Below are 57671 nucleotides of genomic sequence, written 5' to 3' on the forward strand. Positions count from 1 at the left end.
ACAGCCTGACGCTTGGCCGATTGACCAACGAGGATTTCACCATCGTTGGCGTAAGCGATGATCGACGGCGTGGTACGCGTGCCTTCAGCGTTTTCAATAACTTTGGCTACGCCGTTTTCAAGCACGGAGACGCAGGAGTTGGTAGTCCCCAGGTCGATACCGATAATTTTGCCCATGTTCACTCTCCCGAAACTTTGGATTTGGTTGCCGCAGCAGTGGTGGCTAACTGCGGTAGCACTTAAACGCTTGACTTCTAAATGGGGGCCTTGCGGCTAATTTCAAGCCTGCTCGTCAATCGAAGGCGAAACCGGTGCCGGGGCCTTGCTGACCACGACCATGGCCGGGCGCAGCAGGCGACCGTTGAGCTGATAGCCCTTCTGGAACACCTTGAGCACGCTGTTCGGCTCGACGTCGGCGCTTTCCTGCATGGCCATTGCCTGATGCTGAACGGCGTTGAACGGTTCGCCATGCGGATCGATCGCTTCCAGTTGATAACGTTTCAGGGTGTCCTGGAACATTTTCAGGGTCAGCTCGATGCCTTCGCGCATTGGACGAATGCTTTCGTCGTCCGGGCTGGACAACTCCAGACCACGCTCCAGGCTGTCGATGATCGGCAACAAGTCACCGGCGAATTTTTCCAGTGCGAACTTATGAGCCTTTTCTACATCCTGCTCGGCGCGACGGCGGACGTTCTGCAGATCAGCTGCTACACGCAAAGCCTGATCATGAGCGCCAGCCAATTGCTCTTCGAGCACTTGAACACGAGCCGCCAGTTCATCACCCGAGTCCTGGGCAGCCTGATCGGCGTCTAGATTTTGCGTATCCACTGTCTGTTCGTCAGCCATAGATTTCTCCTTTCAATATCGTCCGCGAGCTCAACTCGCGCTTCTGCCCAGCTATATGGGGCCGCAAAATTCAGCTTCAAGGGGTGCTTATTTATTAACCCTACAAAAAACAGCTGCATTGTCATTCCCGGGCGCACTAAGGATTTCGTCGGATCAAGCAAATCGAGCTAAGGGAGGGCATTGTCAGCCAGAAACAAAACACTGTATAAATAACCAGACCTAAAGCCTGGGAGCGGCCTTTATGCTGGTGCACCTGTCCGTACATAACTACGCCATCGTTGAACATCTCGATCTCGAACTCGATCGCGGGATGAGCGTGATCACTGGGGAAACCGGCGCCGGCAAGTCGATCATGCTCGACGCCCTCGGCCTGACCCTGGGCGATCGCGCCGACAGCGGCGTGGTCCGTCCCGGTGCCGACAAGGCCGATATCCTGGCAACCTTCGACCTGGTCGATATTCCAGAAGCCAGCGCTTGGCTGGCCGAGCGCGACCTGGAGAGCGATGGCCCGTGCATCCTGCGCCGGGTGATCACCGCCGAAGGGCGCTCGCGTGGCTATATCAACGGCACGCCCTGCCCCCTCGGCGACCTCAAAGCCCTGGGTGAACTGCTGATCGATATCCACAGCCAGCATGAACATCAATCCCTGCTCAAGACCGACACGCACCGCCGCCTGCTCGACGAGTACGCCGGTGCAACGGACCTTGCCCGCCAGGTACACCTGGCCGCCCAGCGCTGGCGCCAGACCCGCCAGGAGCTGGAACGCCTTTCCAATTCCGGAGATGAGCAGCGCGCTCGCCATCAATTGCTCAGTTATCAACTCGAAGAGCTGGAAAACCTCGGCCTCGGCGAAAACGAGCTGGAGCAGCTGGAACAAGAACACAAGAACCTGACCAACGCCGAAACCCTGCTGGGCATTTGCCGGCAAGTGGTCGAACAATGCAGTGAAAGTGATTCCGGGAATGTTCTGAACGCCCTCACCGCCAGCCTCAATCGCCTTTCGAGCGTCAACAATTCGATTGGGGCCCTGGGTGAAGCCAGTAGCCTGCTGACCAGCGCGCAGATCCAGGTCGAAGAAGCCGTGGGAGAACTGAACCGCTTCCTCGATAACTTCGATGCCGATCCAGCGCGCCTTCAGTACCTGGAGGAACGCCTTGATGCGATCTATACCATGGCGCGCAAACACCGCATCCAGCCGACCGAAGTGGCCGAGATGCAGCAGCGCTTGCTGGATGAAATCGAAACCCTGAATGCCAACGACGAATCCATCGAGCGACTGAGCGATGAACTGGCCTCCTATGCCCGTCATTATCAGGAAAAGGCTCGCGAGCTCAGCGATTTGCGCCATCAGGCCTCGAACAGCCTGGCCAGCGCCGTGGAGCAGGAAATCCAGCGACTGGGCATGCCCGGCGGTCGTTTCACCATCGAGCTGCGCCCCAACAGTAGCGATGAACTGCTACCCAATGGCCTTGAGCAGGTAGAGCTGCTGGTAAGTGCTAACCCGGGCCAACCTTTGAAAGCGCTGGCAAAAGTAGCATCCGGCGGCGAATTGTCACGGATCAGCCTGGCGATTCAAGTGATCACCGCGCAGACCTCCCGCGTACCGACTCTGGTATTCGACGAAGTGGACGTGGGCATCGGCGGCCCGACCGCCGAAATCGTGGGCCAATTGCTGCGTCGACTTGGGGAGCGCGGGCAGGTATTGACGGTAACTCACTTGCCGCAAGTAGCAGCGCAAGGTCATCAACATCTATTCGTACACAAAGTGCGCGGCGAAGATGCCACTCACACAGCCGTCTCCAAGCTGAGCAAGAACGATCGTGTCGAAGAAGTGGCGCGGATGCTGGGAGGCATCGACCTTACAAAGGAATCCCTGGCTCATGCCAGGAAAATGGTCGTCACCGCGAAAATTTAAGACCTGCAGAAAGCACGAAGGCGACCCTGGGGTCGCCTTCGCTCGTTTCGCGAACCTTAAGTTCGCGCGACATGCTTACTTTTTCTTGCGTACGTACAGTACAAGGTTGTGATCAACCATCTCGAAGCCATACTTGTCGACGATTGCCTTCTGCAGTCGCTCGATTTCTTCGTCGAAGAATTCGATCACTTCACTGGTCTCGACGTTGACCATATGGTCGTGATGCTTGCCGTCGTCCAGCTCGAAGACCGCATGGCCCCCGTCGAAGTTGTGCCGCACCACAAGGCCAGCTGCCTCGAACTGGGTCAGGACACGGTAAACCGTGGCCAGACCGACGTCCTCACCAGCCTCCATCAGCGCCTTGTAGACGTCCTCGGCACTCATGTGGCGTTGCTCGGCGGAATCGAGCATTTGCAGAATTTTGACCCGTGGAAGGGTCACTTTGAGGCCGGCTTTGCGTAGTTCGCTATTTTCAACCATGGTCAGCTTTCTCGCGATGCTGCTTCGCAGCTTCTCTTAATGCGGGTATGATCGGCGTTTACGTTGTCCCAGCCAAGATAGTGGAAGTCGCCCACCGATGCAAAACACCAAGCTCTTGCTAACCAGTTTCACCTTTGTGGGACTGCTCGCACTCGCCGGTTGTTCATTCCCCGGGGTTTACAAAATCGACATCCAGCAGGGCAATGTCGTCACGCAGGACATGATAGACCAGTTACGCCCGGGAATGACCCGCAAGCAAGTACGGTTTATCATGGGCAACCCTCTGTTGACCGACACGTTCCATGCCGATCGCTGGGATTATCTGTACAGCCTGCAACCGGGTGGCGGTGAACGCCAACAGGAACGCATTAGCGTTATCTTCAACCCAAATGACCAGCTTGTCAGCCTCTCTGGTGATTTCATGCCAGGCGTGAGCCGCGACGAAGCCATTCTCGGCAAGGACAGCGGCACTACAGTTGCTGCGCCAACAGAAAACGCCGAGAAGCCGAAACCAGAAAAACCGGTCAAGCCAGGTTCGCTGCTGGACCAGATCCAGAAGGATGTCGACGGTGTAGAAACCGTTCCAGTCCCGACTCCAGAACCTCTGGAAACCTCGCCGCAATAATTTGCGACGCAATAAAAAACCCGGCATGTCCGGGTTTTTTATTGTCTGGCGTTTAGTGATTCACTGATTCCGGTTTTTGGCCTCAGCAGCCTTGGCTGCGCGCAACCGACGAACTTCTTTCGGATCAGCCAGCAATGGTCGGTATATCTCGATGCGATCTCCAGCCTGGACAGGATGCTTGTCCGGATCAGCGATCACTTTACCGAAGATCCCCACCGGGCAACTGGCCAGAGCCAGCTCCGAAAACGCCTCGCCGATGCCTGACTTCAGCAAAGCCGCCCGCACTGTCGTTCCTGCTGGAACCGTCACCGAGAGAAGCACCTGACGATCAATGGCGGCATACACCACCTCAACATCGATCACGACCTCAACCATGCATCTGCTTCGCGCGCTGGCAGAAGGCATCCACCAGCGTATTGGCCGCCTGATTGAACAACGGCCCCAAGGTCGCGCGGACAATCGAACCGGCGTAATCGAATGACAGGTCCAGGCTGATCTTGCAGGCTTTCTCGCCCAACGGCTTGAACACCCAGACGCCATGCAATTGATTGAACGGGCCTTCCTCGAGGTTCATCTCGATCGAATGCCCAGGCACCAGCGTGTTGCGCGTTACGAAATGCTGGCTGAGACCGCCCTTGGCCACGCCGACGCTAGCGCGCATATGCTCAGGAGAACTCTCCAGGACTTCGGCCGATGAGCACCACGGCAGAAATTCCGGGTAACGCGCCACGTCGTTGACCAGGTCATACAGCGCTTGTGCCGGATACGGCAGCAGGGCCGAACGTTGAATGTGTGTCGTCATGTCAGCGTCACTTCCACAGCTGGGCGGCAAACACTACGAGAATGCCGATGGGCGCCACATAGCGCATCAAGAACAAGGACAGGGCGAACATCGCAGGGTTGCGGATCGACAACTCGTCGCGTACCGCTTCACGCCCCATCACCCATCCTGCAAACACCACGAAACACAAACCACCGAGTGGCAACATGATCCGCGAGGTGAAGAAATCGATCACACCAAAGAAGTCCAGGCCACCGGCCGCACCCCATTGATAGAGGTGGAACATCCCGCCTTCGTTCACGAAAAATTTGGCTTCCTTCCAGATATTGAAGGAAAACACCGTGCCCAGACCGACGAACCAGCAGATGAATGCCAGCCAGAAGGTGACCCAGGCGCGGCTGACTTTCGTGCGCTCAACCAGGTAAGCCACCATCGGCTCAAGCAGGGAAATTGCGGAACTCCAGGCTGCAATCGCTACCAGCACGAAGAACACTACGCCCATCACCTGGCCGAACGCTACGTTACCAAAGGCAAAGGGCAAGCTGACGAACATCAGGCCAGGGCCTTCGCTTGGGTTCAGGCCCGCGGCAAACACGATCGGAAACAATGCCAGACCAGCCACCAGGGAAACGAAGGTATCGAGCAGTGCCACGCCGACGATGGTGCCGGAAATCGATGAGTTCTTCGGCATGTAGGCGCCGTAAATCATGATCGAGCCGACGCCCACGCTCAGGGAAAAAAACGCGTGCCCCATGGCAGGTAGCAAACCGTCGAGTACTTTTTCCGGGTGGAAGTCGAACATGAAATGCACGCCTTCCATGAAATGGCCGGTGGTCATGCTGTAGCCCAGCAGAACAATCACCATCACGAACAGTAGCGGCATCATGATCCGCAGGCTGCGTTCCAGGCCGGCGACCACCCCTTTGGCAATCACCACCGCCGACAGCAGCATAAATATTGTGTGCCAAAGTGTCAGGCGCCATGGATCGGCGATCACATTGCCAAAGTAGGCGCCGACCTGGTCAGCCGTCACCCCCTGGAAGTCGCCACGGCCCATGTCGATGATGTAATCCAGCGACCAGCCGCCGACCACACTATAGAAAGACAGGATCAGCAACGCCGTGATCATCCCGGCAAATGCGCCCCAGGACCACTTCGTCGAATGCCCGGCTTCCAGCGCCAATACCTTCAGGGCGTTGGCCGGGCTCTGCCGTGCACGGCGACCGATCAGGGTTTCGGCCAGCATGACAGGCACACCGATCAGCGCGATACAGGCCAGGAACATCAGCACGAAGGCGCCGCCGCCGTAGACGCCGACCATGTACGGGAATTTCCAGATACTACCCAGGCCCACGGCCGAACCGGTCGCGGCGAGTATGAAGACCCAGCGGCTAGCCCAACTGCCGTGGACAGAAACCTTGTCTGTCGACATCGTTATCACGCCCAAGCGTTCAAAAAAGAGGCCGCATTGTCCGGGATTCAATCAACCTGCTCAAGCACGTAGCGATACCGTAGCCGACTCGCGTGCAACTCCCTATAATGCCGCCCCTATGGCTAAACAGAAGAAACACCCAACAGGGACCATCGCGCAAAACAAAAAGGCGCGACACGATTACTTCATCGAGCACAAGTTCGAGGCTGGTCTGGTCCTGGCCGGCTGGGAAGTAAAAAGTCTGCGGGCAAGCAAGCTGCAACTGGTTGACAGTTACGTACTGCTCAAGGATGGCGAAGCCTGGCTGCTCGGCAGCCACATTACGCCGCTGATGACCGCCAGCACCCACGTCATCGCTGATCCGACCCGCACCCGAAAATTGCTGCTCAACCGGCGAGAGCTGGAAAAGCTGGCCACGGCCGTGCAGCAAAAAGGTTACGCCTGCGTGTGCCTGTCCTGGTACTGGAGCAAGCACATGGTCAAGTGCGAGATCGCTCTGGGCAAGGGCAAGAAGGAATACGACAAGCGTGATACCGAACGCGAACGCGACGCCGGCCGCGAGTTGCAGCGTGCGGTGCGCAACAAGGGTAAGGAAGACTAATCTTTCGGCCTGAGTGTTGTGGCGCTAGCGAAAAGATCGCAGCCTGCGGCAGCTCCTACATAGATCGCGTATCCATGTAGGAGCTGCCGCAGGCTGCGATCTTTTGCTTTAAATAATCACATCCCCTTGCGCCGCTCCGCCCGAGCCATGCGCTGCACTTCCTGACGCACTTCTTCCAGCACTTCCTGCACATACAAGATATGTCGGCTGGAGACTTCCCGCGCCTGCTCTGCCCTTCCTTCAATAATCGCCAGGTACAACTCCCGGTGCTGTGTGATCAGCATGTCGCGGGTTTCCGTACGCTGCTTGTACATACCGCCGATGTTGGTCACCACGTTACGCTTGAGCAGATCGAACAACCCACGAATGGTGTGCAGCAACACCGCGTTATGACTGGCTTCAGCAATTGCCAGGTGGAATTTCGCATCCGCCGCCCCCTCTTCCGCCCGACTTACCTCGTCGTGACGCGTATAGCAGTCTTGCAATTCATTGAAGGCCGCGGTCAATCGCTCGCGATCAACATCCGTAGCACGCATGGCTGCGTAATAGGCGCAGGAGGCTTCCAGGGTGTGACGAAATTCCAGCAGATCGCGCTGCGCTTCAGGGTTGCTTTCCAGCAGATGCAGCAGCGGATCGCTGAAGGTTGACCCCAGCGACTCCACCACATAATTGCCACCACCCTGGCGACTGACCAGCAAGCCCTTGGCCGCCAGTTTCTGAATCGCTTCGCGCAACGAAGGGCGTGACACGCCGAACTGCTCGGCCAACGCACGTTCGGCCGGCAAGCGCTCACCCGCCTTCAGCGTGCCCTCGAGAATCATCCCCTCGAGCTGCTCGACAATATCGTCAGACAAACGGCGCTGACGAATCTGATCAAACCCCATAACTCATTTCTCCACGATCCCGACGGCTCGCCGGGGTCTCTATTCTGGCCTATCAGGGCTGTGTCAGCACCTGCCAGACGGCATTTTGTCGAGCGGACCAGATGACTTCTGCAGCGCGTATTCGACAAAAGTTTTAGGGCGGCAAATTGACACGCCGCCTACAAGGCTTTTACCCTAGCCAACAGCGATTGTAAATTGGTATTACCAATTATCCAAGAACGCTGACCAGTGCCTGACCAACAACAATTAGGGGCCACCCCATATGCAAACCTGGCAACAGCTCTATTCTCCGCTCGGCAGTCTCGGCGTATCCGCGCTCGCGGCCGTTATCCCCATTGTGTTTTTCTTCCTGGCATTGGCCGTGTTCCGACTCAAAGGACACGTGGCCGGCAGCATCACGCTGGCCTTGTCCATTGCCGTGGCGATCTTCGCCTTCCAGATGCCCGTCGACATGGCCTTCGCCGCCGCCGGCTATGGTTTCGCCTACGGTCTATGGCCGATTGCCTGGATCATCGTGGCGGCGGTATTCCTCTACAAACTGACGGTAAAGAGTGGTCAGTTCGAAGTGATCCGCAGCTCGGTTCTGTCGATTACCGACGACCAGCGCCTGCAGGTGCTGCTGATCGGCTTCTGCTTCGGTGCCTTCCTGGAAGGTGCCGCCGGTTTCGGTGCGCCGGTCGCGATTACTGCCGCCCTGCTTGTAGGACTGGGCTTCAACCCGTTGTACGCCGCGGGCCTGTGCCTGATCGCCAACACCGCACCGGTTGCTTTCGGTGCCTTGGGGATTCCGATCATTGTCGCCGGGCAGGTTACCGGTATCGACGCGTTCAAGATCGGCGCCATGACGGGCCGCCAACTGCCGCTGCTGTCGCTGTTCGTGCCGTTCTGGCTGGTGTTCATGATGGATGGCCTGCGCGGCGTTCGCGAAACCTGGCCGGCAGCACTGGTGGCCGGTTTGAGCTTTGCCGTCACCCAATACTTCACGTCGAACTTCATCGGCCCGGAACTGCCGGACATCACCTCGGCCCTGGCCAGCCTGATTTCCCTGACGCTGTTCCTGAAAGTCTGGCAGCCAAAGCGTGCCGCAGGCCAACACATCGTCGGTGCCGTCTCGGCTTCCGTGGTGAGCGCCAGCGCCGGCGGTTTCGGTCAGCCGCGCAGCACCGTGGCTTCGCCCTACAGCCTCGGTGAAATTCTCAAAGCCTGGTCACCGTTCCTGATCCTCACCGTGCTGGTCACCATCTGGACCCTGAAACCGTTCAAGGCAATGTTTGCCGCTGGCGGTTCGATGTACAGCTGGGTGTTCAACTTCGCGATCCCGCACCTGGACCAAATGGTGATCAAGGTCGCACCGATCGTGGCCGCCCCGACCGCCATTCCAGCGGTGTTCAAACTCGACCCGATTTCCGCGACCGGCACGGCGATATTCTTCTCCGCGCTGATCTCGATGCTGGTACTGAGGATCAATGTCAAAATTGGTCTGACCACTTTGAAAGAGACCTTCTACGAGCTGCGCTGGCCGATTCTGTCCATCGGCATGGTGCTCGCCTTTGCCTTCGTCACTAACTACTCGGGCATGTCCTCGACCATGGCGCTGGTTCTGGCAGGCACCGGTGCAGCATTCCCGTTCTTCTCGCCGTTCCTCGGCTGGCTGGGTGTGTTCCTGACCGGTTCCGATACCTCGTCCAACGCACTGTTCAGTTCGCTGCAAGCGACCACTGCGCACCAGATCGGTGTGAACGACGTGTTGCTGGTTGCGGCGAACACCAGCGGCGGCGTGACCGGCAAGATGATCTCGCCACAATCGATCGCCGTCGCCTGCGCCGCGACCGGTCTGGTGGGCAAGGAATCGGATCTGTTCCGTTTCACCCTCAAGCACAGCCTGTTCTTTGCAACGATCGTCGGCCTGATCACGCTGGCTCAGGCCTACTGGTTCACCGGCATGCTGGTGCACTAAGTACTACACGATAAAAAGCAAAAACCGACGCCGGACCACGATTCCGGCGTCAGCTATTCACAACCCGGTCTGTAAGGCTGCTGAAAGCTTGCCTCTCTATATTCAGCAGCCACCACAGACGGATAACCGGGACCACCCGGAGACACGCCTGATGAGCGAGCTTTTTTACAACGCTGTTCCAAATGCGACCCGCGTCGCCCCGCCACTGCCCGAGCCTCGGCAATACCCCAGCGAGAAACCGTCTCGGGTCTATCTGTTCGGAACCTGCGTGGTGGATTTGTTCTACCCTGAAGCCGGGATGGACGCGATTCACTTGCTGGAACGCGAAGGCATTCGTGTCGAGTATCCGCAGGGGCAAAGCTGCTGCGGGCAACCGGCCTACACCTCGGGTTACACCGAGCAGGCGAGGACCGTGGCACGCTCGCAACTGGCGCTGTTTGCCGGGGACTATCCGGTGGTGGTGCCTTCGGGATCGTGTGCCGGGATGTTGCGCGAACACTACGCCGACTTGTTCAAGGACGAGCCGGACACGCTGAAACAGGTTCAGGCGCTGGCGGCCCGGACTTATGAACTGGCCGAGTTTCTGTTGTTTGTCTGCAAGGTGCAGCTCAAGGACAGTGGCGAGCCAGTCAAAGTAGCGCTGCACACGTCGTGCTCGGCACGCCGTGAGATGAACACCCACTTGCATGGCCGCGAATTGTTGGCGCAGCTCCGTAACGTGGAGCGAGTCGACCACAGCCATGAAAGTGAATGCTGTGGCTTCGGTGGGACTTTCAGCGTCCGTATGCCAGACATTTCCGGCGCGATGGTGGCTGACAAGACCCGCTCGTTGAAGGAATCTGGCGCGCACAAGGTACTGAGTGCCGACTGCGGTTGCCTGATGAACATCAACGGCTCGCTGGAGAAACAGAAGGAAGCATTGCGCGGCCAACATCTGGCCAGCTTCCTTTGGCAGCGAACGGGAGGTGTTCTATGAACGCTTCCGCGATTATTCCTACGGTTGCCGTAGAAGAAGATTTCCGCACCCGTGCTCACAAGGCGTTGGGTGACAAGCAACTGCGAAATAACTTTCGCACGGCGATGGATTCGCTAATGACAAAACGGGCAGCGTCTTTCAGCGATGCCCACGAAAGAGAACATTTGCGAGTGCTGGGCAATGCTGTCCGCGCCCGTGCTTTATCCAAGTTGCCCGACCTGCTCGAACAGCTTGAACAGAACCTGACCCGCAACGGTGTGACAGTGCACTGGGCGGAAACGGTGGATGAGGCCAATGGCATCGTCCTCTCGATCATCCGCGCTCACGAGGGGCGGCAAGTGATCAAGGGCAAATCGATGGTCAGCGAAGAGATGGAGATGAATCACTTCCTCGCTGAACAGGGCATTGAATGCCTGGAATCGGACATGGGCGAGTACATCGTCCAGCTCGACCACGAGAAGCCTTCACACATTATTATGCCGGCGATCCACAAGAATGCCGGTCAGGTCGCGTCCTTGTTCCACGACAAACTTGGCGTGGAATACACCAAGGACGTTGACCAACTCATTCAGATCGGTCGTAAGGTCTTGCGGCAGAAATTCTTCGAAGCGGACATCGGCGTCTCCGGCGTCAACTTCGCAGTGGCCGAAACCGGCACCTTGCTGCTGGTGGAAAACGAAGGCAACGGGCGCATGACCACTACCGTGCCGCCGGTGCACATCGCCGTCACAGGCATCGAAAAAGTCGTGGAAAACCTGCGCGATGTGGTGCCGTTGCTGTCACTGCTGACCCGTTCAGCCCTCGGCCAGCCGATCACCACCTACGTCAACATGATCTCCGGCCCGCGCAAGGAGCATGAACTCGACGGCCCTCAGGAAGTGCACCTTGTATTGCTCGACAACGGTCGCAGCCAGGCCTTCGCCGACAGCGAATTGCGCCAGACCCTGAACTGCATCCGCTGCGGCGCCTGTATGAATCATTGCCCGGTCTACACCCGAATCGGCGGCCACGCCTATGGGGAGGTTTACCCTGGGCCTATCGGAAAAATCATCACCCCGCACATGGTCGGCCTGGCGAAAGTCCCGGACCACCCGAGTGCCTCGTCGCTGTGTGGCGCCTGCGGTGAAGTCTGTCCCGTAAAAATTCCGATTCCGGCGCTGCTGCGTCGCCTACGGGAAGAGAACGTCAAAGCCCCGGACAGCCCTCATCAAGTGATGCGCGGCCAGGGCAGCAAGTACTCGCGTAAAGAACGGGTTATCTGGAATGCCTGGGCGAAGCTCAACAGCTCACCTACGCTTTATCGACTGTTCGGCTTCTTCGCCACTCGCTTGCGCACGCTGGCACCGAGTAATGTCGGCCCCTGGACGCAAAACCACAGCGCACCGAAACCCGCTGCCCGCTCACTGCATGACATGGCCCGCGAGCATCTGGCCAAACAGGGAGATCGCTGATGAGCGCCAAGCAAAATATCCTCGCCAAATTGCGTAAAAGTCTGACGGGCACCACGCCGGTGCCTGACGAATTTGACGTCGAACTGGTGACAGCGCCCTACACGTACACCGCCGAGCAACGCATCCCGCAGCTGCGCAAACTGATGGAAGCGGTGCACACCGAAATCCATCTGACGTCCGGCGAAGGTTGGCCTTCGTTGCTCGCTCAGTTATTGCGGGACCGTCAGTTGCCGAGTTTGTTGATTGCACCGACTACACCTCACGGGCAACGCGTCACTCAGCACTGGGCGAAAAATCCTGATCTGCCAACGCTTAAAGCCTACGACCGTCCGGTTGAAGAATGGAAAGCCGAATTGTTCAACGACACGCCGGCCAGCCTGACTGGCACCCTCGGTGCAATCGCCGCGACAGGTAGTCTGATTCTCTGGCCAACGCAGGAAGAACCGCGCTTGATGAGCCTGGTGCCGCCGGTGCATTACGCCCTGCTCAAGGCCAGTGAAATCCGCGACAACTTCTATCAAGTGCAGCAGGAATTCGAGTGGGCCCAAGGCATGCCGACCAACGCCCTGCTGGTGTCCGGCCCGTCGAAAACCGCTGACATCGAGCAGGTCCTGGCTTACGGCGCTCACGGTCCGAAAGACCTCGTGGTCATGATCCTGGAGGACCAATGAATCTACCCGCGGCTTTCCTGCGAGATGCGCAGCAACTGATTCCCCAGGAGCGACGTTTCGACGACCCGCTGTCGACCTTGGCCTTCGGCACCGACGCCAGTTTCTACCGGCTGATTCCGAAACTGGTGATTCGTGTCGAGTCGGAAGATGAAGTAGTCGCGCTGCTGAAACTGGCGCAACGGGATCTAGTCCCGGTGACCTTCCGCGCCGCCGGCACCAGCCTGTCCGGCCAGGCCATCAGTGACTCGGTGTTGATCGTCCTGGGGGATAACTGGAACGGTCGCGAGATCCGCGGCCAAGGCACGCAAATCCGTCTGCAACCGGGCGTGATCGGCGCACAGGCCAACGCATGGCTGGCGCCGTTCGGACGCAAGATCGGCCCGGACCCGGCGTCGATCAATGCCTGTAAAATCGGCGGCATCGTCGCCAACAATGCCAGCGGCATGTGCTGCGGCACGGCGCAAAATACCTATCACACATTGGCCGGCATTCGTCTGGTGCTGGCCGACGGCAGCCGTCTCGATACCGAAGATGCGACGAGTGTTGCGGCGTTTCGTGAGAGCCACGCTTCGCTGCTTGAACGCCTGGCAACGTTGGGCCGAGAAACCCGCGCCAATGCCGAGCTGGCGGCGAGAATTCGCCACAAATACCGTCTGAAAAATACCACCGGGCTGTCACTCAATGCGCTGGTGGATTTCGACGAGCCTGTGGATATCTTGAGCCACTTGCTGGTGGGCTCCGAAGGCACCCTCGGCTTCATCAGCGCGGTGACTTACGACACGGTGATCGACCACCCGAACAAGGCCTCGGCGCTGATCGTGTTTCCGGACGTGGAGACCTGCTGCAACGCCGTAACCGTGCTGAAAAGCCAACCGGTGTCGGCCGTCGAACTGCTGGACCGCCGCAGTCTGCGTTCGGTGCAGGACAAACCCGGCATGCCCGCTTTCGTACAACAGTTGTCGAACAATGCCTGTGCGCTGCTGATCGAATCCCGCGCCGCATCGTCCACTTTGCTACAGGAACAACTGGCGCACATCATGGCATCGTTGACTTCTTTCCCGGTGGAAAAACAAGTCGACTTCACCGAAGACCCGGTGGAAAACGCCCGGCTCTGGGCAATCCGCAAGGACACCTTCCCCGCCGTCGGCGCCGTGCGCAAAACCGGCACCACGGTGATCATCGAAGACGTGACCTTCCCGGTTGAACAACTGGCCATCGGCGTAAACCGCTTGATCGAGCTGTTCGACAAACATCACTACGACGAAGCGATCCTTTTCGGACACGCGCTGGAAGGGAATCTGCACTTCGTCTTCACCCAAGGCTTCAACAACCCGGAAGAAGTCGCACGCTATCAGGCGTTCATGGACGACGTGGCGCAGTTGGTGGCGGTGGAGTTCGGTGGTTCGCTGAAGGCCGAACACGGCACCGGTCGCAACATGGCGCCCTTTGTCGAACTGGAGTGGGGCAGCGATGCCTACCAGTTGATGTGGCAGCTTAAACGTCTGCTCGACCCCAACGGCATTCTCAACCCGGACGTGGTGCTCAGCGAGGATCCGCAGATCCACCTCAAGCACCTGAAGCCGTTGCCGGCCGCCGATGATATTGTGGATAAGTGCATCGAGTGCGGCTTCTGCGAACCGGTCTGCCCATCTAAAGGCCTTACCCTGAGCCCGCGCCAGCGCATCGTGATCTGGCGTGACATTCAGGCGAAGAAACGCGCTGGCGTCTACACCACCGAACTCGAAGCCGCTTACGAATACCAAGGCATCGACACCTGCGCCGCCACGGGACTCTGTGCGCAGCGTTGCCCTGTAGGAATCAACACCGGCGAGCTGGTGAAAAAGCTCCGCAGCCGGAAGGCAACTCATACAAAAACCGCCAATTGGCTGGAAGGCAATTTCGCCACCGCGCTGCAAGGTGCACGTTTCACCCTGCACGCGGCCAACGGCGCACGGATGCTGCTGGGGCCGCCACGATTGGCAAAGCTTTCGGCAACGTTGACGCGCCTATCCAAAGGTCAGGTCCCGCAATGGACCAACGCCATGCCGCAACCGGAAAAAGCCATTCGTTTCAGCCCGACCGTGTCGGACGAACGCCCTCGAGTGGTGTACCTCGCGGCCTGCGTGTCGCGGGCAATGGGCCCGGCGGCGGGTGATAAAGAGCAGATGTCGCTGTACGACAAAACCCGTGGGTTGTTGGAAAAAGCCGGTTACCAAGTGGTCTTCCCGGACAACCTGGACAACCTCTGCTGCGGGCAACCGTTCGCCTCCAAGGGCTACGCCGAACAGGCCGAGCACAAACGCCAGGAACTGATTGGCGCCTTGCTGCACGCCAGTCGCGGCGGGCTCGACCCGATCTACTGCGACACCAGCCCCTGCACCTTGCGCCTGGCCCAGGACCTGGGCGATGTTCGCTTGGACCTGTACGACCCGGTGCGTTTCATTCGTACGCATTTGATGGATCGACTGCATTTCACGCCGCAGGAAGCGCCAATCGCAGTGCACGTCACCTGTAGCACTCAGCATTTGGGCGAGAGCCAGGCGTTGATCGATCTGGCGCGCAAGTGCAGTAAAAACGTGGTCATCCCCGAAGGTATTCACTGCTGCGGATTTGCCGGCGACAAAGGTTTCACCACGCCGGAGTTGAACGCTCATTCTTTAAGGACGTTGAAGGATGCGGTGCAACAGTGCAGCGAGGGTATTTCCACCAGCCGCACCTGTGAGATCGGGCTGACGCAACACGGTGGAATTGACTATCACGGGTTGGTCTATCTGGTGGATCGGGTTACCCAAGCTAAAATAATTGACTGGCATTAGACGTTTTTGCCCCTTTTTCGTACCCGCTTCCCGGAAAAATCTTTCACTCCATCACAAGCAAAAATAGAACCCTTGCACGCCTTCACAGTCCATTTGTTAAGCCCCAATAAACGTGGCCCAATGCCCATCCGTTCTAGGAGATACCTATGAAGCGTTCCGCCCTGGCTGGACTGCTCATCACTGCAACGATGCTGGCCTCCCTCGCGTACGCTTCAAACGAGAGTGATCAATGCGTAATGAAGCTCCAGGAAGTCAATAACAAGCTGTCCAGCGCTACCACGCTGGACGCCGCCACCAAAGGTGTCGTCATCGCCAAAACCGAACAAGCCAAGGCCGCCCACGCCGCCAACAATGACAAAGAGTGTGTTTCCCTGACGCAGCAGGCGCTCCAGGACATTCAAAGCCATACCAAAAGCCAATAGTGCCGGGCCAGAGCCAATAGACACGGCTACGCATGTAGTACCGACAGCGGAGTACTGGCGGACGGGCGTTCAAATCCCCCGCCCACCAATCGATGCAAACAAAGCCCGTCAAGTGCGGGCTTTGTTGCATTTGGGGTTTGGTCATTTTTGTAGGCCGCATCGTCACTCCCCCACAAGAGCAGGCCTGCCCGCGATTCCACCAGCCGTACCAGTGAGATTGGCGTGAGCCAGCATGGCGGGATCGATTATCACGGGCTGGTTTATCTGGTAGAACGCGTGACGCAAGCGCGCCCGGCTTGAGGGTGATTCACTGGAAGGGCCGTTTTCGCCCCTTTTTGCTTTTGCGTCGCAATCATTCCCCGGCAAAAAAAAAACGAATTCCTGCGTGCGGCTATAGTCATTTAGTTAGGCCCTGTGAAAGGGCTTATAACCACCTCGGCCAGCAGCCCCATTCACCGGCAGCACCGAGCCCTCATGCGCAAGGAGATACCCATGAAGCACTCTGCAATTGCTGGATTGTTTATCACTGCGGCTATTCTGGCATCGCCGGCGTTTGCGGCAGACAAGGATCTTTGTGCCGCGAACATTCAAAAAATAGACGACTTCGCGGCTAGCGCGCCCTCCTTACCAGAAAGCTCCCTGGACAACATAAAAGCAGCACAGGAAAAATCCAAAGCGGCCCAAGCAGCAGGAAACGACAAGGATTGCGTCGAAATTACCACCGGTATCATCAAAAAAATGGAGATTCGGGATCCGACCCGGAACTGATGCGAGACAGGGCCAACCTTCGGGTTGGCCTTCCGGACCACATTGACGTAGACTACACAAGCTTGTTGCTTATCTGATTCACGAGCAATGAGTTCGGGGCCGTTTAGGATTCGACGCCGGTTGCGAAACTTTAGGTGCATGCCGAGTTGGTAACAGAACTCGTAAATCCACTGTTGCAACTTTCTATAGTTGCCAATGACGAAACCTACGGGGAATACGCTCTCGCTGCGTAAGCAGCCTTAGCCCTTCCCTCCTGGTACCTTCGGGTCCAGCAATCATCAGGGGATGTCTGTAAACCCAAAGTGATTGTCATATAGAACAGAATCGCCGTGCAGTACGTTGTGGACGAAGCGGCTAAAACTTACACAACTCGCCCAAAGCACCCTGCCCGTCGGGTCGCTGAGGGTTAACTTAATAGACACGGCTACGCATGTAGTACCGACAGCGGAGTACTGGCGGACGGGGGTTCAAATCCCCCCGGCTCCACCACTTATACATCTAAAGACGTCCAAGGACGTCTTTTTTTGTGCCTGAAATCCAGTAAATACGGGGCTTTCAGCTCCATCAGTGTCCGTGAGCGTCCAGCAAGATCTATGTCTTTCAGTATTCCAAATGGTATTCCAGGCTCACAGGTGCTATTTTTTGGAATACCAAGACCCCCCATGGAATACCAATGTGCGCTCAAGCTACTCGCCTTTCTGAACTCAAGATCAAAGCTGCCAAACCTACGGAGAAGGACTACGTCCTAGTTGATGGTGATGGGCTTCAGATGCGAGTGAGAATCAATGGCTCTAAGCTGTGGAATTTCAACTACTACCATCCTGTAACCAAGAAGCGCATCAACATGGGGCTTGGCGCATATCCTGAACTGTCCCTTGCCCAAGCGAGGAAGATGACCATTGAGGCAAGGGAGCTCCTTGCTACTAACATCGATCCGAAAGAGCAGCGAGATACCCTGAAGCAGGCCAAAAAGGCTGAAACCGAACACACATTCCAGAACGTAGCGACAGCCTGGTATGAGCTTAAAAAAGACTCGGTGACGCCAGCTTATGCTGAGGACATCTGGCGCTCGCTGACATTGCACGTCTTTCCGGATTTGGGCATCACTCCGATCTCAGCCATCGGCGCACCACAAGTCATCAACCTGCTTCGGCCACTCGAAACCAAAGGCAGCCTTGAAACCGTTAAACGGCTGTCACAGCGACTCAACGAGATCATGACCTACGGGGTCAACTCGGGACTGATTCACGCAAATCCGCTCAGCGGGATTCGCTCCGTCTTCAAGAAGCCGAAAAAGAAGAACATGGCGGCACTTGCTCCCGATGAGTTGAAAGAGCTCATGGTGGCAATCGCCAATGCCAGCATAAAAAGAACTACGCGCTGCCTGATCGAATGGCAACTCAACACCATGACCCGCCCAGCAGAGGCAGCCACCACCTGCTGGGTCGACATCGATTTTGAAAAACGCATCTGGACGATCCCTGCAGAACGCATGAAGAAACGCCGCGTGCACATTATCCCGCTTACGGAACAGGCTTTGGCGCTACTGGAGGCAATCAAGCCCTACAGTGGGCATCGTGAATACGTGTTCCCTGCAGACCGTAACCCTCGCACCCACTGCAACAGCCAGACAGCTAACATGGCGCTAAAGCGTATGGGGTTCGAAGGCCGGCTGGTAAGCCACGGCATGCGCTCAATGGCCAGCACTATCCTCAACGAGCACGGCTGGGATCCGGAGTTGATCGAGGTAGCGCTTGCCCACGTTGATAAAGACGAGGTTCGCAGCGCCTACAACCGGGCGGGCTATATCGAACGCAGACGGCCGATGATGGCCTGGTGGAGCGAGCACATTCAGGAGGCAGCCACAGGCAACCTGTCGGTGTCAGCTATCAAGGAAAATCGGGACAGGAAAGTCGTCTCGATACGCTGATCTAGTGTCTGCCACTGACCAAGGGGGAGGACGATTAGGACAGTTGATATGAAGCACACCCTCCGAATGAATGGGCGCATGGATTCGCACCATCTGATAGAAAAGGCCGCCCGTAAAGGCGGCCTTTTCACTTTTAACTCTCGAAGGGCTTAGGATCCCGAACAACATGCTTTTCCAACCGTCCGTTGATCAGCGCAAACAACGCCTCGAATTGCTCAAAGCTTTGCGCTGGCAACACATTTTCCGGTTCCGATGCCATCTTCTTGAGAAACAGCCGTGTTGGCCGAGTTTTATGGAAGGGGATTTCAAGATCTGCAAGGCCCGCTTCAATGCGCTTGGCGATCCGCGGAATATTGGCATTTAACTTCAAAGCCTTTCCCTTTAGCTCCTTGCTGTAGCTCTCTCGCACAAGTGCCTCGTAGACCACCGGATCTAGCAAGTCCTCAATGTCTGCTTCGTTCGGTGGGGAAGAGAATGCTTCAGATACGAATACGACGTTCTGGTCGCGGATGAGCTTCGCCTTGAGGAGCTCGTCCTTGGTCGCCTTAGAGTCACGCTCAGTGTCGAGAAGAACCAACACGTTGAGGGCTTCCGACGTCAGTAACGCAACCATGTAAGAGACCTTCTGCGCACCTCCTGCTGGTGTCATTGTGAGTGTGGCACTTAGTGCCGTTCTTCCCTTCTCAGACGCATAGGCGCTGACAGCGCTCATGATCCAAAAGTCCGTAACCCCCTCGACAACAAGATTGTTGGGGCCGACAAAGAGGCTTTGGGCAAGGTCATAGCCGAGCGCTGCCTGGAGCGGGAACAACGTCCTAGCGTCTCCCGTCGGATCGTTCGTGACTGTGGTTCCAACTTCCTCCGAGATGTTGACGGTACGGACTGAATCCAGCGCATGCGTAGGCACCATAAAGGGTGAGTGCGTGGAGTAGAGAATTTGATTGGAGAAATCCACCTCTAGATGATGGAGGAGATCTGATTGGGACTTGGCATGCAAATACAGGCCGGGCTCATCTAGGAGGAGCACAGCGTTCTCCGCATGGCCTCCGTCCGTGTCAGCCGAAAACGTGATGTAGAAGGCGAAGAACCACTGAAAACCTCGGCTCCTGTCGTTGAGATTAACTTCGACGTCATAGGTGCTCGTTGGGTCAGAGATGATTGTATCGATGTGGTGGGCGTCGAGGTTAAAACGAATCTTTAGCGCGCGATCTTTCCACAGTCGTTTAATCTCGCCTGTAACAACAGCACTGGCACGGTTCGCGAGCTGATTCCGCGTTTCGTGATCGTTTTGCCCATGGAGCTTCTGGAGCTCATCGGGATTGAGCCCTGCGACCTTGCACAGTTTCTCAAAGTTCCGGTCCGTATCCTCAAGCTGACCCTGAGACTTCCGTTGGATGTATGCGGCTATGTCTTGGTGGCCATCGAGTTCCGGGTATTCATCGACATAGATGAACTTCGGAATTGCACCAGCAGCCCAGCTACGAGCCTGCTGCTGGGCATCCTTGTCAACCACGATGCTATCGGCCAACTCTTCGAGCTCAGAGAACGTCTCCTCTTGTTTGTCAGTCAACTCAGCATCAGCGCTGGCCAGCGCAGTCCGCAGAGCCTTTGCCGCTGCCGCCATCTGACTAGCCCACGTGTCACGTAGCCTTGTGGCGGCCGCAACTTTCTCGAAGGCATCGGCTGCCGCATCCAACGTGCTAGATGTCTCCTGCTTCAACGCCGTAGCGCGCACCGCCGCAGCCACCTTCTTGACCTTGCTTTTGATCTCGGTTTCGTCGAAGGCTATTGCCTTGAGCTCGGGGAACCTCACAGTTCTTAACGTGCCATAACTACGCCCGATGATGACCTGGGAGACCTCCGTGGCCCGCGGAAGTACTTCAAGCAGAGCTTCTTTGTCGTCATCGTCTAAGACCCATGCTGTTGACAACACGGGCGTGTCGTCTGTGCACTCCTCTAGGCGCCTGTGACGGGGAAAGTCCTTGATGGGCCTCAAAGCCTCGAACCCTGTAATCGGGTTTAGGCTGTGCAACGCACGAAGCAGGTTCGACTTGCCGCTCTCGTTTCGTCCCAGAAGGGCTGTAATCCGAGAGACCGCGATTTCACCGCTATCATTAATAGAGCGATAGTTACGAACTCGGAATGACTCTAGCTTCATGGCTGCCCCCACTCTTGTTGGTCTAATTCTGTATAGGTGCGGGCATTCCAGGCAGAAAGCAAGTGGAATAAGGATGCAGGACGCCACCATAGCGAGGAAGGTCTACATCGGGTCGTTTTTGGCCCGCACCAGCAGTTGAGTACCCTGCCAAACGACGATTCGATTAAAAAAAATCTCAGCCCTACATAACTTCCCTGACAACACCACCAAGGAAGTTCGCCCCATGTCATTGCATTGCCCTCGCTGTCATTCCCCCAAAGTCGCTTCCTTCCATCACGCCATGAAAGTCGGCGCGGCCATCGGCACCGTGGGCGGTGCTGCGCGTGGCGTCAGTACTGCACTGGCTGGCGGTCAGGCGGGTGCGCTGATTGGCGCGATTGCCGGCCCTATCGGCATCACGCTCGGCTCGGTCTCAGGTGCCATCCTCGGCGGTCTGGCCGGCGGGGTTGGTGGTTGTGCGATCGGCGCGCAGCTAGGTGAGTCGCTCGACCGCCACGTCCTGGCCCACAACCTCTGCCTGCTTTGCGGACATCGCTTCAACTTGCCTGCTTAACCCATTTCCTCTCTCTCACTTATTACGTCTGGACAGTGCTGCGTGATGCGCAGCATTTATGCCGGCGTGCACCCCAAGGAATCTCAACCATGGCTCATCTCGTCGAAACAATGGCCTACGCTGGCGCTACTCCGTGGCATGGCCTGGGCAACCAGCTCACGCAGAAACAACCCATCGAAGTCTGGCAACGCGAAGCCGGCATGGACTGGCAGATCCAGGAAAGTTCCGTGCATTTCAAATCAGATACCGCTGGCCACCTAGGCGCCATCCACTCCTTTCCTGAACAGAAGGTGCTCTTCCGCTCGGACACCAAAGCACCGCTGTCGGTAGTTTCCCAGCGATATCACACTGTGCAGCCTAGCGAGGTGCTGGAGTTCTACCGGGATCTAACCAAAGTCTCCGGCTACGAGCTGGAAACGGCAGGCGTACTCAAAGGTGGTCGCAAGTTCTGGGCGCTGGCGCGTACCGGTCAAGGCGCAGCACTGAAGGGTAACGACCAGGTTAACGGCTACCTGCTGCTGGCCACATCCTGCGACGGCACCCTGGCCACGACGGCAACGCCGACCACCGTACGCGTAGTCTGCAACAACACCCTAACTATCGCCTTGGACGGCACCAGCCGCGCCATCAAGGTGCCGCACAGCACCCGATTCGATCCCAAGGCGGTGAAGAAACAGCTTGGCATTGCAGTCTCGCAATGGGACGACTTTATGTACCGAATGCGGGCGCTGGCCGAGCGCAAGGTGCAGTGGCATGAGGCGCTGGGCTTCTTTATGAACGTGCTGTGCGAGACCAGTCCGACCGGCGCCCTGCCGGAGGTGCTGCCCAACGAACGTGCGCTGCGCAAGGTTCAGGAGCTGTACGAGGGCCGTGGCCGTGGCAGTCAGCTCGACTCGGCACGCGGCACTGCTTGGGGTTTGCTAAACGCCGTGACCGAGTACGTCGATCACGAACGTCGGGCCCGCAGCAACGAGTACCGCATGGACTCGGCCTGGTTCGGCCAAGGTGCGCAGATCAAGCAACGCGCTCTGAATTCTGCCCTGCAACTGGTCGCCTGACTGCTTACTTCCGCCACCCCATAACGCCCGATCAGTCTCGTAGCTGATCGGGCGTTTCTATGTCCGTAAGGTGAACTCGATGAAAGCTACTCCGTTGAGCCGCACCGGCAAATCGCGCCCGGCGCTGCGCCTGATCAGTACCAAGGAATTGCCCCGTGAAGATTGGCTGGCAGTACGCAAGCAGGGTATCGGCAGTTCGGATGCAGCCGCCGCTGTCGGCCTCAATCCCTACAAATCGCAGCTGGAGCTGTGGCTAGATAAAACCGGGCGCGATACCACACTACCGAAAGCCGATCCCCACGATGAGGAAAGCCCAATGTACTGGGGCAACGTGCTGGAACCCATCGTGGCCTGGCATTACAGCAAGCGCACCCAGAACAAGGTGCGGCGCATCAACGCCGTGCTGCAGCATCCGAATCCCGAGCTGCCCTGGATGCTGGCCAACATCGACCGCGAGGTGATCGGTGCCGACGATGTGCAGATCCTCGAATGCAAGACGGCCGGCATAAACGGCGCACGCCTCTGGAAAGAGGGCGTGCCTGAATATGTGCAACTGCAGGTGATGCACCAGCTCGCCGTCACCGGCAAGCAGGCTGCGGATGTGGCGGTACTGCTGGGCGGTCAAACGCTGGAGATCCACCGCATCGAGCGGGATGAGCAAATGATTGCTCGCTTGATCGAGCTGGAGCGCAAATTCTGGCAGTACGTGGAAACCGATACGCCACCGCCGGCCGATGGTTCTGCCTCTGCTGAAATGGCGCTGCGCGCTCTATATCCGGAAGACAACGGCCAGACCATCGACTTCCGTGGCCGGGCCGGTTTGGCAGCGGCCTACCTGGAGCTCAAGGCGGTGCGTCAGTCCATCGGCGAAAAGGAAACGCGCGAGGCCCAGCTCAAGCAGATGCTGCAACAGGCCATGGGCGAAGCCACCCGCGCAGAGTTCAGTCACGGCTTCATCAGCTGGAAAAAATCCAAGGACAGCAGCGTGCTCGATGTGGATCAGATGCTCCAAGAAAAACCCTACCTGCAGATTCGTTATACCAAGCTCAAGGAAGGCAGCCGGCGCTTCTTGGTCAGCTGATCCCCACCCCATTCAACCATTCCCTCCCCTTGGCCAGTCCATGCAGTTCGCGCTGCGTGGCTGGCCTTTTTTCATTTCCAGGAGAACCACTATGCTCAAAGGTCTGGCTATAACCCCGCCTGTGCTCGGCCGAATTTCCATCGGTAAGGTCATCGAGAAGAATGGTAAACGCCTACCGGAGAAAGATGACCAGTTCACCATCACCTCGCAGGTGCAGAGCAAGGACGGCTGGCTGCTGCACCCACTCAACGACGAACTGCGCAAGAGCCAGGAAAACAAGCTGCGCAACATCCCCGTACGCCTGCTGTTCAACGAACCGGACCTGAACTTTCGCGCCGACTACACCCTGTTCGACCGCCAGTCTGGACGGCCGCTGTGTGTCGGCAATGGTGAGACCTGTAAACGTGTCACGCAGGACGGTATGCAATCGCTGCCCTGCCCTTCGCCGGATGGCTGCTCACTGGCTCAAGGCAATGCCTGCAAGCCCTACGGTCGGCTGAACGTGCTGATCGGCGATGACGATCCACTGGGCAGTTTTGTGTTCCGTACCACGGGGTTCAACAGCATCCGCACTCTGGCGGCACGTCTGCAGTACTTCAGCGCAATCTCCGGCAATCGCCTGGCCTGTCTGCCGCTGGAGCTGCGTCTGCGTAGTAAGTCCACTCGGCAGAGCCACGGTACACCGATCTTCTACGTGGACATCACGGTGCGCAGTGGGCTGAGCCTGGAAGACGCCTTGTTGGAAGCCAAGCAACGGGAGGAAACCCGACGTGCCTCGGGCTTTGATCAGAGCGCCTTGGATCACGCGGCCCAGCAGGGCTTTAGCAACGGGGCCTTTGAAGATAGCGAGGAGGACTCCGGAGCCATCGTCGAGGAGTTCTTCCCAACAGCTGAAAACTCACCCAGCAACGCAGAGACCCAACTCCAACCGGCTGCGCCAGCAAAGCCCTCACTGGTTCAGAAGCTGGAGTCTCAGGCTACCCGACACAACGGCCGGCCCTCTATCCAGTAACGTCCTTCTAGACCTTCCTAGCGTTCTCACGCATTCGTACAGGAATACCAGTATGAAATATCACAAGCTTAGCGCCGGTGAAATGACTGGCACCTATGTCATGGACTCTCCGGTCACCGAAGCCGACATCCTGCAGATGGCGCAACAACTGGCGATGAGTCGCCTGTCTAAAGGCCGGGCACTGACTGAGCCTAAGCAGGTCTTCAGCCACCTGCAAACACTGCTGCAGTACCACGAGTACGAAGTCTTTGCTCTGCTATTGCTCGATACCAAACACCGGGTGATTGGCTTCAGGGAGTTATTCCGAGGCACCCTGGATGGTGCCAGCGTGTATCCACGGGAAGTGGTCAAGATCGCCTTGGAGCATAACGCTGCGGCCGTAATCCTTGTTCATAACCACCCATCTGGTGACCCAGAGCCCAGCCTAGCCGATCGCACATTAACCACCACTCTCAAGATTGCCCTCAACATGGTTGGCACTCGGATACTGGATCATGTGGTCGTGGGCTATGAGGGCTGCGTATCGCTGGCAGAACGAGGATATCTGTAGGGGAGCTTTGCCCTTGGCATGCACCAAGTCAGCCGATGCAACACTTGGCAGCCGCTACGCCCCGGACCTTAACCAATATTGCCTCAACTCAAGGAGATCACTATGGCGTTGATACGTTTCCTGATTGCACTTCTCACCTTCATCGGTGTACTGGCAAGCGCTGCAGCAGTAGTGGTGGGTGTGATCCTGATGCTGCGATTTCCGCCGATCTTGATCGCTGTAACTATTGCCTTCCTACTCCTTCACTGGGTGCTCAAGCTCCTCCCCAAAATCGAATAAACGACATAAGGCAGACAGGAGGCTAACGTGCCTCCTGTCTGCCTCAGTGCCATTTTCTTTTTTTGTTCTGAACAGTTGAATGCTTAAGTCCGAGTCGAACTCAACAGGTCTGCCCTGCATCCCTCCTCAGTAAACTGATGGGCAGTTACGCCAAGACCGACCTGCTGATCCTCGACTACTGAAGTTGGCTCCGCTTTGGGTCACGCACAAGAGCATTCCGTGATTTTCAAAAAACATAGCGCTCCAAAAACATTGTGCAGCCAAGCTGGACGAACTCATCGATAGCAGCCTGAACTGCAGCAAGACTGCGAATCTTGGAGAGCTACGCCATGAGTTCCTTCCTTTTCTCAGGTAGCTTCAGGCTTTTGCACTGTCCTTTAAGACCCGGCCAGCAATTCTCGGCACGATTAACTCCCACTCTTGCGAACGATGATGGGCTCGGAAGGCCTCTTCACACCGATCAGAATGCCGCACCAAAACAGCTGCCACTTCACAATCCTCAATCTCAAGGTCCAGATTGAATGACTTTGCTGTACGGCCTACAACCTGACCGTCCGCATCCTGAATCAGATATCTCCCTTCATGAGCCTTGAACGCAAGCGTGTCGCCAGGCTCAAGCGCAGCCAATGTCTTATGTATTGATGCCGTAGGGTTCTGGCGCCCAGCATAATCGAGATCAATATCCTTCAAAGAGAGCTGTAGGTAGCGCTTCTCCAGCTCTGCGAGGAATTCACCCTGAAAGGTGCGGCCCATGACCTCCTCGGTAAGTTGGCGGCTGAAGGGATTGCCCCCAGGGAATTCACACACGGTCAGGGTTTGCTCGGCGCGGGTCATGCCCACGTAGTAAAGTCGGCGTTCATCGCTAAGAGCTTCCGGCTGAGTGGACCAGCCGCCATCAAGCACTACAACGTGGCGGAACTCCAATCCTTTGGCAGAATGAATAGTGCCTAGGTAAAGTCCATTCCTGGGTTGCTGGCGTAGCTCCCGGAAATAGTCGTAGAGCCAATCGACCAGCGTCTGGGCGCTCAGAGGGCATTGTCCGAACTCTGCTGTGAGCTGTTCAAAGGCGGTGGCCAATATGCCGTGCCAATCCGGCACGAGCTGCCTTTCGCTCATGCATGCCCATGCCTCGGAAGCACTCAGCGGCTCGGTAATCCCGCGTAGTATTTCAACAGCCTGCACGAAGCCGCGCTGAGCGGTCAGAGGCAAGACACCTTCCTTGTCGGCAGCAAGGCAATACGGAACGCCATGAGCTTCACACCAGGCCTGAAGGGGCAGCAGGTACTGGTGAGTACGGGCCAACACCGCGCAGCCCTGCCAATCCTCGGTGTCCAAACTGAGCAGACGTTGCAGCTCAGCCATCGCAGCTTGGGCCTGCAGGTTCGCCCTCGCGTCGCCCTCAGCCTCTATCCTCAGGCGAACCACGCGCCCTGCCCGCTCGAGGTCCAGGGTCTCCCAATCGCCGCCCTTCGGCCGTCCGCGGCGAACAGTGTCGATCTGAATCGGGTGATCCTTTTTGAGCCGATCGGGGTTGCGGCCAATGACGCTGTTGGCCGCATCGATGATGCAGCCGCTGGAGCGGTAGTTGTCGACCAGATAGTTCTTTGTGGCCGAGTAATCCTCGCGAAAGCGCTCTATGTATCGATTATTGGTATCACGCCAGGCGTAGATGTTCTGGTCATCGTCACCTACCGCCAAAATGCACAAACGTCCTTCTTCTTCCGACTTGCGCCCGGCCAATGCACTCACGAGTCGATACTGCAGGTCGTCGATGTCCTGGTATTCATCGACGAGGATGTAGCGGTAGCCTCGCATCAGTTGCTCGCGTAGATCGTCCTCGCCTTCTACCTGACGCTTGCCCTCGAGCAACTCAACAGCGTCTCCCATCACTTGGGACAGGCGCCCTTCCTCGACCGTTTCACCTCGCTCGAAGCGGGTTCCAGTCAGGCGCATCGCCATGCGGTGATAAGTCATCACGTTGACCCCAAAGGCATCGGGGCCAACCAATTTGAGCAGGCGCTGCTTGATCTCGTTGGCCGCGTGACGGTTGAAAGTCAGAGCCACGATGCAGCGCGCCGGCATGCGCCGAACTCGTAACAGATAAGCGATACGGTGCACGATCACGCGAGTCTTGCCGGAACCTGGACCAGCTAGAATCAGGCGGTTCACGTCATCGTCGTCGGACACAATAACCCGCTGGGCAGCGCTGAGTCTCTCGACGATGCTACGCCAGGACTCTTCACTCGTGGCTAGCTTAAGCACCTCCTCGCGACCTACGAAGTAGCGGCGAATGAACTCCTGTTTAGCTAGCGTGAAATAGTGCTGAACCAGGTCACGGGCCTCTCGCATCGAGCCGAGCCCAACCTCTGCATACTCGCGCATAACGTGAACCTGAATACGTTTTTCTCGGTAATGCTCATCAAGGCGCTGGTAGTCATCCTTGACGTATCCGGTACGTTTTTCCGCGTTGACTTCGATCGTCATAGCGCGACGCATGACTGTCATGCCGTGGTTCAGCGTAAGCACGTCTTGCTTGTGCAGGTACAGCAGTACGTGCTCAATGGCCTTGCGGCGCTGCGACTCCGGGATTCTGGAGCGCAGCTCTAGATCCTGATCAATCAGGCTCATGAGCTCGCCGAACGTGGTGTCGACCAACAGATCCTTGTTACGTGACCCCGGCGGCAATTTGCCAATCAGAAACGGGAGGACCACGGCAGCCAAGGCTCGCCTGCGCTCACCCAACCCTTGAATACCGTTCCAACTGTACCCGCCGCGAATACGCAGCTTGAGGAAATCCTGACTGATCTGACGCAGTTCGAAGCTGCTACGCAGTTGACTTTCGCTGTCGTGATCTTGGGCCAGACTGCGCAGCAGTCGCAGGACGTGTAGCGGTATCAGATCTTTGTTGCCGGTGGCTGTTTTGAGCGCCGAGGTCAACAGTGGCACGGTAAGATCCTGCCATTCCCCACTCTCGGCCTCCGGCGCCAATTCCTGCAGCAGGTCGAACAGGGCAGACTCAAGTTTTAAGGTGGCTTGCAGACGTTGGGTGGAAGGGAAAACAACGCCATGCCGGACGTACAAAGTGAGCTTGGAGTCGTTGACTAAAAGTCCCAAGTCCTCCATCTGTCGCAGTGTCGCTGTGACCTCTTCGGACGTGAGGCTGGTCAGTGCCATCAGGGCGTCGGTGTTGATGCGCTCATCAGCACTCGCCTCGTACAGGTAACTCAGAATGGCCTTGAATTCTTCCAGCCGTCTGGCCGGCAGTTTGGCGGTAATCAGACGCTTGTCGGCTTCATCCTTAGTCAGCTTCAGGCTTGCCGGAAAGATCTGGGTCTGATTCTCCTCCCGCTTTAAAAACTGCCCACGCTCAAGCCAGGACACGGCCGTGACGACCTTGGTTTCAGCATCGCGTTCCCCGGCCTCAAAGCTGGTCTCTACCTGCTCGTCCATCAATACTTCGCCGGCAGTGATGACGAGCCTGCCGCCCTTGCGTCGGTCGCTCTCCTTGCGTAGTTTGCGCAGGATCTGCTGAATATCACGCAGGGTCAGTTTCGACCCTTCGCACATCCCGAACTGGTTCTCGATATCCTGAGCGTCATACAGAAGCACGCATCGAGCCTGCCCTTGATCGCGTCCAGCGCGCCCAGCTTCCTGCAAGTAGTTCTCCAGCGATCCCGGTATATCAGCATGTACCACCAGGCGAATATCGGATTTGTCTACGCCCATGCCAAAGGCATTGGTGGCCACGATGATCTTGAGTTCCCCAGCCTTGAAGGCGTCCTGAATGTCCTTCTTCTCGTGTGGCTCCAGCCCAGCGTGAAAATACTTGCAGGCCCAACCGTGGCCGATCAAAAAATCAGCGAGTTCTTCAGCGCCTTTGCGGCTAGACACGAAGATCACCGCGCCGCCCTCGTTACGGCCTAGCTCTTCCGCAAGCAGCGCCTGAGTGTGGTGGCGCTTCTCTGAACGGGCACAGGGCAGGACTTCGAAGTGCAGATTGGTACGCTCGTGAGTACCGATGAAGCGCTTAAAGGTGATGCCCAGTTGCTCTTCGAAGTGCTGCTCGATGTCCTCAAGCACGTCAGGCTTGGCAGTAGCCGTAAAGCAGCCGATCGCCGCGAGCTGACCGTCACCGGTGAACTGCTTGATGAAACGCGATACATAGAGGTAATCCGGGCGAAAATCTGCGCCCCATTTGGACAAGCAATGCGCTTCGTCGTAGATCCAGGCGCCGACCTGGCGTTGGGCGATCGCGCGGCGAAAGGCCTTATTGCGAAACTGCTCGGGCGAGACCAGAAGAATGCCTACATCCCCCAACTGGATTTTCTCCAGCGCCTCGGCCCGTTCAGGCATGGTCAATAGGCCGTTCAAGGTCGCAGCACATTGGACGTTGCGAGCAAGAAGGCCGTCGACCTGATCCTTCATCAGTGACTGCAACGGCGAGATGATGACTGTCAGGCTGCCGTTGCGGTGAAAGCGATTCAGGGCCGGCAGTTGGTAGCACAGGGATTTGCCGCCCCCTGTCGCGAGAATCGCGAGCACGTGCTTGCCCTGCATACCGGCCAGCACCACGTCATGCTGTAGGGGGCGCCCGTCGGGCTCAGTCCGAAAATCCTGAATTGGGGCGAAGTATCGCCTGAGCTCGTGGCGGGGGTCATGAGTAGTGCTGCAGTAGCCGCAGTGGCTTTCTCCGCAGGGTACGTCGCGTAGATCGGCGATCAGCCGACCGACCGCGGGAAATTGGTGGCGCACCCAGGGCGCCAGAACCGAGTTGCCGCCCGAGACGCGCAGCCAGGCCAGCGCATAAGCTAATGGCCAATGCAGGGTCCCGTCCATGAGGTCGGTTTCCAGCAACTCGTTCAGACGGGTGCTGCAGACCTTGAAAGTCCGAGTCAGGGTCGGGTCGGTTTCCCTAAGCAACTCGGGAATCAGATTGCGCAATTCTGTGAGGCTACTTGGCTCCTGGCCAGTGATCGAGGCGAAGAGCGACGCCAGGTAGCTCTTCGGCGTTGAGGCGAGCAGCGCTTGGTAGCAGAGCAGTTCGGTATGGTGCTTAATGTTTAGATCTGCGAATGCCTGGTGCTGGTCGTTGAACAGAGTCAGGGTGGAGCGGCAATCGGACAGCGGTGAGTTGAGGCTGTCGCGAATGAGTTTGTAGTCTTTGACCAAGCGGTGATACGGGTTCTGTGGAAAAGACAACGGCGATAGACGTAGGGTGTCGATCACCGGCAGCTGGTGTAAGGCCAGGTGCGCGCCTTGCTCTTGGAGTATCGGCAAGTCATGGTCGATGACGTTATGGCCGAGTACGAAGCTGGCGCCCTGCCCTAGGCGATCTAGGGCCTCGAGGGCAGCGGGCAGGTCCTTGTCGACCTTACACTCGAGCTCCTCTTCCGTGTCGGGACGCATCGCGCCAACCATAAAGATGCGGTCAGGTTGATTGGCTTTGCCGGGGACGACTTCCAGGTCAAAAATCAGGCTTTTGGGTTGAGTCGGTGAAACCATCCGAACAGCATCCTTGCTAAAAACTACTGGGCTTGCGGCACTTTAACGGCAAATGCCCAGCGCAGATAGGTGCGCGAGGTCGCGGTGAGGCGCAGACAGGCAGGTAACGATTGGTATCGAGGCTTAGGAGATTGACCCAATACGGATCGGGCCGATATTGCCATTACTCCCCTGAATGTGCATTTGCAGCACGAGTGAGAAAATATCGAGACCGAGCAGGCAACTGCTTTCGGCCGATTGTGTTGAAAAAGTCGGGTTTCTCAAACTGCCAAAAAATTGATCGGCGAAATCGCCTTTTGGCACGCTGCTACGTGAAATTTCAGTCCGAATGCCTCTGCGAAAAATCTGGATTTCAATCTCCGGCGCCTACTTTTTGGTCATGGAAACTAAGGCCGATTTTTTCAACAGAATCGGCCAGTTTCAACCGTTCGACACTTACGCCTAGATCGTTGACAATCAAGAGATAAACCTGCAAGTACCTGCGCAAACTGGAGGTCTCTCAGTTATGTTCCTCCCAAAAAAAATGAAAATCTCAGGAGCAGGTTTGTCAACGCATAACCTTGTGCTATCGGGATACCCGCCTCTCCTCAGCCATATTCTCAATGGCAAAGAATATGGGCCACTCCTGAAGGGGCCGAGTATCGATAGGCATAGGGAAGAGTGGGGCACGCTCATGAGGGAGCTAACCGCGTGTGCACCCAAGGACTGTGCCATTGCCGATCGCTTTCACACTAACTGGCATGTCTCCCACCATTACATCCGAGAGTTTGTCGACGACGATGAACTGTTGATGGACATGCTCTGGACGTGGTTGCCTCGTTATAAGGGGCCTGACCTGCTGCTCTATCGTGGAGAAAATGTCGATCGACTCGAGCGCGGCAGGATTGGAACCGCATGGAGCGTTAAAGAGGAGAAAGCCCAAATGTTCGCTAGAGGGTTGAACGCTGTGGGCAAAGGTGGAGTGATCATGGAAACCACTGCGCCAGCGGATGCAATAATCGCCGGGCCGTCAGCTCACAGCATCTGGTTGGGTGAGCACGAGTTCACCGTCGACTGGCGCAGATTGGGCACGATAAGTCGTAATCGCTACTTTTCTCCGTGCCCGTGACAGTCGGCGTCGACCGCTGGCAAGCATGGAAAATAGATTGGTGCGGCGCCTCTCAGCCGGCTGATCAGAACGGCCGCTATCGGATAATTTCAACGGCTCTTTCGGGTCGATGTCTGCCGGTCATTGCTACGAATCGAGTTGATCAAATAGGACGTAAATGGCCGGCAGGTCGAATGCAAACAGGTGGGCAAGTCCAATGCAAACGCCTGGTTAGCACGAATGCAATTGACTGGTCAGTGGCAATGCAAATGGGTGGCCAAGTGGAGTGCAATTCCCCACCACCAGCATGCTGAACATGCTCGCAGCATCGGGTCGTTTGATCAGTGTGTGCCTGCACGCCCTGATCGGAGGGCTGACCTCCATCGACTTTGGAGCATGGATTGCCCTGACTCCGTTTTCATGTCGTCGTCATGACTTCTCATTCGGGACACACAGACCCAGCGATGTCGACTTGTTCTGCTCATCGCCTAGTACTTCCAGGGTGACATGGTAGGCCGGCCCGTCCGTGCGAACGACGGTCTGCACCAGCCGACCGATGGTGATTGCAGCATGTGATGCAGAAAGTGGAAGTCGCGGGTTGATGAAAGGAACGATCATGACAACGCCTGCTGAATAATGGATTGAGTACTTGAGGGAGCTCAACAGCTCCCCCTGGCTCGAAGCCCTGTAGAGCTGGCTCAGCCTCTGCTGCAACCAAATGCTCGGCATCGACTGCCGTAGTCCTTGGTAGCAGCCTTGCAGAGGTAGCTAACGCGACAGAAGTATCAGTCCATCTCTGCCGAATCACCCTGAGAGAGGTGGTACTGCGCATTGAGTGGGACATGCGCCAAGCCATCGGCATCCTCGAAAGAAATTCTCAGTGCACTGGCCCATGCAGACTGAATGCGACTGTAGAGATTCTCCCTTTCAGATTGAAAGCGTCCCACGGTGTAGTACGCATCCCTATTGAGCAGTAATACGAAGTGGTAGTGGGGCCTCCCCTCTTGTCCGATCTCCCTGAACCAGCACCATCGCACCCGTGTCTGATGTGCAGTGCCATTCAGGCGCCTGGAGCGCTCACGAGCTGATTGAATCCTGACGGAGTAGTTACACCCTGCATGGCCGCGTTGATTTCTTGCACATATGTTGACGCGACCCCCAATGCGATATCCAGATCGTCTTGGGTGAAGTCATTGCCATCAGTCAGAACCCTGCGAGCCTCGTCCAACCCGGACCTTGAAGACACATAACGTACCCCCGGCCAATGCTTGGCTGACTCAGCGGAAAGAGGTAAGAGAAAGCCCCCCGCAAAAGCAGCAAGATCCGACTCTCGAATGAATGGAAAAACACCCAACCAGTTATGCTTGTAGATTTTTACCCAAACCCCAGCGGGCCAATTCAACATCCGGATGTGCAGGGAGTAGAAGATGACGGCCTTATCGTCTTTGGATCGCTCACGCTCAACTTGAAGCTGGCCTGGATCAACACCCAGAACTGGCTCCTTGCGTAGGCGCTCCTCCAAATCGACAAATGCATTCACCACCTTACGTTCAATGCAGCTGTCATGTTGCCTCACGATCTCTTTGTAGGCCGCCTCGTTCTTGCTAAACAGCTCCCAGCACAACGCTTGCGTTCGAGTACTTCCTGTCATGTGTAGCTCGATATGGTTTACAAACTGGTCAATGAAAACAGCAGCGTTTGCAGACAACCCAGGGACACATTTGCAGGTCCTACAGATCTCAGCAATCTGCCCATAATCCATGCAGTACACCGGTACGCTGTCCTGAATATTGGCGGTCTTGGGGGCTCGCCCATTTGGGCTCAAGAAGACCAGTGCCTGCTTAAACCCTGGAAAACGTTCGCGAAGCGTCGCTTGATACCGGGCAACCTGCTTCTTCTGCTCACCGGCATCCACCTTGTTCTCGATGCCAATGACCAGTTGATGGGCAGGAAAGACAATTACCAGGTCAATGCAATTCAGCTCTCGGTAGACCTGAGAGTGCACATTCGGTTTAACGACTTCTAATAACGCTCCTGCATCCACCGCATCGCCAGAGAACAGTCGCGTTTGCGGCTGCACCAGCGCCATAACGAATCGATTGAGAAAATCGGGCCCCAAGTTATGGAGTCCGGCGCGATTCAGAAACGTCGCTAGGACGCGGGAATGCACCAGCTCCTTGCTATGAATTCCCATTGCCCTGAATGGCTCAAACTGGTGAGTAAAATCAGCCAGCTCGGCGAATGCCGAATCCTGCATCAGGGCTTCAACCATCTCTGGGGCGCTCATTGGCGAGCCCCTTGCAGCAACTCCGCCCCCGCATCCTTCTTCAGCACCTCATACACCACCGTCAAAAACACATCCCGCGTCGACTCATCGCTGAGCAGCTTGGTGGCCATGCTGGTGTAGCTGCTCATGGCACCGGCAATGGCCTGGATCGCCCGTGCAGGCAGGTCAGCCTTCATCGCCTGTTCCATGGTGTTGTTCTGCACTTGAGCCATCAGCACATTGTCAATGCGGAGCTTCTCAGAAACATGCACGACAAGTGCTACCTGATCAGTATCTGAGAATTCCGTACCCAAGGCGTTGTTGAGCTTCTCGATCAGTTCGGTCAGGTACTTCTTCTCACGGTCCTGAGCGTCGCGCAGGCCGTTGTCGGTGATGCCATACAGTCCCGGCACCTCGGCTTGAACGACAACACCGCTGAGGTTGTCGCCCTTCTTGATCTTGTAGTGACTGAGCTTGAGGTCGCCCAAGTCCACCTGCTCGGGCGTGATGCCCTTGAGGCGTTTGCGCAGCAACCGCGCATAGCTGGCAAAGGCTTCCAGGACCGGGTCAGCGAATTCCACCAACTGAGCGATGTACTCGTAGTTGCGCACGAACTTGCTCAGGCTCTCACTGAACACCATCAGCTCATCGCGGGCCTTGCAGTACTCCGAACGCTGCACGTCGGCGTACTCCATGTCTTTGTCATTACCCTCGTCATGAGCCTTCTCCCAGGCCTTTTCCCACTGATCGATGGCATCGTTGAGCGTTTTCAGCTTGCCGTTAAAACGGTCGGTCGCCGCCTGAGTCAGCGAATACAATTTCTGGTGGGTCACGTTGAGATCGACGATGGCGTTGCCGAAGGCCTCAACTTCAGCCTGCTCATAGATGAACATGCCATCCAGGCGCTGCTTGATGTCGTAGACGATGTTCGGGTCTTGTATATCGGCCATCTGAGCATCGCGGTAGAAAGTCTTGAACGCCGCCAAAATCTCCTCAGCCTTGTTGGCGAAGTCGATGACGAAGGTCTTGTCCTTGCCTGGGAAGGTACGGTTCAGGCGCGACAGCGTCTGCACCGCTTCCACGCCCGATATTTTTTTGTCCAGGTACATGGCCACTAGCTTCGGTTGGTCGAAGCCGGTCTGGTACTTGTTGGCTACGATCATCACCCGATAATCCGGGGTGTCGAATACCTTGCGCATGTCACGGCCATGCAGGCCGGGGTTGAGGTTGGTTTCGCTGAACTGGTGATCAGCCGGCAGGCTGGCCTCTTTCACATCGCTGTTTGGAACATCGCCAGAGAACGCCACCATCGCCCGCACATTGTCGTAGCCGTTGCGCTTGCAGTAATCCTCCAGCGCCAAGTGGTACTTCACCGCTGCCGCACGCGAGCTGGTGACAATCATCGCTTTGGCTTGGCCACCGAGCAGATGCGCAACGTTCTTGCGGAAGTGCTCAGCAATCAGCTCAACCTTCTGCCCCACGTTCACCGGGTTGAGCGACAGCCACTTAGCCAGCTTGCGCCGCGCACTCTTCTCATCCACTCGCTTGTCATCCACCATCTCGCTGCCAATACGCAGCGCCACGTCATAGCTGGTGTAATTCTTCAATACGTCGAGGATGAAGCCTTCCTCAATGGCCTGCTGCATGGTGTAGAGGTGAAACGGTGCCGGTGGGTTTTCCACGCTCGCCGGTTGCCCCGGCTTACGCGGGCGACCGAACAGGCTCAGGGTTGAATGCTTGGGCGTCGCGGTAAAGGCAAAGTAACTGGCATTACCGGGCCGGTTGCGCGAACTCTGCCACACAGACAGCCGCTCATCCTTGGACAGCTTTTCCCACTCGGCTTCGCTTTGCCCGGTCAGCACATAGCGCAGGTCATCGGCAGTGCTGCCGCCGGTTGAGCTGTGCGCCTCGTCGATGATGATGGCGAAGCGACGGTCGCGCAGGCTCTGCTCGCCGAGAATGATCTTCTGTGCATAGGGAAAGGTCTGCAGGGTACAGACGATGATCGGCACGCCGTCGAGCATGGCCTTGGCCAGTTGCTGACTTTTGGGCAGGCTCGACTGCTGGCGGTCGATGGCGCACACCACACCGGCCTGATGCTCGATCTGCTGGATGGCTTCTTGCAACTGCTGGTCAAGCACCTGGCGGTCGGTGACCACGATCACGCTATGGAAGAACGGCTCGCCATCCGGGCGACGCACGCGAATCAGCGAATGCGCCGTCCAAGCGATGGTATTGGTCTTACCAGAGCCGGCGCTGTGCTGAATCAAGTAAGGCTGCCCTGCACCCTCAACACGCACGGCAGCGATCATCTTGGTCACGCCTTCCCATTGATGGAAGCGCGGGAAGATCAAGCCTTCCTTGAAGTAGGTTTTGCCGTTTACGTCCTGGGCTTCCTTGCGCTCCTGCAGTACGAAGCGATGGAAGATGTGCAGCCAGTTGTCTTTCTGCAGCACCCGCTCCCAAAAGTAGCTCACCGGGTAGGTGCCGTTGTCGCCAGGCGGATTGCCGGCAGCGCCATCGTTGCCCCGATTGAACGGCAGAAAGAAGGTCGAATCACCTGCCAGTTTAGTGGTCATGCGGATGTCGCTATCGCTCATGGCGAAATGCACTACTGCACCTCGCCTGAAGGCCAGTAGCGGCTCAAGACCACCGCTCTTGCGCTCGGGCTTGCGATCTATGCGGTACTGCTGCATGGCAGCCTCGACCGATTGAGTGAAGTCAGTCTTCAGCTCCACTGTGGCCACGGGAATACCGTTAATAAAGAAGGCCAGGTCAATCTCATCTGCCTTGTCCAGCGAGTAACGCAACTGCGGCAACACGCGCAGGCGGTTAGCTTCGTAGCGCTGGATCACCGTCTTGTTGCGATCGTCCTCGGGCAGGCCTTGGCTCATCGCCAGCGTTCCTCCACCGGCCACAGCAAAGCCATAACGCAGCACGTTGACCGTGCCGCCCTCGACTTTATTTTCCAATTGCTTTACCAGCCGATCTAGAACCACATCGCGAGTACCCGCTCCATTCATGGCCTGCAGCTTGGCCATAGCTTGCGGCTGGCTTTCTTCCAGCCAGCCAAGCACATCCTCGGAGAACAGCGCACGCGCCGCGTCATAGTCAGCGGACTTGCCGACCAACCAACCAGCATCAGCCAGCTGCTCGACGATATGGCGTTCTAGTTCGCACTCGTGGTGGATATGGCTCATGTGTTTCTTCTCGCGACTAAATTATTTGGCCCTACGCCGACATTCGACCCAGGACATCAAGCTCAGATTTAATGAGCAGGCACCAGCGCAATTACGCGCTCACGCTTGAATTTCCGCACTTGGTCGAAATCCCAGAACCCCACCACATCCTGATGAAGCTCTAGGATTATCCGTGGTTCGTCGACCGAACCAGGTACTTGGCAATAACCGCCGACCTCCATCTGGTCAGACTCTACTGACCCCAACGTCCATGAGGTGCCATAGGACATATGCACCCCCAGCCATTTCTCGGCCTGCATGGAAGCAACGGGAGTGCTTTTGACTGTTCGCTGGATGCTGTCACGTAGCTCTGTACTGGCTTGCCGATCAGCCGCAATAGCAGGCAAAAGCGCCAAAAACACGGCATTCGCCTGCAGCTTGCAGAGTTTTTCGTCCGTGTCCCAGATACGGCTGACCTCTACCTTCAGCTCATCCCCCAGGTCCCATGCCAGCCAGACAAGCAGAGTGCGCAACTGCATCGTTTCATCAGCGGAGTCACCAGCGGCCTTGTCTATCACGTCGAGCAGACGCGATTGCGATCCCAGCAGATACCTGACGCTCTCATCGAGCAGATAGCGACGGTCGAGCTCTTCGACGAGAGGCTGACCCGTGGCTAGCCAGCGTTTCTGCTTGTCCAGGTGGCGCAACTCTCGAATCAAAGCCAACACTGCAATCAACTGGATAGGAGCAACGACCTGTCGCGACTCCTCCTGGCTTGCTAGTTCTAGTTGCTGAACCATTTTCCTGCACAACGACCGTGCTTTTCTGGCGACAATCTGTACGATTTCAGCATCTGAAAGCCTGGTCTTTTCAGCAGGGTTGTCAACGTAGTCCTCTGGCGTTTCGTCTTCCTGCCCTACCTGCTCTTCTTCGGTCCTCCCAGCGCGATCAACCTCAATACCTTGCACCTCAAGACCCTCGCTCAAGCGCCGCATCAGCACATCGATCAAATAGGCCAAATCACCGGACTTCAGCAGGCGCTGTTTGTGCTTACTTCTTGTCATGTCATTTACATTGATCACTAGCGAATCCGGAGCTGTACCAGCCACCGGCCTGTCCGACCTTCCGCGATGCTCACGGATGGCCTCCTCGATCTCGTGGTCCGTCTGCTCAGCAAAAATGACTCGTTCGACGCTTGCGATGAGCTTTGAGATATCAGCATCGCTGGATCCCAATTCGCTAAGAGCCGAACGAATCTGATAATGCCTGGAGGATTGCGCGGTCGACTCGATGATGGAAGGATGCAGAATCATGGCGCGAGCGACAGGGTAGCCCTCCTCCTCCAGCAGACAGGAGCGAATGTCAGTTGGCTCGACTGTCGTTCTGAACGCGACTTCATCGTCGCTGCAGTCGATCACATAGACTCGCTCCAGCTCCTCCTGGTTAGGACCGAGCAGTACCGCACTGGTGACAACAAGAGGGTTTCCCCGGCAGGTGATACGTACCAGACCCTGTTGCAGGATGGAAAAGCCCGAGAGGATCGGCAAACCGCCCTCGAGATACTTGATCTCACCGGCCGCATTGCGCTGCCGGATATCGACAAACGCCTCATAATCCAGATCAGGTAGCTCGAACAGATCGCGCATCGAAGTTGCCTCAGCGGCCTTGCGGGCGGCACTGCCGACCTGCAGTAGAACCGCTTCGACGTTGCCACTCCCAGCGCTGCCCATCCAGGCAGGACGGCTTGGATTGGCACTGCCACTGACAAATACATCTGCAGCAGCATGATCGGACTCGAAGTAGAAAACCTTCGCGTGCAGATAACTCGCCTCCTTGCTCCACAGCGAACGTGCATCAACGTGCCGTGCCGCTTTGACATCACTGATTCCGGGATGCTGGACCGTCTCGGGGTCGATGCCAACCACCACTTGGGCCTCAGGCCAGCGAGCCTTCAGCTCCCGAATCAGAAGTAGCTCGCGATCAAAGAAGGCGCCCAGCACTGCGACCCTTCTGACCGGCGCGGTGATATGCACGGCTACTTGCTCAATAAGTGATGGGGCTCCTGCCCACTGTCCTAAAACGGCTGGCGTGGTCATAGGACCAGCCCTGGCGATCAACGGAGCAATAAAGCGGTCGATAGCCAGAGCTGATTCCAATATCGGCATAGGCACCTTGCCATGCTCCAGATTGATCCAATCTCGGAGCATCTGCCAGACCGACCTGAGAATGGCTGCGCCCTCTCCATCTTTAACGCCGCCAACCTCAATCCAGTTGGTGATTTCGCGATTGAAACCCAGCCCGGACAGAGTCAGGTTATGGCTACCGATGAGGATCGAAGCTTTCTTCGGTCCCAGCAACAGGCAGATCTTCGGGTGAAAGGCCCCATTTACCCCAATGGGCAAAAGCGTGTAAGCATGCCCAGCCAAACGAGGTCGGGTCGCCTGACTTCCCCAAGCGACGGCACATTGCTGGCGATCCATCAGAACCACGTTATGCCGGCATCCAGCACTAACCAACTTTCGGAGCAACACCTCCTCGTAAAAGGGGAGTGTCGCGTTGAATGTGGTGATCAGCGAAGCCTCGTACCCCCCTCGCTTGATCACCTCGAGAAGAGAAACGGCTTCAGACACTGGCCACCTCCATCAGCTCTCTGCCCAAATCGGTCAGTCGGATCTTTTGCTGGTCATCGCACGTAAAGACTCCTAGGTCACGCAGGATCTGCACTGCCGGTCTAAAGCGCGGAGTCGTCTGGGAAGGTGGCGGGATCTGATCGCACACCACTTCCAAGCCACGCTCCGAGGGACGCAATTGGAAAGTCGATCGACTTGACTGTCGAAGCTTGCGCAGTGCCACACGCAGATGTGTATCCAAGCTCCATAAAACCAATTCGCTAACCACCTGCTGGAGGGACATCGACTGCCAGTCGGCACAGCGATTACGGAAGCTCATCAGATTGATCGGGTAGTCCCTGAGCGACTCAGGAGTAATCGCTAGCCCCGAATAAGGCAACTTATTAAGATCGTCGCGGACAACAAGCAAGGCCAGTAACTTAAGGCTCTGAGCCAGCAAGGTCTTGATCTCAGCTTCGGGCTTCCACCCGTCAATCAGCTGCCTGCCGAGTTGGAACTCATGCGCAACGTTGCCCCAGTCACTCAGGTCCGGCCCCTGATCTCTTGATTGAGTTACAAGTGCATCGAAGCTGCTCTGCCCCAGATCACTCAACACTCCAGCAACCTTTTCCGAGCTAGCAAACCACTCGGCGAACGCTTCAACCGAGTTGAACATCTGTCGCTGACCGGAGAACTGTGGCTGCAGCTCCCTTAAGCAAATGGCAAGGATGGTTTGGAAGGCCACTGATAGCAAGTCGTTACGCACGTATACGACCCAATGCGCACAGGTGTTTCGCAAGGCCTCAGGAATAACCCACGGCTTACCACCGGGCAGCGCGCCGGTATAGACGCACGCGCGAAACGTTGCCTCAGAGAGTTCAGAGCCAGCCGGAAGCGCATCAGCCAACTGCTGGATCAGCGCCAGGCTCCGGCGGCGTTGCTCGCCCTCCTCCGCGTAAGCACTGCTACTATCGAAGAAGATATCGATGAGCTGTTGGCACTCTGCGGGGCTTGAAGGAATATTGCAGCCACAGAATCCACTGAGCTCATCCAAGGCCGCCAGCGTTACTTCGTCGCCCTCGACCATCTGCCAGAAACGCTCGCCAGGAATACCCGAATCGAAGTTCTTCGCCAGCAGTGCTCCATACTCCTTGCTATATCTGACCCAGGACTGCGTGGACGACTCCATGATCATCAGATCGGACAAGGTGCCGACGTAATACTGCGACAGACCACCTAGCCTGTTCATGAAGTAACGATGCGGAGAGTCCTCGGTCGTAGCGTACTGGGATAACCGCAGAGATTCATCGGCTTTCAAACTGGCCAATGCGGGAACGAGCTTGGAGCGGCCTACCATCGCGACGCCATGCAGCTCATTTTCTTGATCACTCGTCTGTGAATGCCGCTCGGCGATCAGGGTGAACAGACAATCCGCTCGCCGGAATAGCTCGACGAAGTGGGCATAATCATCCTTCGCATAACGCTGATCATAGGACCACACAAGCCAAGGATAGAAAGAGTAGTAGCGCGCGCGATCGGTTACGTTGGTAATGCCTGGCAGCAGCTGGCCATAGATCATCACACAGGGAGCCTGTGTGCCGAGGTGATCGATCCCGGAACTCGCGTAGGGCGGTTTCAGCCAGCTTGTGGTGAGTTTCATCGACGTTTAATCCTTCAATACGCCTGGTAGATGCGACTGCTCACCCGACTGGTGGCGCCCTCTCAATCAATGTTCTAGTTGCTGTCAGTCTTCGGCCAGAACTGGCGCTTGCATGTTGAGTTGCCGATCTTGCCAAACAGCATAGGTTTCGCCGCTGCCTCCCACCAACCAGGATGTGCGCCCATTTGCTGCCCGACCGCAGACCACCGCTGCCGCTGCGCTGGGGCTGCTGAAGGCGTAGTCGTCGCTGAACAATAAATGTTCTCCGCCATCAGCCACCAGCACGCCTTCGTCGATTAGATGTTTGAACAGGCCCTGATAGCCACGCTCGGTTCCCACCCATTCGGCACGGCTTTTTGAGCCCTTGAGCACGAAGAACTCACCGTCGATCTCCTGGCCCTGAGCGCTGATACGGTAGCGCGGTACCTCAAGGGTGAAACGGGGTGAGCGACTGACCGGTGCATCTGAGTTTAAAGCTACGGCAGTGGAAGGCTTAGTCAGCTCGCGCAGAAAGTCAAAGCCGAGTACAGGCAGCACGGTGCGAATCTGCTCAAGGAAGAAGGCCATGTCGGCGCGGTCGGACTCCGGCAGGCTGCCATAGTCATGTGCAGTGCCATTAAGCAGCTCGCAGCGTCCGACTGTATTAGCGATACCGATCAGCAGGCTTTCCAGATACTTCACATGGGTCTTGGTCAGGTTCTGATCCTTGCTGGTGACCAGACAAACCTTTTCCCAGAAGTCCTTACCGCCCGCCGTACCCTCGAACGCCTCAGGGCGATTGTGCTGTTTGAGACGCTTGGCTACGTCGTCCGACTCGCCGATATACACCTTAGAACGCAGGTTGTTCTCAGGGTCGGGGCCGACCAGAAAGTACACGCCGGTACGCCCGCACTCTGGGCGCTGCACCAGCTCGGCTAGCTTGCTGCGCGGGCCGGTCAGCACATGACCGGTCCAGTTCATGATCTCGGCGGTAAGCAGGCCATTGGGTGTGCCGTCCACCAGGAATATGCGAATGCTACGGCCTTGGTTCATGCAGCCTCCCGCAGGTCGATCTGGCCGGTGACGGCGGCGGTGATCAGGCCGGAGCGACGCTCTTTTAGAAGTTCTATGCTGAGCTCGGTTTTGGTTAACAACACATCAAGGCGCTCGCACTCAACGCGAACATGCTGGGCAATCTCTCGCTGCTCAAGCGTTGGTGGAAAAGCAAAACGGTATTGGCGAAACTTCTCAGCCGGCAGATGCGCAATTGTTGCCTTCGAGTCCGACTCTTCAAAGACCCCGCGCTTTTTAGCGGTAAGAAGTGAGAAGAAGAAAAACTCTGCTGTGTCGTTGTCTTGTGAGCGAGGACGCAAGCGATGTAGAGCTTTCTGATAACCGAAAACAGAGCTTTCCCCCCTCCAAATAGCTGCACGCCCAACATCCCCACCTTCGCAGACCATCAGATCCCCTTCCCTGACGGTATAGCGCTCAAGCTCCGCCGGATGAATATCCATTTCTGGTAGATCTTGGGTATTGATGGCCCCCCATTGCACATCCTGATTTCTAAGGTACGAAACCAGGCTGGTCTTGGTGAGCTTTTTCTCGTCGAGCATTTTCCCTAACTCAACCGAGTATCGGAAACTGAGTTTGCAGACGGCCCAATGCTCCGGCACATCCCCCAGCCACTCCACGCCGGAGTCTTTCATCTTCACATTCGGATCAAGACCCTTGGTGACGGCATGGGTGATCAGTGCCTGGCGCTTTTCACGCAGCAGCTCGACAAAGCGGGTTTTCTTCTCCACTAGCGCATCGATGCGGGCGGTTTCGCGGTCGAGGTGGACAGCAATGGATTGTTGCTCTTCTACAGGTGGCACTGTTACAGAAAGGCTGCCGATCACCCCCATGCCAATGTTTTGCTGCGTCCCATAGCTCCAGTTCAGGGCAACAGCTTCTTGGAAGCTACGCGAGCGCATGAAATTCAGAACAAAATAAGGATTGGAACCTTCGTTACAGCGAATGACTGCCAGCGGTGACCAGATATTGAACTCAGCATCTGTTTCGACGATGGCCGTCACACCAGTGGTCGCACCGGACTTGATCATGAAGATATCGCCACGTTTAGGCAGATATTTCTGGGAGTACCGCTCGTGATCGGCTTTAGAGATGAAACCTCGGATCTTGTCGAAATTAATTTTTCCGGAGGACACTGCTTCGGCAGAAACAAACGGAACGCCGCTATCAAGAAAATCAGGCGTCTCATGCGGCCCATCAGTTACAGGTATCGCAACGACGTGCTTGATCGCCATGACCTGCCAATGCTCCGGCACCTGCCCCAACCACTCCACCCCGGAATCCTTGTACACCGGGTACGGTTTGTAATGACTCACGCCGTCACCTCACCCAGCAACGCAGCGATCTCGGCCTCCACAGCCTTGAGTTCAGCATCGATCTCAGCCAACGCACGCGGTGGTTGGTAGATGTAGAAGTACCGGTTGAAATTGATCTCGTAGCCAACGATCCCGACCAGCCCGTCCTTTGCATCCGTCTTGCTTGTGTCGATCCAGGCGTCCGGCAAATGGGGCAGCACTTCGCGTGCGAAGTACTCGTCGATGGACTGATTCAGCGGCACATTCTCGTTTTCACGCAAGTCGCTATCGGCCTGCACATTGCCCTTGTCGTCCAGCACCGGCTGGGCGTCGCCATCACGCACGCCGAAACAACTCAGAGCGGCTTTCAGGGCGGCCTTGCCGAGCTTCTTGATTCCCGCCGCCTTGAGGAAGGCTGGCAGGCTGTCGAAGCTGCCTTCGACCTTGGCGAAAGCGTCGACTTGATCAGCCCCCTTGGTGGCCTGATATGCCGCGAGTTTGTCCGGTGTCACCGAGAAACGCAGGCGCAGCGGCCGCTCGACGGTAATGCGCCGGTAGCCGAAGTCGGTAGTGGCAAACACCTTGCTATTCGGCGCGCTTTCACCGGCCTCATGCAGCTTGGCGATGACGGCAATCTGCTGTTCAGAGAGAAACTTACGCTTACTGCCCAGACTTTTGCGCATGGGCGCATGCATGGCGGTGGCGTCGATCAGTTGCACCTGACCTTTGCGCGCGGCACCCTTGTGGTTGGACAGCACCCAGATGTAGGTGCCAATGCCGGTGTTATAGAACAAGTCGTTCGGCAGGGCGATGATCGCCTCCAGCCAATCGCTCTCAAGAATCCAGCGGCGGATTTCCGACTCGCCGGACCCCGCACCACCATTGAACAATGGCGAACCGGACAGCACGATGCCGATGCGGCTACCACCCAACTTCACCGGCTTGCGTTTGGACAGCAGGTGCATCAGGAACAGCAGCGAGCCATCGCCCACACGTGGCAGGCCGGCTCCAAAACGCCCAGCAAAGCCGAGATTTTTCTGCTCGTCCTGTACCTGCGTCTGCACCTTCTCCCACTTCACACCGAACGGCGGGTTGGCAAGACAGTAGTCGAACTGCTCATGGGGCAACTGGTCGTTACTCAGGGTGTTACCCAGCTTAATGTTCTTGGTGTCATAACCCTGAATGAGTTTATCAGCCACCGAAATCGCGTAGGTCTCGGGGTTCAATTCCTGGGCATAGGGCACCAGGCGAGCATTGGGATTCCACTCGACAACCTGCTCGATGGCCGACGACAAAAAGCCCCCCGTACCGGCGGCGCAGTCGTAAACGGTGCGCACCACACCATCGCCATTCAGCGCCTGATGGTCAGGGGCGAAAATCAGTGTGGTAGCCAGGCGCACCACGTCACGCGGGGTAAAAAACTCCCCAGCGGTGTCATTAGCCGACTCTGCAAACTTGCGGATCAAGTGCTCGAAAACCAGGCCCATTTCGTGGTTGCTGATAACATTCGGGTGCAGATCAATGCTGGCGAATTTCTGCGTCACCAGGTACAGCAGGTTAGCTTTCTCCAACTTCTCCAGCCAGCCATCGAAGGCGAAGTGCTCGAACACTTGTCGGGCGTTGGCGGAAAACTTGGCAATGTAGTCCTCCAGGTTGGCACGGGTACTGGTGGAACCAACACTGTCTAAGGCGAACTGGGAGACGTTATAGAAGGTGGCGCCAGCGGAAGCTGGCAGAATCAGGTCCATGTCCACGCCGCTGGCCTGCATGGCCTGGTACTGGCTACGCACCTTGTCACGAGTCGGCTCCAGTACACACTCCAGACGACGCAGCACCGTGAACGGCAGAATGATGCGCCCGAACTCCGATTGTTTGAAATCGCCACGCAGCACATCGGCCACCCTCCAGATGAAGTCGGCTAGGTTTTGCTGGTTCACGCGAGGGAATCCTTGTCTAGAGTGAATCGCAGAGAATGACTGCCAATGGCTTCTCTGCGATGCGTTGATTACGAATAGCCGAACCTTAACTGCTTGGGTAAATCAGAGCCAGCACGATGGTGCTGACCTGTAGCCTTTTCAGACAGTCCCGCTTTACCGAGATGTGGACTTCAGTACCTTTCAGCTTTCATTCCGTTGAAACTGGATCCGAACGACCAAGCATGCGCTGAATATTGATCAGAATTTGTGAGTCATGCGTGCACAGACACCTGAAAGAGCACTGGCCCACCAACGATCCCGGAGGTTGTGCCCGATTCCTTTATGGATTAATACCCATCGACTATCGACTATCGACTCACGCTAGCCTCCAGCTACGTTGCAGCACATCCAGCAGTGCGTACTGCCGCGCCGCAACTACCCTTGGCGTCCAGCCATCCGTATGCAACACCTGGCTAGTTAGCGCATATGAGCAAACCCCATTGGTACCAACCGCGACCTAGCAGCCGCTTCAAGCGATAAGGCTTCTGACAAAGCTGCTATCAGCTGGTACCGCGAGGAAAAGACTCACGTAAATGACGCAGAAGATCGCTTGGTAGCACGGCAGGAAGTTTCGCCGTGCCTTTGTTGGACAGCTGGATGGCAACGGTCTTGTTAAAGTCGGTGAATTTGACCTGAACCTTTTCCAGCATATGCTTGCGGCCGGCCAGTAGGATATCTGTGGCTTCGCGCACATCTTTTACCCCTCTGAGCAAGATTTTCCCCGTCACCCCTTCGTCTATTTCGACGCCCGAGACCTGGAGTGAGTCGACGGTGATTTCCTGATCTACGGCGCCCTGCAGAGCCGCGACCCACTCGATCAGGTTAACCGTAGGAGATGTCACTACCAAATTGAAACTGCAGGCTTCAAGCAGGCGGCTGATCAGCTCCTTGAGACTGCGCTGGTAATTTCTGAGCTCGATATGGGGTGGCGAATCGAAAAGGGTGAACTCTGTCGTCCGGTACCCAACCCGTTCAAGCACCTCTTCACTTCCAAAAGGAGTAGAGATCACCTCTTGGTAATTGTACTTCTCAATGTAACGCCCCTCGATGAAGTCATCCCGTATTCGCTCGATAGCAAAGCCATCCATTCTCTCATCCGTGAATGGCATTTCAATTAGCCTCTTCCCGACCGTTCGAATCGACAGGGGCCATTGTGCATTCAGCCATCTCACCCTGTTCATGCCGGTTCTCCTTGCGACTCAGCGCCCGCTAGAGCTTGCGCTCTAAGTTCCTTGATAACCTTGGCAGCGGTTTCTTCGATGATGCCCAGATAGGTTTCTTTATCGTCGGCGCTGACTGGTCGGATAGTCTTGGTGTACTGAAGCTCGACGAACCGATAAGCACCTCGAACGAAGTACTTGAAGCCTTTCCCTGGTATCGGATCCTCAAACGCGGCCTCAAATTCCACCATCGGTTGTGGTGCCTTGTTTAGGACCGAGCGCCAAATGATCGATGTGATGAAGAATCCCTTCCGGGTCAAGCTCTGATACTCCTCGGACGCCAGCAACGTCTCACCTTTCAGCGCGACGTTCTTCACCAGTGCCAATGCTTCCTCTTTGGCCACCTCAGCTTCCTGATCATCATCTAGGTCGAGCTCATCCTCCTCAGGTTCCTGAGGCAAGCGCTCAACCTTCACGCTGGTGACATTCTTCAACGAGAAGCCTGTGAGATTGCTGATCAGGGACGTAAAGAACTCTGTGCGCAAAGCAGGGGACTGGAATTCGCCGAGTTCGATGCGGATGGCGGGGATTTCAGCCCTGGCCTTGGTGTCCAGCTTGCCCTTGAGTTTGGAGTAGATGGTCTTCACACGGTCGTTGGCAGGCATTCGAATGACCGTCTTGTCCGCCGAGACGTGGAATTCGATCGAGGCTTCTTTGGGCGTGCGCTGGACCAGCCGCGTCTTGCCGTAGTCGACATCGGAGTACTTGATGTTGGCGACCACTTGGTTGCCGTCCTTGAGATGCTGAGTGACCTTCTCGTCCTCAGGAGACTCCTCGATGTATTCCCGGAGTAACTCCCGAATCCCTTCTACGGTTAGCGCAATCGGCAGGGTCACCGAAGTGAGCTTTTCCTGCCGACCGGAGTGCTCCCGCTGTTCCAGCAGAGTATTAAGATCATGATAGTCGTGCGCGAGGACCGAGATGTTGCTGACCAGGTCATCACGGCTGTCCTTAGCGGAGTAGAAAATCCCCCTATCTTTCGCGAGTTCAAGCAGAACCTTTTCGTTGATTTTCTGCTTGGCCGACATCAAGGCGTCGTAGATTTCCTTGTCCGTCGCACAGTACTGAAGCACATTTTTGCTCATTGGCGGGACAGCTCCAGTTCACAGAAGGCGGTACGCACGTGTTCAAGCCTGCCGAAGTCAATGGCGTCCAGAATCTGCCTTAGATCGTCCCCGCCCTCGTAGTCAGCAATGTACTGGTCTTTTGCCTTGGCGAAATTGGCCGAAGCATTGTGGTGCGGGTCGACCAGGCGGATCGTGACTTCCGTTTCGGCCTTGATTACCTGGTAGTGCATTAGGTACTCAATGAGGTATAGAAACTCATCGATCGAGATTCCTCGCTTGCGCATGAAAATCACGAAGCCCTGCTTGCTTCCTTTCTTGGAGTTCACGTAGGACAAAATGATCCAGGGTGCGGTCAGCATATCCAACGTTGCAGCCTTAGCGTGTTCGAGTTGGACGTTCTTCTTGCGAACCAGATGGGGGTAGTAGAACTTGCAGTGATCCCGCTCCGGCAATAGATCCGCTCCCCCGCGCAGGTGGATGATCTCGTGGTGAACGTTGTTCAACCAGTAGATATCCTCCGGGCCCATCACAACGATCTTGGAACCCTTCGGGATGTCTAGGTCGTCACATTTCACCTTTTCAAGGATCTTGGCGAAGTCCTTGTCGTACTCGTTATCGTGGTTGTAGACGAAAAGCAGACCCTGGATATTCGCCGATACATTCGGATGAACGTAGGTGTCGCTGAACTCCTGGCTGATCTCGGCGCACCGTAGGCTCATGGCCAAGCTCTCGATCGCATCCCGGATGGCCTGTGTTTTTATGGTGCCCTTTGCGTAACTCTTGAGGTCGCAGTTTACGTAGGTGCGGGATTGGGAGTACGGCTCGTTGTACCAAAAGACGACATCGGAGGGATGCGTCTTGACGTCGTGTTCCTGGCTTTCGCACGGCCAATTGATATTGGTGTGCTCCATTCGACCCCAGAGAAACTCGTTGAAAATCCCCTTCGACAGCTTCTCCGCCATCTTCGCGATGTTTATCGTCTCGGCCATAATTCCCTGGGTTCTTTATATTGGACAAAGCGGCGCTAGCGCCATGATGGCACTACCAATGGCACAGTAGACACGATGGTTGAACTGGCTACAAGGTGATCAGCTCTCCGACGATGCTGTCTATTGCAACTGGCAACAATGTGCAGCTCTTTCTGCCAATATTGGTTCGAAGAGTAGTGGTCAATTCCGACGGAATTGGTAGTCATCCCTCTCCCCCGACCTCCCTGCCCCTGCACACAGACGCCTGCCTGATGAGCAGTTCGACTCAGGCGCCTGGAGCACTCCCGTGCTCATTGGATTCTGTGGGCCAAGGAATCGATGATTCTGGAGGCGACTAATTTAAGTTGCCTTACTCAGATGGCAGATTCGCATTCAGAAATCTCTCTGATGGGTTGGAAACAGGGAACTAAGCCTCGATATAGCAAGGGTGAGCGTCTTTTGGCGTTCTGGTTTCAGGTCACAGGCCGTGACCGAATTACCTTGCCCATCATTGCGCCCGGCGACTGGCGGGCATATCACTTCCGGGCATGCACAGGAAATTCAGATGGATGAGTTTACGTTTTACCCATGTGTGGGAGGGGTGCTTGACGGTATTTCAATCACGATGCTGCACGGGCAACAGTGTTTCAAACCAGCAGGGGCGGCACCCGAAGTGCTTCCTTCTGCGCTTGAGGGTGAGGATCTCGTAGTTTTCGGTCGTTACCAACTCCAAGATCATACTCAGTTCGGAAAGGCCTGGGTTTTTCCCTTACCAGAGCCTTTTGACTTCGTCCTGATGCACTCTGCGGGTGATCAGCAGTGCCATGCTAGGGCTCTACTGATCGACCCCCCAATTTTTGGTAGCGACAAGGTCGATCATGAAAACTTCCAGACTTTGGACGGCAAACCGTATCCGCCTTATCAGCCTTTGGTCTGTGGGACTTGCGGCGTGCAAATCGTCAACCCGCTTGATTGCGTTGTAATTCCAAAATAGTCGGGAAACCGACCATCCCCCCCTGATGCTAGCCCTCGATGATTATTCCAATCACCAAGGGCTCTCCCAATGCCAGCTCTGTGCGCCTCATACTGCCAGTTTCCTCGGATCGTATCGTGCCGGCGGTGCATGTGCTGATTCACTTCCTACAAGGTTCCGGCCTGTTCGTTCGCGGCGGCGATATGCACGTCCTGCAGGGGCTGTCCAAATGGCTGGGCTAGTCAGCATGACCTGCGTTTGACGCTCCAGCGTCGGTGGAAGGGCCTTGTAAAGTGATGGTGATGGCACGATTTCTTCGATGGCGCTGCTGACACCTCGCCGACGTGCGCGAGTCAAGTGCCCAGGCTATTGGTGCATAGCCCGACATTGAGTTGGACTGAAGATCATCTCGTCTTGTTCTGTGACCTCGTCCACCTCCTGACAGCTGATCAGCAGGCGGATTCTATCGGCGAGTGCATTCATCGATTGAGCAGTGCTTAAGTAGCCTGTTTCCTCACTGTTCATGCAGATCAGCCCCAATGGGCTATGTTCGAGCCCAATCTCTCGATACGCCATCCAGAATACCTCTTGGTGTTCATCGTCGCAGCAGTCTGCGTACGCCTCGTTAATCTGCGGCACGCAGTCGAATAGCTCGGACAGCGATGTCATTACTATCTGCTCATCACCCTCAGCATCCAAGGTGACATGGTAGGCCGGCTCGTCCGTGCAAGTGACAGCCTCAACCATCCGGTTGATTAGGATTGAAGCGCTTGAATGGGATAGATCGATGCGTGAATCACTGATGGGAAAATTCATTATCGCTCCTGCTAAATAATTGATGGACTGAGAATGGAATTAGCGAAATAGCTCATGCCCACGAGCATGGCCGTGGCTATACAACGCCATTGCTCACGCATGGCCAGCCCCCACACGGAACGTGTAGTCGTATGCAAGCACAGGGCGAGGCTGGAGGCGTGAGGTTGGCGTTCGGTAGTCAGGGGGAATACTCGCCCGATGACGAGCCAGTCGAGTGGACGAGCCGATCTGGATCGGTATCAACGATGACGTCGCTGCGGGAAAAGGTGTTCAGGCTATGCGGCGATACCGTCACTCAGCCTCTACTGCAACCAAACGCCCGGCATCGACTGCCGAACTCCTTGGTCGCGGCCTTACAGATGTAGCTCACTCGGTGGAAGTACCGATCCATCTGCGCTGGATCGTCCTGAGAGAGGTTGAATGTGGCGTTTGCCGGGATATGCACCAAGCCCTCGGTATCATCGACGCATATTTTCAGCGCGCTGGCCCATGCGGCCTGAATGCGGCTGTACAGGTTCTCCCGCTCAGATTGAAAGCGTCCCACCGTGTGGAACGCATCCCTGTTGAGCAGCAGGACGAAGTGGAAGTGCGGGCGCCCCTCTCGTCCTACCTCTCTGACCCAGCACCAGCGAACGCTTGTCTGATGGGCAGAGCCATTCAGACGCTTGGCACGCTCACGTGCAATTTCAATCCTTACGGACAAGGAAGCGACAAACCTGGAGATGACGGCGTTGCTTGATGTGGGTGGCAAATAGTCATCTGGGAAACGTAGATCAAAACGTACCGCAAACACACGACGGTGGGCGCTCAGTGCCAACTGAGTCGTTTCAAGAAGACTTTCCAGGTATTCGGTGATGAAGGGAGCGTGGGACGCCATCACGGGTAAACCGCGAAACGTGTCCTCGTAGTGCAGCTGAAGATTGCTGTTGTCGGGGTGACGCTTGGGCTGGTGTGCCATGGAGGTGATCCGCTGAGTGAATTCATAAACTCAGTGGGCTGGGTATTTATTTACGGCTGGACTGACCTCGGCTCAGCGTCTGGCGCTGATCCTGTTACTGGTTGCGGGAGATGGGTGAACGAGCTCATAGCGCTTACCCCATTGAGGGGTAAGCCTGATAGGTCTCTGAATAGAACCTGTAGATTGGTAAATCCTATTGGCTACAACATGAGCAATGAGTAGGTCCTATAAATAATACTAATACCGAAACCAACCACCCCAGCCCCGCAAGGGAGTGGAGCAGCGAAGTGCCAGAGAACGCGGGAAGAATGGGACTGTTTCAGTGATTCAGATGCTCTGGAAATAAACTACTGATTGGAGCCATTCGATCAGCACGAACGCCGACCGAATGACTGGGCGCAAGCTCAGCCCATCGGCTGATCACGCTGCCTTTAGCTGTGGCACCGCAGAGAGAGACTCGTGAATATCACGCGCCTCGATCCTGGCCATGACCCACCCCATCACTTCGCTTTCAACCCAGCCGACAGCCCTGTCACCCAATGGCACTGGTTTTGGAAAGCTCCCCTCGCTGATGTACTTGTAGATCGTGGATCGACCCAGGCCGGTGGCGTGCTTGACGTCTTTCAGGCGAATGATCCTCATGAACTGGCTCCTCTGTATTCCGTTCAGAGGATTCGGAGGTCCTGTAGGAAAATACCTACGCGCTCTTTGCGTTGCTGCCTGGCCGGGTCAGCAAGCTGTAGCGGTATCGATCCTCAAGGGGAATGTCGGACTCGCGGGAAAAGTACTGCGGCCCAGCATATGGCTCGATGACTAAACAGCCACGGGGGTGATCTGAATCACGGGGTAGTGCAAGCAACGCGAAACGATAATAACCAAGCTCCATGGGCTGAGGAATGATGGCGAAGTCCATCGTACCAAACGAAGCATCGGAAGCATCGGAAGCTTGGCAAAGCAGATCTTTGATCCAGACCGCCAGCTCAAAAGCCCAGTCACAGATCGCATCCCCCAACATAACGTACTGGTCGTCGATTTTTTTCAGGTGGTCAGCATCCGGAGGTAGCAGCGGTTTTTGAGGTCGAAAGTCCTTGCCAATGAGCTCTCGCCATTCTTTAGCGTCGATCCACCGCTTAAACGGTTGGAGGCCCAGATCAGACCAATGCTTGGATAGAAAACCTGCGGTGTATTTTTCCAGCATCGTCTGTAATAAACGAAAAAATGACGGGAACTGCCCTTCAAAGGCGCCAAGAAGCGGCGCGCATGGACTCCTTCCATAAACGTTGGGACTGCCCTTGGGGAGGACAGTTTCGCTATAGAACCTATATGCGTGCAGCACATCTGGCACACGGTCGGGGAATGGGTCCCCTGTTACGCAGACCAGAACTGACGTGGCACTGCCTTCGTCTGATAACTCAGGGTGATTCAGGTTAAGGAAGTAGACGCTTTTCATTTTGGCGAAAAGCACCGAGCTGGTTGCACCCGGCACGTAGGCTCTGATCAGCCCCTGATCAATCAGACGCTGCACCCTGTGCTTCAAGCCCTCCTTGCTGAGCCCCGTGACCTTGCACAGCACTGAAGAGCCTAGGTCTCTGACCACACCGGTACGGTCCGCACGGCACAACAGCACACTCAGCAACAGACGATTCACGACGCTCAGTTGGCCGGGCTGCCTTTTGCCGCGCATGTCAGCCAACGCAGCCACATCCAGCTTCCGCTTCTCGGTTTTTTCGCTTGTTTGAGCAGCCTTTCTATTTTCGTGCCTCAGCAAATTGCCGACAGCTACCCCGTGATGAGTTGGTGGCAGCTCCGCTGCTTTATTGAGCTTTTTGTGAAAGTCCTCCTGGAGCCGGTAGCACCTCTTCGGTCGCCCCCTGCCCTCCACAGCGTCCAGAAAGGTCATTACGCCGCATTCAACCAACGCGTTCAGCGACTTAGTCACCTGGCGATCTGACAGCCCAAACTGCTTCGCCAAAGCCTTTACGCCAAGGCCCGCTGGATCAGCGGTGCCGAAGCATTGAACGAAGCGCGCTAGGAAATATTTTGCCTCTGGATCAAGACGGTTAACTTCGCAAAATAAAGCAGCTATAAACACGCCAAGCCTCAGATACATGCGTAGAAGCCAGTCATTATATCGCAACAATTACAGACTGTTATTAATTTTAATTCATTACGCATAATTATTTAAAATAAAACAAATTACTCGTAATTTAAATTACGAGTAATTAATTAAAACAATTACGAGTAATGTTAATTTTATTATAAATATTACTCGTAATTAATATCGGGCCGCGTATGCTTGCTACATCAGCACCAAGAAAACCAGAGAGGTTCATGGCATGCGCCAAAAATTGCGAGGGCTTGCATGGCTCGACAGCAACAATTCCAAGCAGCAAGAATGGGCCCACGGCTATTTGCAAGAGAAAGGCCTGATAGCCAAAGAACGTGAATCCTCAACGCCCGACGAGCTTCTACAGATCGGCGAGACCCTGGAGGACTCAGCGCAAAAACCCGATGGACTGGAAACCATTAAGAAAATGAGGAATGCCTGGCAGCAGGCGAAATTTAGAGCCTCAGAAAAGGACCGGAAGGCTTGCACGTTCAAGCTCAAAACCAAGGTGAAAAACGACCTGGCGGCACTAGCCAAGAAGAACAACACCAATAAAACCGACATGCTTAGCAAGTTGATCGCTGATGGACTGACGGCCAATACGAAATTGAGCGAGAAGCTCAAAAACGTAAATGAGTCGATCCGAGAAACGAAAGAGAGGCACACCAAGGAGCTGGAAAAGCTCAAATTTGCCGTCAAAAACGCCGAATGGCGCAGTGATGAGTTAATGACCCTTTTAGAGGTTAGCGTGGAATTGCTGTGTCGAGATGAAGTACTGCTGCAAGGCGCTTCCATTTCGACAGTCCTCACCGAGGGTCAGCAGCGCGAGATAGAAAAATTACGCAAGCAAACACTGAAAGAGACCAAGTCTGCGCTAGCAGGTCAGGTGAACCTCCGCCCTACAGGACTCCTTGAGCTCGCTATAAGAGAGAAAAGCACCGCCCGCCGCACGGCGGAAGAGGCTGCAAAAGAGGTAGCGGAAGACCAGCAGTAGACACCAATGCGACAGCTCACATTCAAGCGAGCACATCCACACTGGTCTCAGGTTCGAATCCCACACGATCGAGACAAGGGTCGCAATCAAATCAATTTAGCCACTACGCTACAGACTGGGGCATGACAGGAAGAACGGTATTCCAAATGGTATTCCACAAAAAAAATAAACAATAAAATATCGTTCAAAATCATAGTCTTATATTACAGGTTCAGATTACCCCGGCCCACCAAATACGAAGCAAAACAAAACCCGCCAAGTGCGGGTTTTGTTGCATCTGGGATTCGACAATCCATGCCCCACCGCCCCCCTGTGGGAGCGGGCTTGCCCGCGAAAAGGCCAGCCCTACCAATACAAAATACCCAGCGGCCGCCGAAGCCGCCGCCGCGACCTCCCTCGGAGACGCCCATGCGCCAAGCCCTCCTTATCATCGACGTCCAGCCCAGTTTCGCCCCACCTCAATGGCTCATCGAAGGTATCCAGACACTCATAGGCACGCTGCCCAGCGTCGCCACGGTCGAGCGCCACGACGAATCCAAAACTCCGTTCCAGAAACAACTCGGCTGGCATACCGCATCCGACGATGACAGCCTGATTCAGGCCGACCGCCTCTTCATCAAGCACGGCTACGCACCTTCACTGGAAACCATCGAGTATTTGAAAAGCCTGAAGGTGGATCGCGTGCTCGTCTGCGTTCTTCAGACCGAGACCTGCTGCCTGGCGGCGGGGTTTGCATTGTTTGATGCGGGGTTGCAGCCGACGTTGATTACGGACTTGACGATGGGGTCATCGCTGGATCGGACGGGAGAGTTGGGTGTCAGGCTTTGGAAGCATCATTTCAAGCACACGCTCAAATCGAGTGAGCTGTAATCAACGTATTAGTCGGCGATTCAACACAACAGGACCTATGCTGCGGGTTTGCCTGCAACCGCTTGAGCAACCACTCACTCAGGAAGATCAACATGAACGTATGGATCGCAGCCGTCCTGGCCGCCATGGTTTCTGTGCCTGTACACGCCGCCACCGAGATCGCTCCTCGTGTCGAGCAGGTCACCTTCAAAAAGGGCTCCGACACCGCCAGGTTCGCCCGATCCATCAAAGGCCCGCTCACCGCGCAGTACCGCCTAAACGCGAAGGCCGGCCAAATGATGACCGTGGACTTCAAGTCTTCCAACGCCTCTGCCTACTTCAACATCACCGCGAAAGGTGCGGACTATGCGTTGTTTAACGGATCTATCATGGGCAATCACTTTCTGGGACCATTGCCCGCCGATGGCGAATACACGGTTCAGGTATACCTGATGCGCAGCGCTTCTCGGCGCAATGAAGTGGCCAACTACAACCTTTCGTTAAGCCTGAGCTCGGGTGATGCAACGGATAGCAACCAGCCGTTCGACCAGACACTTGAATTGCAGGGCATTGGCTTTCACGTGACGAGCGTGTCGGTCGATGGAAGTCGTGCTCTACGCATTGCACCCCAAGGTCTGGAAATCGATAACACAGAGATCGTACGCCCGCTCACCGGCACCATCGTCCGAGCAGAGGTCGCCGACCTTGATCGCAATGGCTCTCCAGAGATTTACGTATTCATCAGGTCACCGGGGCGCGGGATGCCGGGCGAGCTCATTGCTTACGCTGCCAATCGCAAGAAGTCACTTAGCGAGATTTATCTACCACCTGTCAGCGAGAACCCAAAAATAGCGGTGGGCTACCAGGGCGAGGACGAGTTTGCCGTGGTGGAAAATGCGTTGGTGAAGCGGTTCCCGGTTTATGACAGCACGGATGCCGACGCGGGCAGGACAGGGAAAATTCGGCAGGTTCAGTACACGTTGATGCCTGGTGAGGCCGGGTGGATTTTGAGGGCTTTGGGGACGACTGAGTATTGAAGGATGCTCGTTAGTGAGTTGCTCCCGTTCGCCCCCACGGTCAAAGCCAAAACACTTCGGATGAAGACCCGAAGCCCTTCTACACTCACCTCTCACACGTCTAAAACACTCACCATACGAGCCCACATGACCTCCCTCAAAGACCGCTTGAAGCAAGGCAAGGATGCTCGCAAGAACTGCTCCCGCAGTTCGCAGGCGGCCATGGGGAAAGTAAATCGCGACCCGCTGCCGCTGATCAAAACGTCCAGTGAAGGCCGGATCACGTCGCTGGTCGAGTTGCGCTACGGCCGCATGCTGGTCTCGCCGTTCACCTTCTATCGCGGCAACGCGCTGCTGCAAGCCCACGACTTGGCCGAAACAGCCAACATGGGCCTGGTATCGCCCATCTGCGGCGACAGTCACCTGATGAACTTCGGCGGTTTTGCAACGCCGGAACGCAATCTGCTGTTCAGCGTCAACGATTTCGACGAAGCCCATCCCGGGCCTTGGGAATGGGACTTGAAACGTCTGGTGGCGAGTTTCGTAGTGGCCGCCCGCGACCTGCGCCATGGCGACACGGTCCAGGAAACAGTCTGCCGCCAGGTGGTCGGCGCCTACCAACAGACCATGCTCGAGTGCGCCGAACAAAGCGCCATGGAAACCTGGTACGAGTCCATCACTTATAACGATCTGCGGCAACAGGCAAGCAAAGCGACCCTGGAGCATGTGGAGCGCGCCATCGAAAAAGCCGAACGTCGCACCCATGCTGAACTGCTGCCGAAGATCAGTGAACGTGACGCACATGGCCGACTGATCATTCGCGATGACCTGCCG

48 protein-coding genes, 1 other RNA gene and 1 pseudogene (2 of these 50 cut by a window edge) are annotated in these 57671 nt (G+C 56.3%); 25 read left to right on the forward strand and 25 right to left on the reverse strand.

Annotated features, from left to right (window positions below; translation table 11 throughout):
- Positions 1-176, reverse strand: partial view of a molecular chaperone DnaK gene (dnaK, locus tag E3W21_RS23825; RefSeq protein WP_134422052.1) — the 5' portion only. 1741 nt of this gene lie to the left of the window's left edge; only the first 176 of its 1917 coding nucleotides appear in the window; it begins with the start codon at positions 174-176; its stop codon lies off the left edge, out of view.
- Between the two features lie 102 nt (positions 177-278).
- Complete coding sequence (grpE, locus tag E3W21_RS23830) at positions 279-845, reverse strand: nucleotide exchange factor GrpE (RefSeq protein WP_033058135.1); 567 nt, start codon at positions 843-845, stop codon at positions 279-281.
- Between the two features lie 241 nt (positions 846-1086).
- Between grpE and recN the strand changes: the two genes are divergently transcribed.
- Positions 1087-2760 carry a DNA repair protein RecN gene (gene recN, locus E3W21_RS23835; protein WP_033058136.1) on the forward strand — a complete coding sequence of 558 codons (1674 nt, stop codon included), beginning with the start codon at positions 1087-1089 and terminating at the stop codon, positions 2758-2760.
- Between the two features lie 75 nt (positions 2761-2835).
- Here the strand turns inward: recN and fur are convergent, their stop codons facing one another.
- Positions 2836-3240, reverse strand: a complete 405-nt coding sequence (fur, locus tag E3W21_RS23840) for a ferric iron uptake transcriptional regulator (RefSeq protein WP_003197684.1) — start codon at positions 3238-3240, stop codon at positions 2836-2838.
- A gap of 97 nt (positions 3241-3337) precedes the next feature.
- Here fur and E3W21_RS23845 point away from each other — a divergent pair, with 97 nt between their 5' ends.
- Positions 3338-3865, forward strand: a complete 528-nt coding sequence (locus E3W21_RS23845; RefSeq protein WP_033058138.1) for an outer membrane protein assembly factor BamE — start codon at positions 3338-3340, stop codon at positions 3863-3865.
- Positions 3866-3925: 60 nt separating this feature from the next.
- On the opposite strand, the gene E3W21_RS23850 is transcribed toward E3W21_RS23845, so the two are convergent.
- From E3W21_RS23850 to E3W21_RS23860, 3 genes are read right to left on the reverse strand one after another with little or no spacing between them, the layout of a single operon-like run.
- Complete coding sequence (locus tag E3W21_RS23850; protein WP_129438620.1) at positions 3926-4240, reverse strand: RnfH family protein; 315 nt, start codon at positions 4238-4240, stop codon at positions 3926-3928.
- Positions 4233-4667, reverse strand: a complete 435-nt coding sequence (locus E3W21_RS23855; protein ID WP_129438622.1) for a type II toxin-antitoxin system RatA family toxin — start codon at positions 4665-4667, stop codon at positions 4233-4235. Before E3W21_RS23855 ends, E3W21_RS23850 begins: the two co-directional genes overlap by 8 nt.
- A 7-nt stretch (positions 4668-4674) precedes the next feature.
- Positions 4675-6078 carry a sodium-dependent transporter gene (locus tag E3W21_RS23860; RefSeq protein ID WP_134422053.1) on the reverse strand — a complete coding sequence of 468 codons (1404 nt, stop codon included), beginning with the start codon at positions 6076-6078 and terminating at the stop codon, positions 4675-4677.
- A 118-nt stretch (positions 6079-6196) separates the two neighbouring features.
- On the opposite strand from E3W21_RS23860, the gene smpB reads away from it, so the two are divergent.
- Positions 6197-6679: an SsrA-binding protein SmpB gene (gene smpB, locus E3W21_RS23865; RefSeq protein WP_008149046.1), complete on the forward strand. Its 483-nt coding sequence runs from the start codon at positions 6197-6199 to the stop codon at positions 6677-6679.
- Positions 6680-6795: 116 nt separating this feature from the next.
- Here the strand turns inward: smpB and E3W21_RS23870 are convergent, their stop codons facing one another.
- Positions 6796-7563, reverse strand: coding sequence for a GntR family transcriptional regulator (locus E3W21_RS23870; protein ID WP_008149047.1), 768 nt, complete (start codon positions 7561-7563; stop codon positions 6796-6798).
- A gap of 262 nt (positions 7564-7825) precedes the next feature.
- Here E3W21_RS23870 and E3W21_RS23875 point away from each other — a divergent pair, with 262 nt between their 5' ends.
- From E3W21_RS23875 to E3W21_RS23915, 9 genes are all read left to right on the forward strand, one after another.
- Positions 7826-9520 (forward strand): lactate permease LctP family transporter, encoded by a 1695-nt coding sequence (locus E3W21_RS23875; RefSeq protein ID WP_134422054.1) that lies wholly within the window; start codon positions 7826-7828, stop codon positions 9518-9520.
- Positions 9521-9671: 151 nt separating this feature from the next.
- Positions 9672-10496: a (Fe-S)-binding protein gene (locus E3W21_RS23880; protein ID WP_111450476.1), complete on the forward strand. Its 825-nt coding sequence runs from the start codon at positions 9672-9674 to the stop codon at positions 10494-10496.
- Positions 10493-11947, forward strand: coding sequence for a LutB/LldF family L-lactate oxidation iron-sulfur protein (locus E3W21_RS23885; RefSeq protein ID WP_134422055.1), 1455 nt, complete (start codon positions 10493-10495; stop codon positions 11945-11947). Before E3W21_RS23880 ends, E3W21_RS23885 begins: the two co-directional genes overlap by 4 nt.
- On the forward strand, positions 11947-12618 hold the full coding sequence (locus E3W21_RS23890) for a lactate utilization protein C (protein ID WP_129438630.1): 672 nt from the start codon (positions 11947-11949) through the stop codon (positions 12616-12618). The genes E3W21_RS23885 and E3W21_RS23890 overlap by 1 nt, the downstream gene beginning before the upstream one ends.
- On the forward strand, positions 12615-15434 hold the full coding sequence (locus E3W21_RS23895) for an FAD-binding and (Fe-S)-binding domain-containing protein (protein ID WP_134422056.1): 2820 nt from the start codon (positions 12615-12617) through the stop codon (positions 15432-15434). The genes E3W21_RS23890 and E3W21_RS23895 overlap by 4 nt, the downstream gene beginning before the upstream one ends.
- Positions 15435-15580: 146 nt before the next feature.
- Positions 15581-15856 carry a hypothetical protein gene (locus E3W21_RS23900; RefSeq protein ID WP_134422057.1) on the forward strand — a complete coding sequence of 92 codons (276 nt, stop codon included), beginning with the start codon at positions 15581-15583 and terminating at the stop codon, positions 15854-15856.
- 492 nt (positions 15857-16348) lie between these two features.
- Positions 16349-16624 (forward strand): hypothetical protein, encoded by a 276-nt coding sequence (locus E3W21_RS23905; RefSeq protein WP_134422058.1) that lies wholly within the window; start codon positions 16349-16351, stop codon positions 16622-16624.
- 95 nt (positions 16625-16719) lie between these two features.
- Positions 16720-17113, forward strand: a transfer-messenger RNA (tmRNA) gene (ssrA, locus tag E3W21_RS23910).
- A 184-nt stretch (positions 17114-17297) separates the two neighbouring features.
- On the forward strand, positions 17298-18554 hold the full coding sequence (locus tag E3W21_RS23915) for an integrase domain-containing protein (protein ID WP_134422059.1): 1257 nt from the start codon (positions 17298-17300) through the stop codon (positions 18552-18554).
- Positions 18555-18687: 133 nt separating this feature from the next.
- Here the strand turns inward: E3W21_RS23915 and E3W21_RS23920 are convergent, their stop codons facing one another.
- On the reverse strand, positions 18688-20712 hold the full coding sequence (locus tag E3W21_RS23920; protein ID WP_134422060.1) for an AAA family ATPase: 2025 nt from the start codon (positions 20710-20712) through the stop codon (positions 18688-18690).
- A gap of 223 nt (positions 20713-20935) precedes the next feature.
- Here E3W21_RS23920 and E3W21_RS23925 point away from each other — a divergent pair, with 223 nt between their 5' ends.
- The 6 genes from E3W21_RS23925 (at position 20936) to E3W21_RS31240 (ending at position 25245) form a co-directional block, all read left to right on the forward strand.
- The gene (locus tag E3W21_RS23925; RefSeq protein WP_134422061.1) at positions 20936-21265 is read left to right on the forward strand and encodes a hypothetical protein; all 330 of its coding nucleotides are present in this window, start codon (positions 20936-20938) and stop codon (positions 21263-21265) included.
- Between the two features lie 89 nt (positions 21266-21354).
- Positions 21355-22323: a DUF932 domain-containing protein gene (locus tag E3W21_RS23930; RefSeq protein WP_134422062.1), complete on the forward strand. Its 969-nt coding sequence runs from the start codon at positions 21355-21357 to the stop codon at positions 22321-22323.
- A gap of 79 nt (positions 22324-22402) precedes the next feature.
- Positions 22403-23404, forward strand: a complete 1002-nt coding sequence (locus tag E3W21_RS23935; RefSeq protein WP_134422063.1) for a YqaJ viral recombinase family protein — start codon at positions 22403-22405, stop codon at positions 23402-23404.
- Positions 23405-23495: 91 nt separating this feature from the next.
- Positions 23496-24416 carry a hydrolase or metal-binding protein gene (locus E3W21_RS23940; RefSeq protein ID WP_134422064.1) on the forward strand — a complete coding sequence of 307 codons (921 nt, stop codon included), beginning with the start codon at positions 23496-23498 and terminating at the stop codon, positions 24414-24416.
- Positions 24417-24468: 52 nt separating this feature from the next.
- Entirely contained in the window at positions 24469-24966 is a 498-nt protein-coding gene (gene radC, locus E3W21_RS23945; RefSeq protein ID WP_134422065.1) for a DNA repair protein RadC, read from the forward strand.
- A gap of 102 nt (positions 24967-25068) precedes the next feature.
- A complete protein-coding gene (locus E3W21_RS31240; RefSeq protein WP_166793866.1) occupies positions 25069-25245 on the forward strand; it encodes a hypothetical protein in 177 nt (58 codons plus the stop codon).
- A gap of 357 nt (positions 25246-25602) precedes the next feature.
- On the opposite strand, the gene E3W21_RS23950 is transcribed toward E3W21_RS31240, so the two are convergent.
- A complete protein-coding gene (locus tag E3W21_RS23950; protein ID WP_134422066.1) occupies positions 25603-30747 on the reverse strand; it encodes a RecQ family ATP-dependent DNA helicase in 5145 nt (1714 codons plus the stop codon).
- A gap of 505 nt (positions 30748-31252) precedes the next feature.
- Here E3W21_RS23950 and E3W21_RS23955 point away from each other — a divergent pair.
- Positions 31253-31855 carry a hypothetical protein gene (locus tag E3W21_RS23955; protein WP_256661633.1) on the forward strand — a complete coding sequence of 201 codons (603 nt, stop codon included), beginning with the start codon at positions 31253-31255 and terminating at the stop codon, positions 31853-31855.
- A gap of 408 nt (positions 31856-32263) precedes the next feature.
- Here E3W21_RS23955 and E3W21_RS23960 read toward each other — a convergent pair whose 3' ends face one another.
- The 12 genes and pseudogenes from E3W21_RS23960 to E3W21_RS24020 form a co-directional block, all read right to left on the reverse strand.
- Positions 32264-32452: a hypothetical protein gene (locus tag E3W21_RS23960; protein ID WP_134422067.1), complete on the reverse strand. Its 189-nt coding sequence runs from the start codon at positions 32450-32452 to the stop codon at positions 32264-32266.
- 80 nt (positions 32453-32532) lie between these two features.
- Positions 32533-32871: pseudogene (locus E3W21_RS32440) on the reverse strand (inovirus-type Gp2 protein).
- A 23-nt stretch (positions 32872-32894) separates the two neighbouring features.
- Positions 32895-34121: a PD-(D/E)XK nuclease family protein gene (locus E3W21_RS23975; RefSeq protein ID WP_134422068.1), complete on the reverse strand. Its 1227-nt coding sequence runs from the start codon at positions 34119-34121 to the stop codon at positions 32895-32897.
- A complete protein-coding gene (locus E3W21_RS23980; RefSeq protein ID WP_134422069.1) occupies positions 34118-37300 on the reverse strand; it encodes a type I restriction endonuclease subunit R in 3183 nt (1060 codons plus the stop codon). The genes E3W21_RS23975 and E3W21_RS23980 overlap by 4 nt, the downstream gene beginning before the upstream one ends.
- Positions 37301-37368: 68 nt before the next feature.
- Positions 37369-39909 (reverse strand): hypothetical protein, encoded by a 2541-nt coding sequence (locus E3W21_RS23985; RefSeq protein ID WP_134422070.1) that lies wholly within the window; start codon positions 39907-39909, stop codon positions 37369-37371.
- Positions 39902-41548: a hypothetical protein gene (locus E3W21_RS23990; protein WP_134422071.1), complete on the reverse strand. Its 1647-nt coding sequence runs from the start codon at positions 41546-41548 to the stop codon at positions 39902-39904. The genes E3W21_RS23985 and E3W21_RS23990 overlap by 8 nt, the downstream gene beginning before the upstream one ends.
- Positions 41549-41632: 84 nt before the next feature.
- Positions 41633-42580 carry a GIY-YIG nuclease family protein gene (locus E3W21_RS23995; RefSeq protein ID WP_134422072.1) on the reverse strand — a complete coding sequence of 316 codons (948 nt, stop codon included), beginning with the start codon at positions 42578-42580 and terminating at the stop codon, positions 41633-41635.
- Positions 42577-43914 carry a restriction endonuclease subunit S gene (locus E3W21_RS24000; RefSeq protein ID WP_134422073.1) on the reverse strand — a complete coding sequence of 446 codons (1338 nt, stop codon included), beginning with the start codon at positions 43912-43914 and terminating at the stop codon, positions 42577-42579. Before E3W21_RS24000 ends, E3W21_RS23995 begins: the two co-directional genes overlap by 4 nt.
- Entirely contained in the window at positions 43911-45830 is a 1920-nt protein-coding gene (locus tag E3W21_RS24005; protein WP_134422074.1) for a class I SAM-dependent DNA methyltransferase, read from the reverse strand. The genes E3W21_RS24000 and E3W21_RS24005 overlap by 4 nt, the downstream gene beginning before the upstream one ends.
- 539 nt (positions 45831-46369) lie before the next feature.
- Positions 46370-47050, reverse strand: a complete 681-nt coding sequence (locus E3W21_RS24010) for a hypothetical protein (protein WP_134422075.1) — start codon at positions 47048-47050, stop codon at positions 46370-46372.
- Complete coding sequence (locus E3W21_RS24015) at positions 47047-48174, reverse strand: hypothetical protein (RefSeq protein WP_134422076.1); 1128 nt, start codon at positions 48172-48174, stop codon at positions 47047-47049. The genes E3W21_RS24010 and E3W21_RS24015 overlap by 4 nt, the downstream gene beginning before the upstream one ends.
- Entirely contained in the window at positions 48171-49145 is a 975-nt protein-coding gene (locus E3W21_RS24020) for a hypothetical protein (RefSeq protein WP_134422077.1), read from the reverse strand. Before E3W21_RS24020 ends, E3W21_RS24015 begins: the two co-directional genes overlap by 4 nt.
- A gap of 544 nt (positions 49146-49689) precedes the next feature.
- On the opposite strand from E3W21_RS24020, the gene E3W21_RS24025 reads away from it, so the two are divergent.
- Both E3W21_RS24025 and E3W21_RS24030 read left to right on the forward strand, forming a co-directional pair.
- Positions 49690-50118: a hypothetical protein gene (locus tag E3W21_RS24025; RefSeq protein ID WP_134422078.1), complete on the forward strand. Its 429-nt coding sequence runs from the start codon at positions 49690-49692 to the stop codon at positions 50116-50118.
- A 38-nt stretch (positions 50119-50156) separates the two neighbouring features.
- Positions 50157-50339, forward strand: coding sequence for a hypothetical protein (locus tag E3W21_RS24030; RefSeq protein ID WP_134422079.1), 183 nt, complete (start codon positions 50157-50159; stop codon positions 50337-50339).
- Positions 50340-50463: 124 nt separating this feature from the next.
- Here E3W21_RS24030 and E3W21_RS24035 read toward each other — a convergent pair whose 3' ends face one another.
- From E3W21_RS24035 to E3W21_RS24050, 4 genes are all read right to left on the reverse strand, one after another.
- The gene (locus E3W21_RS24035; RefSeq protein WP_134422080.1) at positions 50464-50913 is read right to left on the reverse strand and encodes a hypothetical protein; all 450 of its coding nucleotides are present in this window, start codon (positions 50911-50913) and stop codon (positions 50464-50466) included.
- A 295-nt stretch (positions 50914-51208) separates the two neighbouring features.
- Positions 51209-51871, reverse strand: coding sequence for an inovirus Gp2 family protein (locus E3W21_RS24040; RefSeq protein WP_134422081.1), 663 nt, complete (start codon positions 51869-51871; stop codon positions 51209-51211).
- A 420-nt stretch (positions 51872-52291) separates the two neighbouring features.
- Positions 52292-52513 carry an AlpA family transcriptional regulator gene (locus tag E3W21_RS24045; RefSeq protein WP_134422082.1) on the reverse strand — a complete coding sequence of 74 codons (222 nt, stop codon included), beginning with the start codon at positions 52511-52513 and terminating at the stop codon, positions 52292-52294.
- Between the two features lie 55 nt (positions 52514-52568).
- Positions 52569-53981, reverse strand: a complete 1413-nt coding sequence (locus E3W21_RS24050) for a hypothetical protein (RefSeq protein WP_134422083.1) — start codon at positions 53979-53981, stop codon at positions 52569-52571.
- Between the two features lie 226 nt (positions 53982-54207).
- Between E3W21_RS24050 and E3W21_RS24055 the strand changes: the two genes are divergently transcribed.
- The 4 genes from E3W21_RS24055 to E3W21_RS24070 form a co-directional block, all read left to right on the forward strand.
- Positions 54208-54972 carry a hypothetical protein gene (locus E3W21_RS24055; RefSeq protein ID WP_134422084.1) on the forward strand — a complete coding sequence of 255 codons (765 nt, stop codon included), beginning with the start codon at positions 54208-54210 and terminating at the stop codon, positions 54970-54972.
- A 408-nt stretch (positions 54973-55380) separates the two neighbouring features.
- Complete coding sequence (locus E3W21_RS24060) at positions 55381-55842, forward strand: cysteine hydrolase family protein (RefSeq protein WP_134422085.1); 462 nt, start codon at positions 55381-55383, stop codon at positions 55840-55842.
- Between the two features lie 92 nt (positions 55843-55934).
- Positions 55935-56858 carry a hypothetical protein gene (locus E3W21_RS24065; RefSeq protein ID WP_134422086.1) on the forward strand — a complete coding sequence of 308 codons (924 nt, stop codon included), beginning with the start codon at positions 55935-55937 and terminating at the stop codon, positions 56856-56858.
- 126 nt (positions 56859-56984) lie between these two features.
- Positions 56985-57671, forward strand: partial view of a DUF2252 domain-containing protein gene (locus E3W21_RS24070; RefSeq protein WP_129438673.1) — the start only. 720 nt of this gene lie beyond the right edge of the window; only the first 687 of its 1407 coding nucleotides appear in the window; it begins with the start codon at positions 56985-56987; its stop codon lies beyond the right edge, outside the window.

Origin of the sequence: Pseudomonas sp. F01002, assembly GCF_004402115.1 — a bacterium.
GTDB classification, from domain to species: Bacteria; Pseudomonadota; Gammaproteobacteria; order Pseudomonadales; family Pseudomonadaceae; genus Aquipseudomonas; species Aquipseudomonas frigoris.

What these genes read in the sequence shown, in the direction of transcription:
- E3W21_RS23895 (WP_134422056.1), top strand. Translation starts at nt 12,615, where the DNA reads ATGAATCTACCCGCGGCTTTCCTGCGAGATGCGCAGCAACTGATTCCC.
- E3W21_RS24020 (WP_134422077.1), bottom strand. Translation starts at nt 49,145, where the DNA reads ATGGCCGAGACGATAAACATCGCGAAGATGGCGGAGAAGCTGTCGAAG.
- E3W21_RS24050 (WP_134422083.1), bottom strand. Translation starts at nt 53,981, where the DNA reads ATGTATCTGAGGCTTGGCGTGTTTATAGCTGCTTTATTTTGCGAAGTT.
- E3W21_RS23930 (WP_134422062.1), top strand. Translation starts at nt 21,355, where the DNA reads ATGGCTCATCTCGTCGAAACAATGGCCTACGCTGGCGCTACTCCGTGG.
- E3W21_RS23870 (WP_008149047.1), bottom strand. Translation starts at nt 7,563, where the DNA reads ATGGGGTTTGATCAGATTCGTCAGCGCCGTTTGTCTGACGATATTGTC.
- fur (WP_003197684.1), bottom strand. Translation starts at nt 3,240, where the DNA reads ATGGTTGAAAATAGCGAACTACGCAAAGCCGGCCTCAAAGTGACCCTT.
- E3W21_RS24040 (WP_134422081.1), bottom strand. Translation starts at nt 51,871, where the DNA reads ATGGCACACCAGCCCAAGCGTCACCCCGACAACAGCAATCTTCAGCTG.
- smpB (WP_008149046.1), top strand. Translation starts at nt 6,197, where the DNA reads ATGGCTAAACAGAAGAAACACCCAACAGGGACCATCGCGCAAAACAAA.
- E3W21_RS24035 (WP_134422080.1), bottom strand. Translation starts at nt 50,913, where the DNA reads ATGAATTTTCCCATCAGTGATTCACGCATCGATCTATCCCATTCAAGC.
- E3W21_RS23880 (WP_111450476.1), top strand. Translation starts at nt 9,672, where the DNA reads ATGAGCGAGCTTTTTTACAACGCTGTTCCAAATGCGACCCGCGTCGCC.
- E3W21_RS23875 (WP_134422054.1), top strand. Translation starts at nt 7,826, where the DNA reads ATGCAAACCTGGCAACAGCTCTATTCTCCGCTCGGCAGTCTCGGCGTA.
- E3W21_RS24055 (WP_134422084.1), top strand. Translation starts at nt 54,208, where the DNA reads ATGCGCCAAAAATTGCGAGGGCTTGCATGGCTCGACAGCAACAATTCC.
- E3W21_RS24065 (WP_134422086.1), top strand. Translation starts at nt 55,935, where the DNA reads ATGAACGTATGGATCGCAGCCGTCCTGGCCGCCATGGTTTCTGTGCCT.
- E3W21_RS23950 (WP_134422066.1), bottom strand. Translation starts at nt 30,747, where the DNA reads ATGGTTTCACCGACTCAACCCAAAAGCCTGATTTTTGACCTGGAAGTC.
- E3W21_RS24030 (WP_134422079.1), top strand. Translation starts at nt 50,157, where the DNA reads ATGATTATTCCAATCACCAAGGGCTCTCCCAATGCCAGCTCTGTGCGC.
- E3W21_RS23975 (WP_134422068.1), bottom strand. Translation starts at nt 34,121, where the DNA reads ATGAGCGCCCCAGAGATGGTTGAAGCCCTGATGCAGGATTCGGCATTC.
- E3W21_RS23960 (WP_134422067.1), bottom strand. Translation starts at nt 32,452, where the DNA reads ATGATCGTTCCTTTCATCAACCCGCGACTTCCACTTTCTGCATCACAT.
- E3W21_RS23885 (WP_134422055.1), top strand. Translation starts at nt 10,493, where the DNA reads ATGAACGCTTCCGCGATTATTCCTACGGTTGCCGTAGAAGAAGATTTC.
- grpE (WP_033058135.1), bottom strand. Translation starts at nt 845, where the DNA reads ATGGCTGACGAACAGACAGTGGATACGCAAAATCTAGACGCCGATCAG.
- E3W21_RS23935 (WP_134422063.1), top strand. Translation starts at nt 22,403, where the DNA reads ATGAAAGCTACTCCGTTGAGCCGCACCGGCAAATCGCGCCCGGCGCTG.
- E3W21_RS24060 (WP_134422085.1), top strand. Translation starts at nt 55,381, where the DNA reads ATGCGCCAAGCCCTCCTTATCATCGACGTCCAGCCCAGTTTCGCCCCA.
- E3W21_RS24025 (WP_134422078.1), top strand. Translation starts at nt 49,690, where the DNA reads ATGGATGAGTTTACGTTTTACCCATGTGTGGGAGGGGTGCTTGACGGT.
- E3W21_RS23925 (WP_134422061.1), top strand. Translation starts at nt 20,936, where the DNA reads ATGTCATTGCATTGCCCTCGCTGTCATTCCCCCAAAGTCGCTTCCTTC.
- E3W21_RS23905 (WP_134422058.1), top strand. Translation starts at nt 16,349, where the DNA reads ATGAAGCACTCTGCAATTGCTGGATTGTTTATCACTGCGGCTATTCTG.
- radC (WP_134422065.1), top strand. Translation starts at nt 24,469, where the DNA reads ATGAAATATCACAAGCTTAGCGCCGGTGAAATGACTGGCACCTATGTC.
- E3W21_RS23890 (WP_129438630.1), top strand. Translation starts at nt 11,947, where the DNA reads ATGAGCGCCAAGCAAAATATCCTCGCCAAATTGCGTAAAAGTCTGACG.
- E3W21_RS23955 (WP_256661633.1), top strand. Translation starts at nt 31,253, where the DNA reads ATGTTCCTCCCAAAAAAAATGAAAATCTCAGGAGCAGGTTTGTCAACG.
- E3W21_RS23900 (WP_134422057.1), top strand. Translation starts at nt 15,581, where the DNA reads ATGAAGCGTTCCGCCCTGGCTGGACTGCTCATCACTGCAACGATGCTG.
- E3W21_RS23855 (WP_129438622.1), bottom strand. Translation starts at nt 4,667, where the DNA reads ATGACGACACACATTCAACGTTCGGCCCTGCTGCCGTATCCGGCACAA.
- E3W21_RS23995 (WP_134422072.1), bottom strand. Translation starts at nt 42,580, where the DNA reads ATGAACCAAGGCCGTAGCATTCGCATATTCCTGGTGGACGGCACACCC.
- E3W21_RS24015 (WP_134422076.1), bottom strand. Translation starts at nt 48,174, where the DNA reads ATGAGCAAAAATGTGCTTCAGTACTGTGCGACGGACAAGGAAATCTAC.
- E3W21_RS23845 (WP_033058138.1), top strand. Translation starts at nt 3,338, where the DNA reads ATGCAAAACACCAAGCTCTTGCTAACCAGTTTCACCTTTGTGGGACTG.
- recN (WP_033058136.1), top strand. Translation starts at nt 1,087, where the DNA reads ATGCTGGTGCACCTGTCCGTACATAACTACGCCATCGTTGAACATCTC.
- E3W21_RS23860 (WP_134422053.1), bottom strand. Translation starts at nt 6,078, where the DNA reads ATGTCGACAGACAAGGTTTCTGTCCACGGCAGTTGGGCTAGCCGCTGG.
- E3W21_RS23920 (WP_134422060.1), bottom strand. Translation starts at nt 20,712, where the DNA reads ATGAAGCTAGAGTCATTCCGAGTTCGTAACTATCGCTCTATTAATGAT.
- E3W21_RS23850 (WP_129438620.1), bottom strand. Translation starts at nt 4,240, where the DNA reads ATGGTTGAGGTCGTGATCGATGTTGAGGTGGTGTATGCCGCCATTGAT.
- E3W21_RS23940 (WP_134422064.1), top strand. Translation starts at nt 23,496, where the DNA reads ATGCTCAAAGGTCTGGCTATAACCCCGCCTGTGCTCGGCCGAATTTCC.
- E3W21_RS24045 (WP_134422082.1), bottom strand. Translation starts at nt 52,513, where the DNA reads ATGAGGATCATTCGCCTGAAAGACGTCAAGCACGCCACCGGCCTGGGT.
- E3W21_RS23990 (WP_134422071.1), bottom strand. Translation starts at nt 41,548, where the DNA reads ATGAAACTCACCACAAGCTGGCTGAAACCGCCCTACGCGAGTTCCGGG.
- E3W21_RS24010 (WP_134422075.1), bottom strand. Translation starts at nt 47,050, where the DNA reads ATGAACAGGGTGAGATGGCTGAATGCACAATGGCCCCTGTCGATTCGA.
- E3W21_RS23915 (WP_134422059.1), top strand. Translation starts at nt 17,298, where the DNA reads ATGTGCGCTCAAGCTACTCGCCTTTCTGAACTCAAGATCAAAGCTGCC.
- E3W21_RS31240 (WP_166793866.1), top strand. Translation starts at nt 25,069, where the DNA reads ATGGCGTTGATACGTTTCCTGATTGCACTTCTCACCTTCATCGGTGTA.
- E3W21_RS23980 (WP_134422069.1), bottom strand. Translation starts at nt 37,300, where the DNA reads ATGAGCCATATCCACCACGAGTGCGAACTAGAACGCCATATCGTCGAG.